Annotated in this window: 54 protein-coding genes; 20 read left to right on the forward strand and 34 right to left on the reverse strand. The window is 73.1% G+C overall.

Features of this window, described 5'->3' with window-relative positions; translation table 11 throughout:
• Nucleotides 1-131: 131 nt before the first annotated feature.
• Together AB8A24_RS28060 and AB8A24_RS28065 are read left to right on the forward strand one after the other, a co-directional pair.
• A complete protein-coding gene (locus AB8A24_RS28060) occupies nucleotides 132-1,034 on the forward strand; it encodes an SDR family oxidoreductase (protein WP_369477934.1) in 903 nt (300 codons plus the stop codon).
• A 36-nt stretch (nucleotides 1,035-1,070) separates the two neighbouring features.
• Nucleotides 1,071-1,871: a hypothetical protein gene (locus AB8A24_RS28065; protein WP_328960135.1), complete on the forward strand. Its 801-nt coding sequence runs from the start codon at nucleotides 1,071-1,073 to the stop codon at nucleotides 1,869-1,871.
• Here AB8A24_RS28065 and AB8A24_RS28070 read toward each other — a convergent pair.
• Nucleotides 1,858-2,691, reverse strand: a complete 834-nt coding sequence (locus tag AB8A24_RS28070) for an enoyl-CoA hydratase/isomerase family protein (RefSeq protein ID WP_369477935.1) — start codon at nucleotides 2,689-2,691, stop codon at nucleotides 1,858-1,860. The genes AB8A24_RS28065 and AB8A24_RS28070 overlap by 14 nt on opposite strands.
• Nucleotides 2,692-2,763: 72 nt before the next feature.
• Nucleotides 2,764-3,525, reverse strand: coding sequence for a PIG-L deacetylase family protein (locus tag AB8A24_RS28075; RefSeq protein ID WP_328960137.1), 762 nt, complete (start codon nucleotides 3,523-3,525; stop codon nucleotides 2,764-2,766).
• Nucleotides 3,526-3,543: 18 nt separating this feature from the next.
• Between AB8A24_RS28075 and AB8A24_RS28080 the strand changes: the two genes are divergently transcribed.
• On the forward strand, nucleotides 3,544-4,335 hold the full coding sequence (locus AB8A24_RS28080) for an MBL fold metallo-hydrolase (protein ID WP_328960138.1): 792 nt from the start codon (nucleotides 3,544-3,546) through the stop codon (nucleotides 4,333-4,335).
• 17 nt (nucleotides 4,336-4,352) lie between these two features.
• Here AB8A24_RS28080 and AB8A24_RS28085 read toward each other — a convergent pair whose 3' ends face one another.
• The 3 genes from AB8A24_RS28085 to AB8A24_RS28095 form a co-directional block, all read right to left on the reverse strand.
• Nucleotides 4,353-5,657, reverse strand: coding sequence for an alpha/beta fold hydrolase (locus AB8A24_RS28085; RefSeq protein WP_369477961.1), 1,305 nt, complete (start codon nucleotides 5,655-5,657; stop codon nucleotides 4,353-4,355).
• Between the two features lie 129 nt (nucleotides 5,658-5,786).
• A complete protein-coding gene (locus AB8A24_RS28090) occupies nucleotides 5,787-6,872 on the reverse strand; it encodes an S-(hydroxymethyl)mycothiol dehydrogenase (RefSeq protein WP_369477936.1) in 1,086 nt (361 codons plus the stop codon).
• A gap of 73 nt (nucleotides 6,873-6,945) precedes the next feature.
• Nucleotides 6,946-7,911, reverse strand: a complete 966-nt coding sequence (locus tag AB8A24_RS28095; RefSeq protein ID WP_369477937.1) for a LysR substrate-binding domain-containing protein — start codon at nucleotides 7,909-7,911, stop codon at nucleotides 6,946-6,948.
• Nucleotides 7,912-7,982: 71 nt separating this feature from the next.
• Here AB8A24_RS28095 and AB8A24_RS28100 point away from each other — a divergent pair, with 71 nt between their 5' ends.
• Nucleotides 7,983-8,903, forward strand: a complete 921-nt coding sequence (locus tag AB8A24_RS28100; RefSeq protein WP_369477938.1) for a dihydrodipicolinate synthase family protein — start codon at nucleotides 7,983-7,985, stop codon at nucleotides 8,901-8,903.
• A gap of 445 nt (nucleotides 8,904-9,348) precedes the next feature.
• Nucleotides 9,349-10,059 carry a LysM peptidoglycan-binding domain-containing protein gene (locus tag AB8A24_RS28105; protein ID WP_328960142.1) on the forward strand — a complete coding sequence of 237 codons (711 nt, stop codon included), beginning with the start codon at nucleotides 9,349-9,351 and terminating at the stop codon, nucleotides 10,057-10,059.
• 18 nt (nucleotides 10,060-10,077) lie between these two features.
• On the opposite strand, the gene AB8A24_RS28110 is transcribed toward AB8A24_RS28105, so the two are convergent.
• The 8 genes from AB8A24_RS28110 to AB8A24_RS28145 all read right to left on the reverse strand — a co-directional run bounded on the left by AB8A24_RS28110 (nucleotide 10,078) and on the right by AB8A24_RS28145 (nucleotide 17,351).
• Nucleotides 10,078-10,983, reverse strand: coding sequence for a squalene/phytoene synthase family protein (locus tag AB8A24_RS28110; RefSeq protein WP_328960143.1), 906 nt, complete (start codon nucleotides 10,981-10,983; stop codon nucleotides 10,078-10,080).
• A 53-nt stretch (nucleotides 10,984-11,036) separates the two neighbouring features.
• Nucleotides 11,037-12,725 (reverse strand): serine/threonine-protein kinase, encoded by a 1,689-nt coding sequence (locus AB8A24_RS28115; protein ID WP_369477939.1) that lies wholly within the window; start codon nucleotides 12,723-12,725, stop codon nucleotides 11,037-11,039.
• A gap of 27 nt (nucleotides 12,726-12,752) precedes the next feature.
• Nucleotides 12,753-14,384 (reverse strand): peptide-N4-asparagine amidase, encoded by a 1,632-nt coding sequence (locus AB8A24_RS28120; protein ID WP_369477940.1) that lies wholly within the window; start codon nucleotides 14,382-14,384, stop codon nucleotides 12,753-12,755.
• Nucleotides 14,385-14,479: 95 nt separating this feature from the next.
• Complete coding sequence (rraA, locus tag AB8A24_RS28125; protein ID WP_369477941.1) at nucleotides 14,480-14,959, reverse strand: ribonuclease E activity regulator RraA; 480 nt, start codon at nucleotides 14,957-14,959, stop codon at nucleotides 14,480-14,482.
• Nucleotides 14,960-14,963: 4 nt separating this feature from the next.
• Nucleotides 14,964-15,137: a hypothetical protein gene (locus AB8A24_RS28130; RefSeq protein ID WP_369477942.1), complete on the reverse strand. Its 174-nt coding sequence runs from the start codon at nucleotides 15,135-15,137 to the stop codon at nucleotides 14,964-14,966.
• 110 nt (nucleotides 15,138-15,247) lie between these two features.
• Nucleotides 15,248-15,514, reverse strand: coding sequence for a GlsB/YeaQ/YmgE family stress response membrane protein (locus AB8A24_RS28135; protein WP_030390536.1), 267 nt, complete (start codon nucleotides 15,512-15,514; stop codon nucleotides 15,248-15,250).
• Between the two features lie 92 nt (nucleotides 15,515-15,606).
• Nucleotides 15,607-16,500 (reverse strand): hypothetical protein, encoded by an 894-nt coding sequence (locus AB8A24_RS28140; RefSeq protein WP_328960148.1) that lies wholly within the window; start codon nucleotides 16,498-16,500, stop codon nucleotides 15,607-15,609.
• On the reverse strand, nucleotides 16,497-17,351 hold the full coding sequence (locus AB8A24_RS28145) for a phosphatase PAP2 family protein (protein WP_328960149.1): 855 nt from the start codon (nucleotides 17,349-17,351) through the stop codon (nucleotides 16,497-16,499). The genes AB8A24_RS28140 and AB8A24_RS28145 overlap by 4 nt, the downstream gene beginning before the upstream one ends.
• Nucleotides 17,352-17,505: 154 nt before the next feature.
• Here AB8A24_RS28145 and AB8A24_RS28150 point away from each other — a divergent pair, with 154 nt between their 5' ends.
• Nucleotides 17,506-18,138 carry a TetR/AcrR family transcriptional regulator gene (locus tag AB8A24_RS28150; protein WP_369477943.1) on the forward strand — a complete coding sequence of 211 codons (633 nt, stop codon included), beginning with the start codon at nucleotides 17,506-17,508 and terminating at the stop codon, nucleotides 18,136-18,138.
• A 157-nt stretch (nucleotides 18,139-18,295) separates the two neighbouring features.
• On the opposite strand, the gene AB8A24_RS28155 is transcribed toward AB8A24_RS28150, so the two are convergent.
• Nucleotides 18,296-18,838 carry a TerD family protein gene (locus AB8A24_RS28155; RefSeq protein ID WP_369477944.1) on the reverse strand — a complete coding sequence of 181 codons (543 nt, stop codon included), beginning with the start codon at nucleotides 18,836-18,838 and terminating at the stop codon, nucleotides 18,296-18,298.
• A gap of 466 nt (nucleotides 18,839-19,304) precedes the next feature.
• Between AB8A24_RS28155 and AB8A24_RS28160 the strand changes: the two genes are divergently transcribed.
• Nucleotides 19,305-20,123 carry a glutamate ABC transporter substrate-binding protein gene (locus tag AB8A24_RS28160; protein WP_328960151.1) on the forward strand — a complete coding sequence of 273 codons (819 nt, stop codon included), beginning with the start codon at nucleotides 19,305-19,307 and terminating at the stop codon, nucleotides 20,121-20,123.
• Between the two features lie 125 nt (nucleotides 20,124-20,248).
• Here AB8A24_RS28160 and AB8A24_RS28165 read toward each other — a convergent pair whose 3' ends face one another.
• Nucleotides 20,249-20,815, reverse strand: coding sequence for a DJ-1/PfpI family protein (locus AB8A24_RS28165; RefSeq protein WP_030761290.1), 567 nt, complete (start codon nucleotides 20,813-20,815; stop codon nucleotides 20,249-20,251).
• Between the two features lie 219 nt (nucleotides 20,816-21,034).
• On the opposite strand from AB8A24_RS28165, the gene AB8A24_RS28170 reads away from it, so the two are divergent.
• Nucleotides 21,035-21,853: an endonuclease I family protein gene (locus AB8A24_RS28170; RefSeq protein ID WP_369477945.1), complete on the forward strand. Its 819-nt coding sequence runs from the start codon at nucleotides 21,035-21,037 to the stop codon at nucleotides 21,851-21,853.
• Between the two features lie 114 nt (nucleotides 21,854-21,967).
• Nucleotides 21,968-22,276 (forward strand): DUF3040 domain-containing protein, encoded by a 309-nt coding sequence (locus AB8A24_RS28175; RefSeq protein WP_328960153.1) that lies wholly within the window; start codon nucleotides 21,968-21,970, stop codon nucleotides 22,274-22,276.
• Between the two features lie 37 nt (nucleotides 22,277-22,313).
• On the opposite strand, the gene AB8A24_RS28180 is transcribed toward AB8A24_RS28175, so the two are convergent.
• From AB8A24_RS28180 to AB8A24_RS28190, 3 genes are all read right to left on the reverse strand, one after another.
• Nucleotides 22,314-23,945: a glycoside hydrolase family 20 protein gene (locus tag AB8A24_RS28180; RefSeq protein ID WP_369477946.1), complete on the reverse strand. Its 1,632-nt coding sequence runs from the start codon at nucleotides 23,943-23,945 to the stop codon at nucleotides 22,314-22,316.
• Nucleotides 23,946-24,007: 62 nt separating this feature from the next.
• Nucleotides 24,008-24,436 (reverse strand): heme-binding protein, encoded by a 429-nt coding sequence (locus AB8A24_RS28185; protein WP_328960154.1) that lies wholly within the window; start codon nucleotides 24,434-24,436, stop codon nucleotides 24,008-24,010.
• A 59-nt stretch (nucleotides 24,437-24,495) separates the two neighbouring features.
• Entirely contained in the window at nucleotides 24,496-25,728 is a 1,233-nt protein-coding gene (locus tag AB8A24_RS28190) for an MFS transporter (RefSeq protein ID WP_369477947.1), read from the reverse strand.
• A gap of 217 nt (nucleotides 25,729-25,945) precedes the next feature.
• On the opposite strand from AB8A24_RS28190, the gene AB8A24_RS28195 reads away from it, so the two are divergent.
• Nucleotides 25,946-26,398, forward strand: coding sequence for a MarR family winged helix-turn-helix transcriptional regulator (locus AB8A24_RS28195; RefSeq protein WP_052872847.1), 453 nt, complete (start codon nucleotides 25,946-25,948; stop codon nucleotides 26,396-26,398).
• Between the two features lie 108 nt (nucleotides 26,399-26,506).
• Here the strand turns inward: AB8A24_RS28195 and AB8A24_RS28200 are convergent, their stop codons facing one another.
• From AB8A24_RS28200 to AB8A24_RS28215, 4 genes are read right to left on the reverse strand one after another with little or no spacing between them, the layout of a single operon-like run.
• Nucleotides 26,507-27,031, reverse strand: coding sequence for a hypothetical protein (locus AB8A24_RS28200; RefSeq protein WP_328960156.1), 525 nt, complete (start codon nucleotides 27,029-27,031; stop codon nucleotides 26,507-26,509).
• The gene (locus AB8A24_RS28205; RefSeq protein ID WP_328960157.1) at nucleotides 27,028-27,702 is read right to left on the reverse strand and encodes a SigE family RNA polymerase sigma factor; all 675 of its coding nucleotides are present in this window, start codon (nucleotides 27,700-27,702) and stop codon (nucleotides 27,028-27,030) included. Before AB8A24_RS28205 ends, AB8A24_RS28200 begins: the two co-directional genes overlap by 4 nt.
• Before the next feature lie 8 nt (nucleotides 27,703-27,710).
• Nucleotides 27,711-28,172 (reverse strand): LPXTG cell wall anchor domain-containing protein, encoded by a 462-nt coding sequence (locus AB8A24_RS28210; protein ID WP_328960158.1) that lies wholly within the window; start codon nucleotides 28,170-28,172, stop codon nucleotides 27,711-27,713.
• Nucleotides 28,173-28,216: 44 nt separating this feature from the next.
• Nucleotides 28,217-29,743 carry a PLP-dependent aminotransferase family protein gene (locus AB8A24_RS28215; RefSeq protein ID WP_369477948.1) on the reverse strand — a complete coding sequence of 509 codons (1,527 nt, stop codon included), beginning with the start codon at nucleotides 29,741-29,743 and terminating at the stop codon, nucleotides 28,217-28,219.
• Between the two features lie 29 nt (nucleotides 29,744-29,772).
• Here AB8A24_RS28215 and AB8A24_RS28220 point away from each other — a divergent pair, with 29 nt between their 5' ends.
• Complete coding sequence (locus tag AB8A24_RS28220; RefSeq protein WP_369477949.1) at nucleotides 29,773-30,756, forward strand: EamA family transporter; 984 nt, start codon at nucleotides 29,773-29,775, stop codon at nucleotides 30,754-30,756.
• An 86-nt stretch (nucleotides 30,757-30,842) separates the two neighbouring features.
• Here the strand turns inward: AB8A24_RS28220 and AB8A24_RS28225 are convergent, their stop codons facing one another.
• Entirely contained in the window at nucleotides 30,843-31,478 is a 636-nt protein-coding gene (locus tag AB8A24_RS28225; protein ID WP_369477950.1) for a class I SAM-dependent methyltransferase, read from the reverse strand.
• A gap of 104 nt (nucleotides 31,479-31,582) precedes the next feature.
• On the opposite strand from AB8A24_RS28225, the gene AB8A24_RS28230 reads away from it, so the two are divergent.
• The gene (locus AB8A24_RS28230) at nucleotides 31,583-33,376 is read left to right on the forward strand and encodes a protein kinase (RefSeq protein WP_369477951.1); all 1,794 of its coding nucleotides are present in this window, start codon (nucleotides 31,583-31,585) and stop codon (nucleotides 33,374-33,376) included.
• 64 nt (nucleotides 33,377-33,440) lie between these two features.
• On the opposite strand, the gene AB8A24_RS28235 is transcribed toward AB8A24_RS28230, so the two are convergent.
• Nucleotides 33,441-33,941, reverse strand: coding sequence for a GNAT family N-acetyltransferase (locus AB8A24_RS28235; RefSeq protein ID WP_369477952.1), 501 nt, complete (start codon nucleotides 33,939-33,941; stop codon nucleotides 33,441-33,443).
• A 50-nt stretch (nucleotides 33,942-33,991) separates the two neighbouring features.
• Nucleotides 33,992-34,366, reverse strand: a complete 375-nt coding sequence (locus AB8A24_RS28240) for a YbjQ family protein (protein ID WP_030717675.1) — start codon at nucleotides 34,364-34,366, stop codon at nucleotides 33,992-33,994.
• Between the two features lie 434 nt (nucleotides 34,367-34,800).
• Between AB8A24_RS28240 and AB8A24_RS28245 the strand changes: the two genes are divergently transcribed.
• Entirely contained in the window at nucleotides 34,801-35,247 is a 447-nt protein-coding gene (locus AB8A24_RS28245; RefSeq protein ID WP_328960164.1) for an SH3 domain-containing protein, read from the forward strand.
• A gap of 53 nt (nucleotides 35,248-35,300) precedes the next feature.
• On the opposite strand, the gene AB8A24_RS28250 is transcribed toward AB8A24_RS28245, so the two are convergent.
• The 5 genes from AB8A24_RS28250 to AB8A24_RS28270 all read right to left on the reverse strand — a co-directional run bounded on the left by AB8A24_RS28250 (nucleotide 35,301) and on the right by AB8A24_RS28270 (nucleotide 40,172).
• The gene (locus AB8A24_RS28250) at nucleotides 35,301-35,678 is read right to left on the reverse strand and encodes an NTP pyrophosphohydrolase (protein ID WP_369477953.1); all 378 of its coding nucleotides are present in this window, start codon (nucleotides 35,676-35,678) and stop codon (nucleotides 35,301-35,303) included.
• A 13-nt stretch (nucleotides 35,679-35,691) separates the two neighbouring features.
• Nucleotides 35,692-37,956 carry an AAA family ATPase gene (locus AB8A24_RS28255; RefSeq protein WP_328960166.1) on the reverse strand — a complete coding sequence of 755 codons (2,265 nt, stop codon included), beginning with the start codon at nucleotides 37,954-37,956 and terminating at the stop codon, nucleotides 35,692-35,694.
• A gap of 57 nt (nucleotides 37,957-38,013) precedes the next feature.
• Nucleotides 38,014-38,706, reverse strand: coding sequence for an epimerase (locus AB8A24_RS28260; RefSeq protein ID WP_328960167.1), 693 nt, complete (start codon nucleotides 38,704-38,706; stop codon nucleotides 38,014-38,016).
• A 3-nt stretch (nucleotides 38,707-38,709) separates the two neighbouring features.
• The gene (locus AB8A24_RS28265; protein ID WP_328960168.1) at nucleotides 38,710-39,144 is read right to left on the reverse strand and encodes a VOC family protein; all 435 of its coding nucleotides are present in this window, start codon (nucleotides 39,142-39,144) and stop codon (nucleotides 38,710-38,712) included.
• Nucleotides 39,145-39,215: 71 nt separating this feature from the next.
• Nucleotides 39,216-40,172 (reverse strand): tellurite resistance/C4-dicarboxylate transporter family protein, encoded by a 957-nt coding sequence (locus tag AB8A24_RS28270; RefSeq protein WP_328960169.1) that lies wholly within the window; start codon nucleotides 40,170-40,172, stop codon nucleotides 39,216-39,218.
• A 327-nt stretch (nucleotides 40,173-40,499) separates the two neighbouring features.
• Between AB8A24_RS28270 and AB8A24_RS28275 the strand changes: the two genes are divergently transcribed.
• On the forward strand, nucleotides 40,500-40,955 hold the full coding sequence (locus tag AB8A24_RS28275) for a DoxX family protein (RefSeq protein WP_328960170.1): 456 nt from the start codon (nucleotides 40,500-40,502) through the stop codon (nucleotides 40,953-40,955).
• Between the two features lie 9 nt (nucleotides 40,956-40,964).
• Here the strand turns inward: AB8A24_RS28275 and AB8A24_RS28280 are convergent, their stop codons facing one another.
• Nucleotides 40,965-41,651 carry a response regulator transcription factor gene (locus AB8A24_RS28280; RefSeq protein ID WP_328960171.1) on the reverse strand — a complete coding sequence of 229 codons (687 nt, stop codon included), beginning with the start codon at nucleotides 41,649-41,651 and terminating at the stop codon, nucleotides 40,965-40,967.
• Nucleotides 41,648-42,856: a sensor histidine kinase gene (locus AB8A24_RS28285; RefSeq protein ID WP_328960172.1), complete on the reverse strand. Its 1,209-nt coding sequence runs from the start codon at nucleotides 42,854-42,856 to the stop codon at nucleotides 41,648-41,650. The genes AB8A24_RS28280 and AB8A24_RS28285 overlap by 4 nt, the downstream gene beginning before the upstream one ends.
• Before the next feature lie 237 nt (nucleotides 42,857-43,093).
• Between AB8A24_RS28285 and AB8A24_RS28290 the strand changes: the two genes are divergently transcribed.
• Complete coding sequence (locus tag AB8A24_RS28290) at nucleotides 43,094-43,672, forward strand: YdeI/OmpD-associated family protein (RefSeq protein WP_328960173.1); 579 nt, start codon at nucleotides 43,094-43,096, stop codon at nucleotides 43,670-43,672.
• A 111-nt stretch (nucleotides 43,673-43,783) separates the two neighbouring features.
• On the opposite strand, the gene AB8A24_RS28295 is transcribed toward AB8A24_RS28290, so the two are convergent.
• Nucleotides 43,784-44,197: a DUF5997 family protein gene (locus AB8A24_RS28295; RefSeq protein WP_266480191.1), complete on the reverse strand. Its 414-nt coding sequence runs from the start codon at nucleotides 44,195-44,197 to the stop codon at nucleotides 43,784-43,786.
• Nucleotides 44,198-44,255: 58 nt separating this feature from the next.
• On the opposite strand from AB8A24_RS28295, the gene AB8A24_RS28300 reads away from it, so the two are divergent.
• From AB8A24_RS28300 to AB8A24_RS28315, 4 genes are all read left to right on the forward strand, one after another.
• Complete coding sequence (locus AB8A24_RS28300) at nucleotides 44,256-45,047, forward strand: LysR substrate-binding domain-containing protein (protein ID WP_369477954.1); 792 nt, start codon at nucleotides 44,256-44,258, stop codon at nucleotides 45,045-45,047.
• Nucleotides 45,048-45,157: 110 nt separating this feature from the next.
• Nucleotides 45,158-46,264: a PP2C family protein-serine/threonine phosphatase gene (locus AB8A24_RS28305; RefSeq protein WP_369477955.1), complete on the forward strand. Its 1,107-nt coding sequence runs from the start codon at nucleotides 45,158-45,160 to the stop codon at nucleotides 46,262-46,264.
• A gap of 40 nt (nucleotides 46,265-46,304) precedes the next feature.
• On the forward strand, nucleotides 46,305-46,676 hold the full coding sequence (locus tag AB8A24_RS28310) for a VOC family protein (protein ID WP_328960176.1): 372 nt from the start codon (nucleotides 46,305-46,307) through the stop codon (nucleotides 46,674-46,676).
• A 60-nt stretch (nucleotides 46,677-46,736) separates the two neighbouring features.
• The gene (locus tag AB8A24_RS28315) at nucleotides 46,737-47,033 is read left to right on the forward strand and encodes a DUF6000 family protein (protein ID WP_328960177.1); all 297 of its coding nucleotides are present in this window, start codon (nucleotides 46,737-46,739) and stop codon (nucleotides 47,031-47,033) included.
• Between the two features lie 30 nt (nucleotides 47,034-47,063).
• On the opposite strand, the gene AB8A24_RS28320 is transcribed toward AB8A24_RS28315, so the two are convergent.
• Complete coding sequence (locus tag AB8A24_RS28320; RefSeq protein ID WP_369477956.1) at nucleotides 47,064-47,615, reverse strand: ribosome-inactivating family protein; 552 nt, start codon at nucleotides 47,613-47,615, stop codon at nucleotides 47,064-47,066.
• 559 nt (nucleotides 47,616-48,174) lie between these two features.
• Between AB8A24_RS28320 and AB8A24_RS28325 the strand changes: the two genes are divergently transcribed.
• Nucleotides 48,175-49,671 (forward strand): cellulose binding domain-containing protein, encoded by a 1,497-nt coding sequence (locus AB8A24_RS28325; RefSeq protein WP_328960179.1) that lies wholly within the window; start codon nucleotides 48,175-48,177, stop codon nucleotides 49,669-49,671.
• Nucleotides 49,672-49,745 lie beyond the last annotated feature (74 nt).

Consider the following 49,745-nt stretch of genomic DNA (forward strand, 5'->3'; position numbering starts at 1 on the left):
CTCGAGTGCCCCGACAACGCGGCGAGGTGCCGTGCCGGGCGGGCCGGGCCCGGCAAGATCCGGAAGAGACGGCCTAGCCCGGGGCCGCCCGGGGATGGTGATCTGAGCGCCCGCACGCTATCGATGGGCGCATGGAGAACCCTCTGCGCGGACTGCCCGCGCCACCGGCGCTCGGCGCCGCCGCCCTGCCCCCCGGTACCTATGCGGGGCAGGTGGTCCTCGTGACCGGCGGCGGCACCGGGCTGGGCAAGGCCATCGCCGCCGAGTTCGCCCGGCTCGGCGCCGATCTGGTGATCGCGAGCCGGCGCGCCGAGCAGCTCAAGGCGGCGCGGGAGGAGTTGGCGGCCGTCCCCGGCGCGGGCCGGGTGACGGCCGCCGTCTGCGACATCCGGGATCCGGAGCGGGTCGCCGACGTCTTCGACGCCGCGCAGGCGGCCTTCGGCCTGCCGGACGTGCTGGTCAACAACGCCGCCGCGAACTTCCCCTCCCCAGCGGAGGACCTCTCGCCCAACGCCTGGCGGGCGGTGGTCGACATCACGCTGACGGGCACCTGGTTCATGACGCGCGAGTTCGGCCGCCGCCACCTCGCCGCGGGCACCGGCGGCTCGATCGTGAACATCGGCGCCTCGTACGCCTGGACGGGCGGGCCCGGCTTCGTCCACAGCGCCGCGGCCAAGGCCGGGGTGAAGAGCCTCGTGGAGACGCTCGCCGTCGAGTGGGGCCCGTACGGCATCCAGATCAACGGGCTCGTCCCCGGGCTGTTCCCGCACGGCGACATGAGCGAGGACATCCGGGACGACCTGGAACGTGCCGCGCCCGACGCGAAGGACGCCCGGCAGCCCGCCCTGCGGGTCGGCGCGCCGCGTGAACCGGGCTGGGCCGCCACCTTCCTGGCCTCGCCGTACGCCCGGTTCATCACCGGGCACACCCTGGTGGTGGACGGGGCGAACTGGCAGCGCCGCTCGGTGGTCAACCCCGAGGTGGTCCCGGTCCGCACCCAGCTGGGCCGCGGCCCGTTCACCCCCTCCCCCTGAACACCGGTTGTCGGTGGGCGGTGCGAGGATCGGGGCATGTCTCTCGCCGAACTGACCCTCGACCGCTGGCGTTCGCTCGACCTGGCCGCCGCCGGACACCTCGCCCACGAGGCCGCCGCGCAGGTGGGCGGCCGGGTGGTACTGCTCGACGTCGTCGAACACCTCGGCCGCCCGCTGCACCGCGTGCGCGTCGAGCGCGAGGGGCGCCAGTTCGCCCTCGTACCCGGTGGAAGCGTGCGGCTGGGCTTCGACCTGGACGCCTGGGAGCCGACGGTCGCGCAGAGCGCCGACTACGCGGAGAGCGCGGAGGAGGGGTACGGGTACGGGCATCCCGACCTGAAGTCCTATCTCGCCGATGTGCTCAGCCCGCCGCGCACCGCGACGCTCGCGACGGTGCTCATGGCCGTGGAGGACGAGGCCCTGACCGATCCCGTGGCCGACATGCCGGCCGCGCTGGCGGCGCACGGGCTGCGGATACCGGGCGCCGACGAGTGGGAGCACGCGTGCGGGGCCGGGGCCGGCACCCTGTTCCGGTGGGGGAACGAGTGCCCCCTGGGCGAGCCCTCGTACGGCAGCGGTGGCGTGCGCCACCGGCCGAACGCCTTCGGGCTGCACATCGCCTACGACAGCTACGGCACGGAGCTGAGCGGGGACCCGACCGCGGTGCACGGCGGCGACGGCGGCGAGGCCGTCTGCGGCGGGTACGGCGATCTGCTCGGGTGGCTGCCGCTGGCCACCGCCAACCGCAACCCGTACGCGGCCGAGTTCACGTACGGCCCGGACGGTGAGGGCATGTACGAGGAGTTCTCGACCCGACCCGTGCTCAGCCTCCGCTGAACCGCGGGGGCCGACGCGCGGCCTTGGCCGTGTAGCCCTCCTGACAGTCCTCCGAGGTGAGGGTGAGGGCCGCGGTCATCGCCACCCGGTCGAGGGCCGCCGGGAGGGCGGCATCGGCGTAGCCGTCGATCGCGCGCTTGATGCCCTGGACGGCGAGCGGCGCGTTGGCGGCGATCTCCCGCGCCACCGCGCGGGAGGTGGCCTCCAGGTCCTCGCCGGGGACGAGCAGTTGGACCAGATGGAGCCGGTGCGCCGTCGCGGCGTCGATGCGCCGGCCCGTCAGGGCCAGATACTTGGCCCAGCCCGCACCCGCCTCGCGGGCGATGCGGAGGTCGCCGCCCGCGTCCACCGCCACGCCCAGCCCGGCTTCCGGCAGGGCGAAGACGGCGTCCTCGGCCGCCACCCGGATATCGGCCATCAGCGCCAGCTCGAAGCCGAAGCCGAGGCAGTAGCCCTGGACGGCGGCCACCACCGGTTGCGGGAGGCGGGTGAGGACCGCGAACCGCTCGTGCACCCAGCGGATGCCCTCGTAGTAGTTGCGGGTGCGCTCGGCCGGGGAGCCGCCCGTGATGGCGCCGCCGGGCGCGGTCACGTCGATGCCCGCGCAGAAGGCCCGCCCCTCGGCCCGCAGCAGCACCGCCCGGACGGACGCGTCGAAGCGGATCCGGTCCGCGAGCAGGCCGAGCTGTCGGGTGGACTCCCAGCTCCAGCCGTTGAGCTTGTCCGGGCGGCACAGGGTGAGGACGGCGAGGCCGTCCGCGACCTCCAGCCGGATCCGCTCCTCGCCCTCCGCGATCTCCGTGGAGATGGTGTCGATCACCGTGTCCCGCACCCCCGGCCCGATGGCTGACGACCCGCCGAACTGACGGATCGTCAGACTAGAGGCGGCCGGTCAGCGGGGGAAGACCTCGAACGCCACGGCCGGACGCCCCTCGAACCGGGCCGCGGCCTGCTGGGCGTTCCCGGTGAGGAAGGTGCGCACGTACTCCTCGGGGTCCTGGTCCGTGAGCACCTCGATGTACGCCTTGTGCTCCAGCAGGGACTTGATCGAACGCTCCAGCCCGGGGCCGGCGTCGACCGCGTGCGTCGGGGTGGCGGACCCGGCCACCGCGACCCAGCGCACGCCGTTCCAGGGCTCCAGGCCCTGCTCGATCAGCTCGGGGAAGATCCAGCGGTTCCCGGCGTCACCGGCCGCGTCCAGCACGGCCCGGCCGACGGCCTTGTGGTCGGGGGTGTTCCAGTAGCCGCCGCCCTGCGCGCCGCCCCACGTGTCACGGTGGTTGAGCGTGACGATCAGCTCGGGCCGGTGCCGCCTGATGGCCGCCGCGATGTCCCGGCGCAGGTCGAGCCCGTACTCGACGACGCCGTCGCGGTAGTCCAGGAACTCCACCTCCGACACCCCGACGACCGCGGCGCTCGCCCGCTGCTCCGCCTCGCGCAGCGGCCCGCAGGTGGCGGGGGCGATGCTGTCGATGCCCGCCTCGCCGCGCGTGGCGAGGAGGTAGACGAACTCCCGGCCCCCGTCCGTCCAGTGCGCGATGGCGGCGGCGCACCCGTACTCCAGGTCGTCGGGGTGCGCGACGACCGCGAGGGCGCGCGTCCAGTCGGTGGGCATGGGCTGCAAGGCGGGCTGCTGATCAGGCTGTTCGGTCATGTCTCGCACAATAGGCGAATGGACCGACATGGGCGGGTGGTGGCGCTGCTCGACGCCACGGGGATCTTCTTCGAGCCGGCCCGCACGGCCTTCCCGGGGGCGAGCGAGGCCGCGTGGGAGCGGGCCGGTCGGCTGGACCCCGGCGCGACCGGGCCGGACGGGACCTGGGCGCTCGATTTCCGGTGCTTCGCGATCGCCCGGCCCGGCGGCCGCTGGGTGCTGGTGGACGCCGGGGTCGGACCGGCGCAGTCCCCCGCCGCCCCCTGGGCGCCGGTGCCGGGGCGGCTGCCGGACGCCCTCGCGGAGGCCGGCATCGCTGCGGCCGATGTGGAAGCGGTGATCCTGACCCACCTTCACGAGGACCACGCGGGCTGGTCGTCGGGAGCCGACGGGCAGCCGCTCTTCCCGGCGGCCCGGTACGTCGTACAGCGCGCGGAGGTGGCCGCGCTCGACCGGACGGACCCGGTGTGGGACTGGACGGTGGCGCCGCTGCGGGCGAGCGGGCAACTGCACGAGGTGGACGGGACCCACCGGCCGGCCCCCGGCATCACCCTGCTGCCGACGCCCGGGCACACCCCGGGGCACCAGTCGGTGCTGGTGGAACAGGGCGCCGGGGCCCGGGACGTGGTGGTCACCGGGGACGTACTCGTGCACGCGGTCCAGCTCGGCGACCCGGCGGTGCCGTACTCCCACGAGCGCGACCGGGAGACCGCCCGGGCCTCCCGGGAGGACCTGCTGGCACGGGCGAGGGAACGCGGTGCCCTGCTGGCGACCGCGCACCTGACCCGCGCGTTCGTGGAACCCGGCTAACTCGGGCCTCGACCGACTCAGGCCTCGTCGCGGACGAGGGACAGCAGCCGGTCCAGGACGCGGGGGCCGCCCGCGCGGACGCCGTCGTGCTCGAACTCGTCCGTCACCCAGGTCCGCAGGCCCCGGACGGACCGGGCCGTCTCCAGCGAGTGCGCGGTGTCCACGTACATGTCGTCGTGGTAGACGGCGGCGGCCACCGGCACCTCGTTGGCGGCCAGGCGCGCCCGGTCGTAGAGGGGCTGCCAGCCGGTGCGGGCGGCCAGCAGTTCCGCGGTCTCGCGCAGGGGGGCCAGGGCCGGGTCGGTGGTGAAGTGCCAGGGGTGGATGGTCTCGCCGGTCAGAAGCAGCGGTTCGTCGCCCGCGAGCGCCTTGCCGGCGTCGAAGCGGGGGTGGTTCGCGCGTACCCGTTCGGCGGCCCAGGCGGTGGGCGCGGCGGGGTCCTGGGCGTAGATCGCCTCGTGGACCAGAGCGTAGAGGGGGTGCCCGGCGAAGGAGAGCTGGGCACGGACGCCCTCCAGGAAGGCGTCGGAGAGGGCGGGTCCCGCGAGGGTCGGCACGAAGGCGTCCTCCAGCAGGTAGTGGAGCTGGTGGCTGCCGTCGCCCCCGCCGAGGAGGATGCCGAGGGACTGGAACCCCTCGACGGTGAGGCGGTGGCCGCCGGGGAGTTCGGCCGGGGTCCGTGCGAGGTGGGCGGCGATGCGGCGGGCGCGCTCGACGTCCATCGGGTACCGGGCGTAGTGGGCCAGGTTCTTGCGTTCGATGCGGGGGAACGCGGCCTCGTACACCTCGTCGGCGGTGGCGGTCAGGGACGGGAGGCCGCCGGTGACGAGTGCGGCGGTGAGGCCTTCGGGCGCGGTGGAGAGGTAGTGGATCGTGCAGAAGCCGCCGAAGCTCTGGCCGAGCACGGTCCAGGGCGCGCCGCCGGTCAGGCCACGGCGGATGGCTTCGGCGTCGCGCACGATGGAGTCGGCGCGGAAGTGGGCGAGGTACTCCGCCTGCTGGGCGGGGGTGCCGCGCAGGGGCAGGGTCTGCCGGTTCACCGGAGTGGAGCGTCCGGTTCCGCGCTGGTCGAGGAGCAGCACCCGGTACTCGGTCAGCGCCCGCGCCAACCAGGCCTGGCGGCCGATGAAACGGCGGGCGCCGAAGCCGGGACCACCCTCCAGGTAGAGCAGCCAGGGCAGCGTCTCGGGGTCCATGCCGGCGGCCACGACCTCGCGGGCGTACAGCTCGATCCGCTCCCCGTCCGGGCGCGTGTGGTCCAGGGGGACGGAGAACCGGTGGTCGGTGAGGACCGTGCCGGGCTGGCGGTAGCTGCGTGCGATGGTCACGGACGGCCCCCAGGGGTACGAGGAGATGAAGGACCGCGCCCCGGCCGGATGGCGGCGGGGGCGCGGGGTGGTGGCCCCGAGTCTACGGAGGGCCGGGTCCGGCCCGGTGGGCCGGACGGGGTGTCAGAACTCGACGACCGAGCGGAGGACCTCGCCGCGCTCCATCCGGGCGAAGGCGTCCTCGACGCCGTCGAGCGGGATCGTCTCGGAGACGAAGGCGTCCAGGTCGAGGCGGCCCTGCAGGTAGAGGTCGATGAGCAGCGGGAAGTCGCGCTCCGGCAGGCAGTCCCCGTACCAGGAGGACTTCAGGGAGCCACCGCGGCCGAAGACGTCGAGGAGCGGGAGTTCGAGCTTCATCTCCGGGGTCGGCACGCCCACCAGGACCACCGTCCCGGCGAGGTCGCGCGCGTAGAAGGCCTGCTGGTACGTCTCGGGGCGGCCCACGGCGTCGATGACCACGTCCGCGCCGTGGCCGCCGGTCAACGCCTGAATGGCCTTGACCACGTCATCGGTGCGCCCGTTGACGGTGTGGGTGGCGCCCAGGCCCCGGGCCCACTCCAGCTTCCGGTCGTCCAGGTCCACCGCGATGATCCGCGACGCGCCCGCGAGGCGGGCTCCGGCCACGGCCGCGTTGCCCACTCCCCCGCAGCCGATGACGGCGACGGAGTCGCCGCGCCCGACGTTGCCGGTGTTCAGGGCGGCGCCGAGGCCGGCCATCACCCCGCAGCCCAGGAGGCCGGCGGCGGCCGGGGCGGCCGCCGGGTCCACCTTGGTGCACTGGCCGGCCGCGACCAGGGTCTTCTCGGCGAAGGCGCCGATGCCGAGGGCCGGGGAGAGCGGGGTGCCGTCCTCCAGGGTCATGGGCTGGGTGGCGTTGTGCGTGGCGAAGCAGTACCAGGGGCGTCCGCGCTTGCAGGCGCGACAGGTGCCGCACACCGCGCGCCAGTTCAGGATCACGAAGTCACCGGGGGCCACGGACGTGACGTCCGGGCCGACCGATTCGACGACTCCGGCGGCCTCGTGGCCGAGGAGGAAGGGGAATTCGTCGTTGATCCCGCCCTCCCGGTAGTGCAGGTCGGTGTGGCAGACCCCGCAGGCCTGCACCCGGACGAGGGCCTCGCCGGGTCCGGGGTCGGGCACGAGGATCGTCGTCGTCTCCACCGGTGCGCCCTTGCTCCGGGCGATGACCCCTCGTACGCGATGTGTCACGTCGTACCCCACTCTGATCGAATCCGTCTGGATCAACGAACGTACACGGACGCCACGCGGTACGGGAGTTGTGTCACGTTCCGGCGCGCGACCCGGCCAGATCCGGCGGTACGGCGGCCCGAAGTGCCGCGCCGAAGGCCGCCACGGCGGGGTGCGCGCCGGCTCCGCTGCGGAAGGCGAGGATGGTACGCCGTTCCATGAGCAGGCGGGTCAGTCGTACGGCCGGATCGTCCGGGCCCGTGACCCCGAGCTGTGGTACGACGGCCACCCCCTGGCCCGCCGCGACGAGGGCGAGCACGGTGGCGAACTCGTCGACCTGGTGGCGTACCCGCGGGGTGAAACCGGCGGCCTGGCAGGCCCGGACGGTCATGGCGTGGCAGAGGGTGCCGGGGGTGGCGGTGATCCAGGGCGCCCGGGCGTGCGTACGCAGGACAGCGCCCTGGTCGGATCCGCCGGACGGGTCGGGGGCCTCGCGGGGGCGGGTCTCGGAGGGGTCGGGGGCCTCGGCGGCGGGTGCGGCCAGGTACATCGCCTCGCCGTAGAGCGGTTCGGTGGCCAGTCCCGGCTCGGGCTCGGCGGGTACGAAGTCGTACTCGTGCACCAGGGCCACGTCCAGGTCCCCGGCCCGCAGGGCGTGTGCCACCGCCGCCGGGTCGGTCTCCGAGACCATCGGCTCCAGCCCCGGGTGGCGCCGGGCGAGGGCGATCAACGCGGCCGGGACGATGGCCCGGGTGGCGGTGGGGAAGGCGCCGATCCGCAGGGCTCCCGCCAGGCCCCCACGCGCCTCGGCGAGGTCGGCGTCGGCCTGCTCCAGCCGTTCGAGGACGGCCTCGGCGTGTCGGACCAGGTTCTGGCCGGCCGGGGTGAGGCGGACCCCGCGGCCGGTGCGCTCCAGCAGGGGCAGGCCGGCCTCCCGTTCGAGGACGCTGAGCTGCTGGGAGACCGCCGAAGGGCTGAAGGTGAGGGCCTCGGCGACGGCGGCGATGGTGCCGCGGCGGGCGAGTTCGCGCAGCAGGCGCAGGCGTCGTACATCGAGCATCGGCTCAGCTTACGGGTTGAGTAAGGAAAGCGAACTGGATTTGATCGTTCGGGCGGGCAAGGCTCTTGGGCATGGCACAGGACATCGCACAGGACATCGCAGAGACCCTCCCCTCGCACGGGATCCACGTACCGCTCGTCACGCCCTTCACCCGCGGTGGGGAGGTCGCCGTCGAGGCGCTGGAGGCGCTGGCCCACGAGGTGCTCGACGCGGGCGCCACCGGCATCGTCGCGCTCGGCACCACCGCGGAGACGGCCGGCCTCGACGCGGCGGAGCGTGACCTCGTCACCGGGGTGTGCGCCCGGGTCTGCGGGGAGCGGGGCGCGCCACTGACCGTCGGGGCGGGAGCCGGCGGCACCCGGGCCGCCGAGGCCTCGCTGGCCCGGCTGACCCGGTGGCCCGAGGTGCGGGCGGCGCTGGTGACCGTTCCGCCGTTCGTCCGGCCCGCGGCCGCCGGGGTGCTGGCGCACTTCACGCGGCTGGCCGAGGTGAGCCCGGTACCGCTGATCGTCTATCACATCCCGTACCGCACCGGGCAGCCGTTGGACGCGGCCGCGCTGCGGGCGCTCGGGGCGCTGCCGGGGGTCGCCGGGGTGAAGTACGCGGGCGGCGGCATCGGCGAGGAGGCGGTGGCGCTGCTCGGTGACCTGCCGTCCGGGTTCGAGGTGCTGGCCGGTGACGACGTGTACCTGTCCCCGCTGCTGGCGCTGGGCGCGGCGGGCGGGATCCTGGCCTCGGCACATCTGGCGACGGACCGCTTCGCGGAGCTCGCCGCGGCCTGGCGGGCGGGCGACGTGGCCAGGGCGAGGCCGCTGGGGCACGCGCTGGCCCGGATGTCGGCGGCGGCCTTCGCCGAGCCGAATCCGGCGGTGCTCAAGGGCGTCCTGCACGCTCAGGGGCGGATCCCGACCCCGGACGTCCGACTGCCCCTGCTGCCGGCCTCACAGGGGGCGGTGACGGCCGTGACGGCCGCCTTGGAGCGGCTGGGGTGACTCCGGAGCGATCGAGGCGACCCTGGGGCGGCCGTGGCGCCCCAGGGGTGCCCCTGAGGTGCAGACCGGCCGGCGATATGCCGGAAAGGGTCTCTTGTGGGCGATTTGCCGCCTACGGGCCGGTCGCCCGAATGAGGGCCCCGGAGAGTGGACTTGCCCGTATTGGCCACCGGGTCGGCGACCCGTGATGTGAGCCACACCGAACACCTCAACATCATTTCCGCAGAACAGTCGATTCCCTTTTCCCGGAAAGGGAATCGGCTATTGCACCGATACCCCTTCAAGGTCATTTACCCGGCCGATAGCGAGATGTCGATCTATCGGTGGAATTCGGGTCTTGTTCCCGCGTGGCGCGCTCGCCTACGGTCACCTCGTTCCTGGTGGTCAGCTGCCGAATACGGCCGCCGCCCGGGATCTCCCGTCCCCCCACGTGAGGAATTCCGCCATGCCTGCAAAGGGTAAGCACCGTCGGCCGAAGCACTACCGGATCACCCGAAAGCTGGCTCTCGCCGGCACCGGTGGCGCGGCCCTCACTCTCCCGCTGATCAGTGCCACCACCGCCGGGGCGGCGGAGGCGGCCGCCGCCCCCACCACGTATTCCGTGGTCGCGGGCGACACCCTTTCGGAGATCGCGGCGAAGCATTCCGTGAGCGGCGGCTGGCAGCAGCTCTACGCGGCGAACCGGAGCGTCGTCGGCGCCGACCCGTCGATCATCCGGCCCGGCATCAAACTGAAGCTCGGCGTCCAGGCGGAGACCGAGCGTGCGAGCAGGTCCGCCGCCCGGACCGCCCTCAAGCCCGCGGCCAAGCCCGCGGCCAAGCCCGTCACCGCCTACCCGAACAATCTCGACGGGTGGATCCGCGAGTCCCTCGACGTCATGGCCCAGCACGGTATTCCCGGTTCCTACAACGGAATTCACCGCAATGTGATGCGCGAGTCCTCGGGCAATCCGCTGGCGATCAACAACTGGGACATCAACGCCCGCAACGGAATCCCTTCCAAGGGGCTGCTCCAGGTCATCGATCCGACCTTCCGCGCCTACCACGTGCCCGGCACCTCGCAGAACTCCTACGACCCGGTCGCCAACATCACCGCCGCCTGCAACTACGCGGCCGCGCGCTACGGCTCGATCGACAACGTCAACGGGGCCTACTAGGAATCTCCCCGCGCCGGTTCACACCGGACGACGCCGGGCGGCGCGGACGAGGATCCGCAGGGGCGCCGCCAGGCCGTATCCGATGTCCCGGCGCAGGGCGGCGGCTCCCGCCCGTTCCACGGCGGTCAGCTGGTGGGCCATCAGCTCCGCCATCGTCGCGATGACCGGACGCAGTCCGGGTTCGGCGAGGTCGAGGATGCCGTGGGTGGCGTCCAGGGCCGTACGGGCACGCCGGCACTCGGCGGCCAGCAGGGCGCGCACGGCCGGGGTGTCGCGGGCCTGTTCCAGGTCGGCGCGGGTCACGGAGTGCTCGTCGAGCCGGGCGCTCGGGATGCAGAGCCGGCCGTCCGCGAGGTCCCCGCAGAGGTCGGCGAGGAAGTCCACGCGCTGGGCGGCGTCGACGAACCGCCGCCAGCCCGCGGCCTGTTCCGGGTCGGGGCCGCCCCGGTACTGCAGTCCGGTGAAGACCAGCACCCCGGGCCACGCGTAGGCGTCGAGGTAGGCCTGGAAGTCCTCCTCCGCGGCGAAGCCGTCGAAGGCGGCCTCGGCGGTGGCGGCGCCCTCCAGGAAACGGGAGACCCAGTGCGGGGGCAGACCGCGGGAGTCCACCGCGTGCGCGTAGGCCCGCAGGAGGGGGTCGGGGCTGTCCCCGGACTTCAGGGCCGCCTCCACCCGCTCGGACAACGCGGCGAGACCGGCGGCCCGTTGCCGCGGGGTACCGGTCTCGGCGACGTCGTCGACCAGGTTCATGAAGGCGAGACCGGCGGCGAGGGCGGGCACCAGCGGCGGCGCGGCCAGCAGCCGCAGCGCCAGGTACGGGGCGGACTCGCGGCGCAGCACCCGGCGCGCGGCGTGCGTGTAGTCCTCCCGCAGCCGGGTGCCGGAGATGCCGGCCGCTGTGAGGGTGGTGCGCCAGCTGGGCATCGTGGTCGTGCTCCTGAACCTGTCGGACCGTAGGTGGGTACGGGTGGACGATGTCAGAACTTGGTGACCTTCTTGACCTTGCCGTCGATACCCGCGAGCAGATAGCCGCCGCGACCGTACTCGTCGGTGACGTAGGGCCGCATGCAGGGGACCTGATCCATCATCCAGGGGTCGATGATCACATAGGTCGAGGTCGGCTTCTCGATGCCGAACTCCTTCTTGGACTGCTCCAGGAGGCCGGGCACCGCGTCCCAGTTGACGGTCGCCATGTCGATGAGCGGCTCGCCCTCCTCCACCGTGCCGTCCGGGCCCGTGCGCCTGGCGGCGCCGTCGCGGTACTGCCAGGCGTCGACGGTGTCGGCGCCGGGGGCGGTCGGGATCGAGGCGAGGACGTAGCCCTCGTAGACGGTGAGGTCCACGAAGGTGGTGGTGCCGGTCTTCTCCTTGAGCGCGTCCACGGCGATCCGGATGTTCTGCGGGGTGAGCATGCTGCCGCGGGCCGCGACGGCCTTGGACGTGCTCGCCTTCGCGCCCGGCGTGGAAGCCGGGGTGGCGACGGCGGGCCGGGTGGCGCGGGAATCGGCCGCGTCGTCGTCGCCGGAGTTCCCGTCGGGCATCCACTGGACGATCCCGACGACGGCGGCCGCCAGCACCACCGTGAGGGCCGCGCCGATCAGGGCCGGGCGCCTGCGCGGTGCGTTCGTCAGCGGGACGGGCCTGGTGGGAGCCCCGTAGGGGGAGCCACCCTGGCCGAACGGCGGCGGGGTGGGCGCCCCGTACGGGCCGCCGTACGGGCCGTACTGACCCGGGACGACGGGAGCGGCGGGTGCGGCCGGTACGGAGAGGGCCGGCGCGGCGGCGACGGGCCCGGCGCCCGCCGCGTGGCCGGATCCGAGAGCGGCGCTCGCGTCCCGGAGCAGTTGTTCCAGCTGCGCCCCGTCGGGCCGCGCGGCCGGGTCCCGTACGAGCAGCCGTTCCAGTACGGGCGCCAGCGGGCCGGAGCGCACGGGCGCCGGGATCGGCTCGTCCAGCACGGCGACGACCGTGGCCAGGCTGGTGGCCCGGCGCAGCGGGTGGACGCCCTCCGCGGCCACGTAGAGCAGCATGCCCAGCGACCACAGATCGGAGGCGGCCAGCCCCTCCTCCCCGCGGACGCGTTCGGGCGCGATGTACTCGGGCGAGCCGATCAGCACGCCGGTGGAGGTGAGTCCGGTCGAATCGTGCAGGGCGGCGATGCCGAAGTCGGTGAGCACCGCCGACCCACTGGGCCGCAGCAGCACGTTGGCGGGCTTCACGTCGCGGTGGAGCACGCCCTCGGCATGTGCGGCGCGCAGCGCGGAGAGCACGTCGAGCCCGAGCCGCACCACCTCGTCGGGCGGCATGGGGCCGGACTCCAGGCGGTCGTGCAGGGAGCCGCCCCGGACCATCTCCATGACGATCCACGGGTGTCCGTCCGTGCCCTGCGCGGGCTCGACGATGTGGTGGATCGTCACGACGTGGGGGTGGGCGAGGCGGGCGAGGGCGCGGGCCTCGCGGACGGCCCGTTCGCGCATCTGGTCCGCGAGGCCGGGCTGGGCAGCGGCGGTCGCCGGGTCCGGCGGGCGCACCTCCTTGAGCGCGACCTCGCGGTGCAGGGCGATGTCGCGGGCGCGCCACACCGTACCCATGCCCCCGCTGCCCAGAGGTGCGACCAGCTCGAAACGGCCGTCGATCAGCTGTCTGCCGGCCTCACTCGTATCCATGGCCGCTCATCGTAAGGGGCGGCCGGCTCAGCAGTGTCGGCGGTCCACCGTGAGCGTGCCCTGGGCGGTGGCCACCGTTCGGTCGTAACAGCCGCCGGGTGCGGTGGACCCGTACAACCGGTAGCGGGCGGAGGTGGTGGCGACCGCGTGCCGCTGATCGCGCGGGACGTTCGCGGTGTAGGTGGCGTCGCCGGTGTACCGGTCGTCGAGCCGGGAACTGTCGACGGTCCGACCGCCGCGCCGGGTGACGGTGTCGGCGCGGTCGCCGAGCGAGAGGACGGTGCGCAGCCGGTCGCCGGCGCCGAGGGTGGTCTCGCCGTCCATCGTGTAGGTGCGGGCGGTCCGGGTGGTGGTGGCTCCCTGCGTCACGCTCTCCTCGTCGGTCCAGGTGGCGGTGAGCGCGTCCTGGTTCTCGCCGTCGGTCCAGCGGTGCACGGAGGTGCCCCGCACGGCGCGTGTGACCGTGGTGGCCACGCGGCCGTGGGAGGTGTTCAGGTGTCCGGCGACGGTCAGCCGGTGGCCGCCCTCGGTGTCCAGGCGGTGCTGCGCGCCGGGGGCCGCGGGGGTCCAGCGGGAGTGGCCGGTCGGATCGCTCTGCTCGTGCCGGGTCAGGGCGCCGCTGACGACCTCCCGGCCCTCGTCCTGCCAGAGCAGCAGGTTGGTGGGGGTGCTCCAGCCGCTCTGTCCGGCGGGCACCCCGGCGACGGAGACCTCGATCCGGTGCGGACGGCCGTCGTTGAGGAGCGCGGCGTAGGGGGTGAGGTCGTAGCGGATCGGCTGGACGTCGAAGGCGCGCGGGCCGGGGGTGACGTACCAGAGGAAGGGGTTGGACCACCCTCCGGTCCACACGGTGGGGAAGGGCGCGGCGATGCCGGCGAGCTGTCCGTCGACCGAGACGCGGACCTCGCGGTACGGGCCGTCGGCGGCCTTGCAGGAGTACGGGGCCGCGTCCGGGGTGGTCATGTACCAGTACTCCTCGCAGCCGCCGCCCGAGCCGGTGGCGTACACCTCGGCGAGGAGGCGCTCCGTGTTGCGCGGGGTGGTGACCGAGGGGGTGGTGAGGGGCAGGACGCGGTCGGGGGTGTCGGGGGCCGGGTTGCGGCCGTCGGTGGCGTAGAAGGTCAGGGTCACCTTGACGTCGATGACTCCGGTGTAGGTGTCGTCGACCACGTTGCCGATGAGCATGTCGACGGGCTGCGGGCGGGCGAGGGTGTCGCGGTAGCGGGTGACGTCCTTCTCGACGGACCAGGTGATGCCGTCGGGCGAGGGTTGTGGGGTGGAGGTGCGCAGGATCTCGACCCCACCGAGGGCGAGGTGGCCCAGGCGGTCGTACTGGCGCCCCTTGACCTTGCCGTCGAGGCGCAGGACCACCTTGGCCCAGCCGGTTGTCCCGCAGGCTGCGGGCGGTGTGTAGCTGCCCCGGTAGGGCGTGAAGTCGCGGAACTGCGCCTCCGCGAGGGTCACCTGGCAGGAGCGGGTCGCGGGTCGGGCGACGGGCGGGGCCGCGGTGAGCGGGTCGTGCCAGTCGGTGCCGAACTCGGCGGGCGGCGGGTCCGTGACCGGGGCTCCGGCGGCGGACGCGGGTCCCGCGGCGGCCAGGGTGGCGGCGGTCAGCGCGATCGCGCCGAGCAGGCCGGTGATCCTGTGTCGTCGTCTCATGGGCCCGCAGTGAAACCCGGCCCGCCGGGGCCGGGCCAGGGCCGGTGCTCCGGCCCTGGCCGGTTCTGAACCGCCGGTCGGCTCCCGCTCGGACGTCAGCGGGGCAGGACGACCACGCCGTCGTCGTCGGCGTGGACGGTGTCCCCGACGCGGAAGGTGATGTCGCCGATGGTGACGGGCTCGTCGATCGCGCCGTCGCCGGTCTTGCCGCTCTTGCGGGGGACCGTGCCGAGCGCCTTGATGCCGAGGTCGAGCCCGCCGAGGGCGACGCTGTCGCGGACCGAACCGTTGATGATCAGGCCGGCCCAGCCGTTGGCCTCGGCCGCGCCCGCGATGAGGTCGCCGACGAGGGCGGTACGCGGTGAGCCGCCGCCGTCCACGACGAGGACCGCGCCCTCGCCCGGTGTGTGGAGGAGGGTGCGCAGCAGCGCGTTGTCCTCGTGGCAGCGCACGGTCCGGACGGGTCCGGCGAAGAGCCGGCGGCCGCCGAACTGGCGGAACCCGGTGGCGCAGATGGCCAGGGACTCGCCGTACTCGTCGTACAGGTCGGCTGTGGGGACGGGGGTGACGCTCATCTCGCTACCGTTTTCCTCGCTGCTCGTGCTCGTACGTCGCGGTGGTGCGGCCGGCGTAATCGGCCGATCGTGCGGCGCCGCGGGGCGGTTCACCGGGGCGGCTCGTCCCGTGCGGAGCGGCGACGGCCCGGGCGAGGTGCTTGTCGCCGGTGGCGGTGCCGAGGCCCGAGCCGGACATCGGCCGGAATCCGACGGGCGGCCTCGCGTACGCGGCCTCGGTTCGAGGCGGCGCGAGACGCGACCGGGGCCGGGGCGTGGGCGGGGCCCGGGCCGCGCAGGCGTGCCGGGTCAGTCCCGAGAGTTGCCGAAGAGGATGCGGTAGCCGATCAGCAGGACCAGCGAGCCCGCGATGGCGGAGCCCCAGGTGGCAAGGTCGAAGAACTCGGTCTGGATGGGCTTGTCCAGGACCTTCGCCGACAGCCAGCCGCCGATGAAGGCGCCGGCGACGCCGATGAGGGTGGTCCCGATCAGGCCACCGGGGTCCCGGCCGGGCAGCAGGACCTTGGCGATGCCCCCGGCCAGCAGTCCCAGGATGATCCAGCTGACGATCCCCATGTCCAGTCACTCCGCTTCGGTCGTCCGGTCGTTCAGGTGTTCCGGTGTTCTCCTGGGAGGACGCGCCCGGGAGTGGATCGGTTCTCCGACGCTCAGACCGCCACGCGGCCGACCTGCACGGAGAGCTCCGCACCGGGGTGGGGGCCGGCGCCCGGACCCGGCCCGGCGGAGGGCGTCGTCCGGGTGAGCAGGAGCACTCCGCGCGCCGCGAGGAAGGCTCCGGCTCCGGCCAACAACAGACCCGGCACGCCGCCTTGCAGCCGTTCGCCGAGCAGGACCATGCCGATGACTGCCGCGGCCAGCGGGTTGGCCAGGTTCACCACGGCCAGCGGGGCGCCGAGTCCGCCGCGGTAGGCCCGCTGCGACAGCAGCATCCCGCCGACCGCGAACACGACGACGAGCAGGGCCACCGCGACGACCCGGACGCTGAGCAGGGCTCCGCCGCGACCGGCCGCCACGGCCACCGTCTGGGTCAGGGCCGAGGCCGCCGCGGAGGCCAGCCCGGAGGCGGTCGCGTGGCGCAGGCCCGAGCGCGGGTCCTTGTCGGCGGTCAGCATCAGGATCACGGCGAGGGTCGCGCCGGAGACGGCCAGCGCCTCGATCAGCGTGAGGGTGTCGTCGGGGGCCGGCCCGGAGGCCGGGAGCAGCAGCAGGCCGAGCCCGGCGACGGTGGCCAGGGTGCCCCGCCATTCGGTGGTCGCCACCCGGCGGCCGGCCCTGCGCGCCCCCAGCGGGACGGCGGCCACCAGGGTGAGCGCTCCGAGGGGCTGCACCAGGGTGAGGGGGCCGTACCGCAGGGCCGCCGCGTGCAGGAGCGCGGCGGCGGCGTTCAGCCCGGCCGACCACCACCAGGCGCCGGAGCCCAGCAGGGCCTTGGCGCTGCGCGCGACGGCGGCCCGGGCGAGGCGTTCCTGGGCGACGGCGGCGGCCGCGTAGGCCACGGCCGACGCGAGGCAGAGCCCGACGGCGAGGGCGGTGTCGTTCATTGTCCGGCTCCTACGGCCGCGTCCACGCTCCGCGGGCGCGGCAGGCCTCGTACGGGGATGTCCAGGACCGGCTCCGAGGCCGATCCCTGGTCCGGGCCGGCGTCCGGGTCCGGATCCGGGTCGCTCGGGCGCGGCTTCGGGATGAGCAGCAGGGCCGCCCAGAGGAGGACGGCGGCCACGACGGCGTCGAGCCAGTAGTGGTTGGCGGTGCCGACTATCACCAGCAGGGTCAGCAGCGGGTGCAGCAGCCACAGGAAGCGCCACCGCGAGGAGGTGGCGGCGATCATGCCGAGCGCGAGCATCAGCGCCCAGCCGAAGTGCAGTGAGGGCATGGCGGCGAACTGGTTCGCCAGGGTGTCCTCGGCCGGTGCGGCCTTGTACACGGAGGGGCCGTAGACCTGGGCGGTGTCGATGAGCGCCGCGGCGTCGAGCAGGCGTGGGGGCGCGAGCGGGAAGGCCAGGTGCAGGGCGAGGGCGGCTCCGGTGAGTCCGGCGAGTACGCGGCGCGTCCACAGGTAGTGGGCGGGGCGGCGGAGGTAGAGCCAGATCAGGAAGAGCGCGGTCGCCGGGAAGTGGACGCCCGCGTAGTAGGTGTTCGCAGTGGTGACGAGGGCGTCCCCGTGCAGCAGCAGCCGCTGTATCGCGCCCTCGCCGGGCAGGTGCAGGAAGCGCTCCGCGTCCCATATGCGCGCCGCGTTGCGGAAGGCGTCTTCGGTGCGGTCGGTCGAGAGCAGCCGGCCCGCCTTGTAGACGGTGAAGAATCCCGCGACGAGCAGCAGCTCGCGTATGAGGCGGCGGCGCGCGGCTCTCGGTCCGGCTGCCGGCTCGGCAGGTGTGGTGTGGGAGCTCATCCCCCGGTCTCTCTTCCTGTTTACGCGCACAGCGACACGCCAGTGTATCGATACATTGGCGTATCGATACGCTGGTGTACCGATACGGTCGCGTTCCCGTACACTTCCGTAGTGGAACCTGCCGCCGAGGCGCCCCCAGAGGAGAGCCGCATCCATGACGACGACGCCGTCCCCCGCGCGCCGCTCCAAGATCACCCCGGAGCGTGAGCAGGAGTTCTACGACGCGGTCCTGGAGCAGCTGCGCGAGCACGGCTACGAGGCCCTGACCATGGAGGGCGTCGCCGCCCGGGCCAGCTGCGGCAAGTCGACGCTCTACCGGCAGTGGAAGACCAAGCCCCAGCTCGTCGCCGCCGCCCTGCGTGCGGGCCGCCGCGGCACCCTCGTCGCCGTGGACACCGGCTCACTGGCGGGCGATCTGCGTGAAGCCGCCCGGATCGCGGCCGGCACCTCAGGCAGGGACACCCGACTGACGCAGGCCCTCGGGCACGCCGTGCTCAGCGACGAGGAACTCCAGGCCGCCCTGCGCGAGGCGCTGGTCGAGCCGGAACTGGCCGCCTTCGACGAGATGGTCGGACGGGCCGTGGCACGCGGCGAGATCGACGCGGACCATCCGGCCGTGGAGTTCCTGCCCGCCCAGCTGATGGGCGTGCTCCGGATCCGGCCGGTGCTGGAAGGGCGGTACGCGGACGCCGACTACCTGGTCCGGTTCGTCGACGCCGTGCTGCTCCCGTCCCTGGGTCTCGCGCCTCCCCGCCCCACCGGGCCCCCGGCCGACCAGGCCCCCTGAACCGGCGGGCCGCCGTCCTGATGACCTGACGGCGACCTGCCCGCGCTGCCTCGTGGGGACGGCGGCAGCGCGTCACCCGGATCGGGCGGCGACCACTCGCCCCAGGAGTGGTCGCCGCCCGATCCGTGCGGCTCCGCACCGGCCCGGGCGGCCGGCCTCAGCGGAGCGCGCCCATGGTCCGCGCGAACACCTCGGGGTCGACCTCGTAGCCGTGCAGCCGCAGGTCGAAGGACCAGGCGCCCGAGGCGTCGCGGGTGAACTCGGCGACGGTGGCCGCGGTGGCGGAGGCCACGGCGGTGAAGTCACCCTGGGCGAGGTCGGCGTGGCCCTCGCGGATCCGGAATCCGGTGCCGCCGATGTCGGCGAAGGTCTTCGTACGGCCCGCCGCGCCGGCTTCGGCGTTCTGGATGACGACACCGACCACCACCCGACTCGACGCCGGCGCCATCCGGTCCAGCTCGATGGTCATCACCTCGTCGAAGCCGAAGCCCTGGCCGGTGTGACTGTCCCGGTTCAAGGTGATGGTTCCGTCGGGCGACCGACTGCCGAAGTGCACCAGCTGGACGGGCGTCCCGTGGAGGTCCTCGGCGCCGAAGACGGCGGCGACGATGTCGAGGTCGTTCGCGGGTGTGCCCGTCGGGCTGGGGTCCCACCGCAGCGCGAACTCCACCCTGGCCAGTCCCTTGCGTACACCGCTCACCGAACTCCCCCTTCGTTCACAGGCATTGCCCGCCCATGATCCCACGAGCCCCCCGACCCGGCCCGAACGATCGTACGCTTCCGGCCATTTCGGCCGGTTCGGTCACCCAGGCCGCCCCTTCCGGATCTCGCCGGGCCCGGATGGACCGTGCGTACCGAATTCGGCAGCGGTGAAATCTGGACAAAGCTGATTTGCGCCTCTTCGCCCAATAGCGGCGCATTCCCACCCCATCGCACCACGGGCGTTCCCGGGCCGCCCCTTTCCCCCACTACGGCCCGGGGCAACCGCATGATCTGCAGCTGAACCGGATCGTTATCCTCAAGTTTTCCTCAAATCTAGTGACGGTGAGCCCGTCCGCTTCCTAGCTTCCTCGTACACGCGTCCCCACGTCCCCACATTCGCGCGGTTCCACACGCCCCCGGCGATCCCGGTGACGCGTCCCGCGTTCCCCAGGAAAGAGTGCAGCATGAAGGTTCCCCAGGCCGGTGCGGTCGCCGCAGTGATCGCGATCGCCCTGACCGCCTCCGGGTGCGTCTTCGACGATGGGGACCAGGGAGACGGGACCCTCTCCATCGGCATCAAGTTCGACCAGCCTGGCATAGGCATGCGGGAAACCGACGGCACCTTCTCCGGATTCGACGTCGATGTCGCGACGTACGTGGCCAAGGAGCTCGGCTACAAGCCGAACAAGATCGAATTCAAGCAGGTCTACAGCAACGACCGCGAACTGCTGATCCAGTACAACGAGGTCAAGTTCGTCGTCGCGAGCTATTCGATCAACGAGAAGCGCAAGGAGAAGGTCGACTTCGCCGGCCCGTATTTCGTCGCGCACCAGGATCTGCTGACCCGCGCCAACGACGGTTCGATCACCAAGGCCGAGGACCTCAATTCGAAGAGCCTGTGCTCGGTCAGCGGCTCCACCTCGGCCGAGAACCTCCGCAAGAACCTCGCCCCCAAGGCGGGCCTGCTGGAGATGAGCGGCTACGCGGACTGCGTCGTCGCGCTCCAGGAGAGCCGGGTCGACGCCATGACCACCGACAACTCCATCCTGGCCGGGTACGCCGCCCGGAAGGGCAACGAGGGCAAGTTCAAGCTGCTCGGCACGAGCCTGAGCAACGAGAACTACGGCATCGGGGTCAAGAAGGGCAACAAGGAGCTCCAGCGCAAGATCAACGACGCGCTGAAGAAGATGGTCGCGGACGGCTCCTGGGAGGCGGCCGTGAAGAAGAACTTCGGCGCGAACTACAAGTACGAGCCGGCTCCGGCGATCACCCCCGTGAGCTGACGCCCGTCGAGGCGGCGGGGTCGGCGCGCTTGCGTCCGGCCTGAAATCGGCCCCGCCCGCACGCCCCGACGGCCGTGACCCCCTCGCACGGGGGTCACGGCCGTCGGTGTGATCCGTGCTCCCGCTCAGGCCACCGGGGCCTTGCCGCGCAGCACGGTCAGGAACTCCCGCATCCAGCGCGAGTGGTCCGGCCAGGCCCGGGCCGAGACCAGGGTGCCGTCGACCACGGTCTCGGAGTCCTCGAACTCGGCCCCGGCCGCCTTCATGTCCAGTTCCAGCGCCGGGTACGCGGTCACCCGCCGGCCGGTCAGGCCCCCGGCCGCGGCCGTGATGAGCGGGCCGTGGCAGATCTGGGCGATCGGCTTGTCGGATTCCGCGAAGGCGGCCAGGATCCGGCGCACCTCGGGGTCGTTGCGCAGGTACTCGGGGGCCCGGCCGCCCGGGACGACCAGAGCCGCGTAGTCCTCGGTGACCACGTCCGCGAAGGCCAGGTCGGCGGGCCAGGTGTAGCCGGGCTTCTCGGTGTAGGTGTCGAAGCCCTCCTCGAAGTCGTGGACCACGAACCGCAGCTTCTTCACCTGCGGCGCCGCGATGTGAACCTCGTAGCCCTCCTCGCGCAGGCGCTGGTACGGATACAGGACCTCCAGCGATTCGGCGGCGTCGCCGGTCACGATGAGGATCTTCACTGCCATGGGCTGCTCCCGAGTGGGCCGGTCAGAGTCGGTGCGGCCCCGCCCCGGGGCCATCGCTACCCTGCCCGCGGCGGACGGTCGGCACACACCAAGGTCCCCCACTACCGACACGTGGTTTTCACCTGTTCGGCACATGACAATGTGACCCTCGCTGTGCCACTGACACTCCGCCAATTCCCCGGGCGGGGACGGTGCGTAGGGAGAGGTACCCCCCACCTGATGAAGATCTCGCGCATGACCCCCTGGGCGGCCGCCCTCGCCGCCGCCGCCCTGATCGGCATACCGGCGGCCGCGTCCGCCGGCCAGCAGGGCACCACCGCCGCCGAGAACCCGACGGCCGCCACGACGGACCCGTACGCGGATTACTACGCGAACGCCCAGGGCAAGACCGGGCCCGCGCTGAAGACCGCCCTGCACGACATCATCAAGATCCAGTCGAAGGTGACCTACGACGGCGTGTGGAACGCCCTGAAGGTGACCGACCAGGACCCGGCGAACCCCAACAACGTCATCCTGGTCTACTCCGGCCGCTCCCAGTCCAAGACGACGAACGGCGGCGGGGTCAACGACTGGAACCGCGAGCACGTCTGGGCCAAGAGCCACGGTGACTTCGGCACGGCCACCGGTCCGGGCACCGACCTGCACCACCTGCGCCCCGAGGACGTCACCGTCAACAGCACCCGGGGCAACAAGGACTTCGACAAGGGCGGCAGCCCCGTCGGCGAGGCGCCGGGCAGTCTGACCGACGCCGACTCCTTCGAGCCGCGCGACGCGGTCAAGGGCGACGTGGCGCGGATGCTGCTCTACATGGCCGTCCGCTACGACGGGGGTGACGGCTTCGCGGACCTGGAGATGAACGACAAGGTCAACAACGGCTCCGCGCCCCTCTTCGGCCGGATCAGCCTGCTGAAGCAGTGGAACCAGATGGACCCGCCGGACGCCTTCGAGCAGCGCCGGAACCAGGTCATATTCGACCAGTACCAGCACAACCGCAACCCGTTCATCGACCACCCGGAGTGGGTCAACTCCATCTGGTGACCGGGGCCCGCAGTCACGACGTCCTCCGGGGGTTGGGCCGCGTCAGGCAGGGTATTCCCAGGCCAGAGGCTGCGACCCGCGCCCGACGGCAGCAGCCGGCGGAGGTACGTCGTGATGGACGGAGCCGGACTCTCCGATCGCGAGCAACGCGCCCTCTCCGCGATCGAGGCCGAACTCAAGGGTGATCGTTCCCTCGACCGGATCCTGCGGTCCACGTCGCACCGGCGTCAGCGCATCGTGGCAGCCTGGCTGCTCGGTGCGGTGGCGGCGGTGCTGTTCGTGGCGGCCTCGGTCACCGTCTCCCGACTCCTGATCTGGGTCTTCGCCGCGGTCTGGACGTCAGCGGTGATCCTGGCGCTGCCGCTGGTCGGCCAGTGGCTCCGGCGCCGCCGGCAGCGCGTCGACCGTACCGAGCGGATATGACCGACGGACAGCACAGGCCGGGGGCGGACCGGCCGGGTCAGAGCCGGTCGGCGAGGGCCTTGAAGTCGACCCAGGGCAGCTGGGGCGTCCGCGCGTCCCACACCTTCTGGGAGAGTGCGGCCAGCGGAGCCTGGATGCCCGCGGCCACCTGGGCCTGGGTCTGGGCGCCGGCCAGGTCGCTCCAGATGGCGAGGCGCCCGCCCAGGATCTGCGGCCCGTACGAGGCCGGGACGGGGGTCGTGCCGCGCAGTACGAGCGGGGTCCACTGTTCGTAGATCCGCTGCCCGGTGGGGTACGTGAACTGGTTGGGCTGACCCAGTACGTAGTAGAGGTACTCGTCGTTGAGGTTGACGAGCTTGCGGCCCTCGCGCAGGTACTCCAGCGGCGGCCGGGCGCCGTTCTCCTTGCCGGTCCAGTACTCGACCTGGATGTCCTTCGCGGCGCTCGTCACGCCGCCCGCGAAGAACCCGTCGTTCCACGCCTTGAGGGCCTTCCCCGACGGCCGGACCACGGCGGCGCGGTCGTTCAGCCAGCCCGTCGCCAGGTCCTGGACCCGCGCGGAGGGCCCGTACCGCTGCTGGGCGGCGCGGGCGAGCTGCGGGAAGGAGGCCTGCGGGTCGCGGTAGACCAGCGCCTGGTACTCGTCGGCGCCCAGGTGCCAGGCTCCGCCGGGGAAGAGCGGTATGTACTCGCGCAGCAGCTCGTCCACGAGCTTGGCGGACGCCGGGTTGGATATGTCCACGGCGCCCTTGACCACACGCCCCTGGGTGTCGCGCAGCTGCAGGTCGGGGTGGGCGCGCAGGACCGCGCCGAGGTGACCGGGCGAGTCGATCTCGGGGACCACGGTGATGTGCAACCGGGCGGCGAGCGCGTTGATCTCGCGGACCTGGGCCTTGGTGAGGTGCGGGGTGGAGACGATCTCGGGGTGCGTGTCGGACTGGATCCGGAAGGCCTGGTCGTCGGAGAAGTGCAGGCCGAGCTGGTTGAGCTTGAGGTCGGCCATCTCGCGCAGCCGGTCCTCGATCCAGTCCGGGGTGTAGAACTTGCGGGCGATGTCGAGGTTGAGGCCGCGCTGCGGTTTGGCGGGGGCGTCGCGCACGGTGCCCTCGGGGGCCGAACCGGCGCTCTTGACCGCCTGCTTGAGGGTCCGGGTGCCGTAGAAGACCCCGGCCTGGTCGGGGCCGTTGATGCGGACGCGGCCGTCCTTGACGTCGAGGGTGTACGACTCGGGCCCTCCCGCGGCCCCCGCGTCCAGGGAGAGCTCCACGTCCCCGGCGCGCGGCGCGGCCGACTTGCCGTAGCCGATGTTCAGTTCACCGGCCAGCAGTTGGGCCTCGTCGGAGAGGGCGGCGGTGTCGTCCGGGGCGACGACCACGCGGGCGTCCGGGGTGGGCTTCCAGCCGGGGCCGCGGGCGGGTACGTGCTCCCGCACCGCCGGGATGGTGCGCGGGGCGGTGGACAGCGGGTACGACGGGGTCGGCGTGGGGCTGGGGGTGGGAGTGGGGGCGGCCTCGGCCGGGCGCGCCGCCGTCGTGGAGGAACCCGGGGCACTGGGGGCGGGGGCCTCGTCGGAGGCGGCCGTGCAGCCCGGGAGGGCAAGGGTGACCAGCGCGGCGACCGTGGCCGTCGCGATGGTGTGGACCCTCGTGTGTCGCCTCTGTGTGCTCATCATGGGTGCGTGCCCCCCGTACCAACGTGCCACGGGGGACACGGGCGCGCGACCCGGCGGGCTCAGACCAGGGCATCCCGCGCGGCGACGGCGAAACCGTGGTCCTGGTCGGGGGCGCCGCCGCCGACGCCGATGGCGCCGATGAGGCGGCCGTCGCGGTGGACGGGCAGCCCGCCCGCGATGAACAGCAGCGGCCGGTCGAGGGCCGTGGGCAGGGTGTGGAAGGGACCGTCGGGCCGGACGGCTTCGACGAGGTCGGCGGTGGGGGCGTTCAGCTGGAGCGCGGTGTAGGCCTTGCGGGTGCTGGTCTCGCCGGAGATCAGCACGGCGCGGTCGTCGCGGCGGAAGGCGAGCAGGTGCCCGCCGGCGTCGAGGACGGTGACGCTGACCGTGGCCCCGGCCGCTTCGGCGGCGGCCGCGGCGGTCGCGACGAGCAGCTCGGCGTCCTCGGTGGCCAGGGGGGCGACGGCGGTACGGGTGGGGGTGGACATGCGGGGTCTCTCCTTGCGGGTGGGGGTGCGTGCGTACGCGGGGGGAATCAGTGGTGGGATCAGTGGTGGGCCGGGACGGCCGCGGTCGTTCCGGGTGCGCCGGCCGCCACGACCGTGCCCCGGTCGCCACGGGCCGAGCGGCGCGTCGTACGGCGTTCCAGTGCGCCGGAGACGAGGGCGAGCACCAGGGCGGAGGCGGCGAGGGTGGCGCCGACCCAGTTGGGGGCGGTCCAGCCGAGGCCGGCGGCGATCACCAGCCCACCGAGCCAGGCGGCGAGCGCGTTGCCCAGGTTGAAGGCGCCGATGTTGACGGCCGAGGCCAGGGTGGGCGCGCCGGCGGCCTGGTCCAGGACGCGTTTCTGGAGCGGGGGCACGGTGGCGAAGCCGAGGGCGCCGATCAGTACGAGGGTGACGGCCGCGCCGGCCTTGGTGTGGGCGGTCAGGGTGAAGACGGCGAGGGTGACGGCGAGGGCGCCCAGGGCCACGTACAGCATCGGCATCAGCGCGCGGTCTGCGTACCGTCCGCCGATGAGGTTGCCGGCGACCATGCCGAGGCCGAAGAGGACGAGGAGCCAGGTGACGGAGGTGTCGGCGAAGCCCGCGACGTTCGTCATCATCGGGGTCACGTAGGTGATCGCGGCGAAGACGCCGCCGAAGCCGAGGACGGTCATCGCCATCGCGAGCAGCACCTGGACGTTGCGGAAGGCGGCGAGCTCATTGCGGATCCGTACGCCGCCCTCGGGCCGGGGCAGGTCGGGCACCAGCCGGGCGATGCCGAGGAGACCGGCGACACCGAGCGCGGCGACGATCAGGAAGGTGACGCGCCAGCCGAGGGTCTGGCCGACGAAGGTGCCGAGCGGGACGCCGATGACGTTGGCGACCGTCAGTCCGGTGAACATCATGGCGATCGCGCCGGCCCTCTTCTCGGGGGCGACGAGCTCGGCCGCGACGACCGCGCCGATGCCGAAGAAGGCGCCGTGGGCGAGCGAGGCGACGACGCGGCCGGCGAGCATGACGCCGAAGGCGGGGGCGAGGGCGGAGAGCACGTTGCCCGCGATGAAGAGGCCCATGAGCAGCATCAGCATGCGCTTGCGGGGAATGCGGGTGCCGAGCACGGTCATGAGGGGCGCGCCGAGGACGACGCCGAGGGCGTAGCCGGTGACCAGGAAGCCCGCGGTGGGGATCGAGACCCCGTACGTGCCGGCGACCTCGGGGAGCAGGCCCATGATCACGAATTCGGTGGTGCCGATCCCGAAGGCCCCGACGGCGAGGGCGAGGAGTGCGAGAGGCATGGGGGAGGTGTCCTTCAGGGGAGGGGGTGGTGCGCGGTGCAACGGCGGCGTGGGCGGGATCCCGGCCGGTCACGACCGGGTACCGCTGATTGCGGTCGCCGATTGCATGCGTCCACATTAATTGCAGACGCGGGATATTTGCAAGCGCGGGCTATTGCGTATGTGGACTATCCTGGGGGACACAGACCCAGCCAGGGACGCTTCGATGGAGGAGCCCATGACGGCCACGGACAGCGCGCTCACCGCCCTCTCCCAGGGCTGGTGCGCCCTCTCCCTCCTGCACGGGCGGATCGAGGCACACATCGAACGGGCCCTGCAGGCGGGCCACGGACTCAGCGTGCGCGAGTACTCGCTGCTGGACGTGCTCAGTCGCCAGCACAACGGCCCGGGCGGACACCTGCGGATGCACCAGGTCGCCGACTCGGTGGTGCTCAGCCAGAGCGCGACGACCCGGCTGGTGAGCAGGCTGGAGGACCGCGGCCTGCTGAACCGCTACATCTGCGACACCGACCGGCGGGGCATCTACACCGACGTCAGCGAGGCGGGCCTGGCCCTCCTGGCCGCCGCCCGCCCCACCAACGACACCGCCCTGCGCGAGGCGCTCGACGAGGCCTCGCTCAACCCGGAACTCGCCCCGCTGGTGGCGGCGGTGGAAAACCTCCGGCGCTGACCCGGCGCTGATCAGGTGCGCGCCGAGTGCCCGCGCCGTGTCGTCGCCCATCGCCATCGCGTTGAGCGGCCGGGGCCGGGCCGGGGGGCGCCCCGGGGCCGGACCGCCTCAGCGCGGGGCGGCGCTCGGCGGTGGCGAGGACGTCACGATGCCTCCGCGCGCCCCGGACGGGCTCGCCGAGGGCGACGCCGCTCCCGACCGGCTGGGCGAGACCGGGGCCGACGGGCTCCCCGACCGGCTGGGGGTCGAGGAAGCGGCCGGGCTCCCCGAGGAGTCCACGCCGGGGCTCCGCTCCCCCGAACCCGACGGCCGCGGTGCGGGTGAGGTCGGGTGCTCCGAGGAGGGGCCGGGGGCCGTGATCCTCGGCGGGGTGGCCGGCGGCACGGGGCCGGGCGCCGGATCGGGGGCCGACAACAGGTAGCCGATCCCGGCGACCGCCGCTGCCGCCGCCAGGCCCGCCAGCGGCAGGGCGAACCGCCGCAGCCCGGCCATCGGCAGCCGTCCCAGGTGCGCCCCCGGCGGCTCCGCGGGCCGCAACCGTCGGACGTCGATGCCCTCCGCGCGCGCGTCGAGGGCCTCCCGCAGCCGGCGCTCGACGGGGCGCTCGGCGAGGCGTTCGCCGTCACGCGTCATATCCGTCCCTCCAGAATCCGTTCCAGGGCGTCCAGGCCGCGGCTGGCGTTGGACTTCACCGCTCCCCGGCTGATCCCGAGGGTGGCCGCGATCTCCGCCTCGCTGAGATCGGCCCAGTACCGCAGCACCAGCACCTGGCGGCGGCGCGGGGTGAGCCGGCCGAGCGCGGCGAGTACCTCGCGGTGCGCCTCGTCGAGGACCACGTGGTCCTCGGCGGACGGTATGTCGGCCGCCTTCGGCGGGGTCCAGGCCCGGACGGTCCGCCTGCGGCGCAGCACCGAGCGCGAGGTGTTGACCACCGCGGTACGCAGGTAGCCCAGCGCGTTGTCGACCTCGGTGATCTGCTCCCCGTGCCGCCGGTACAGCGCGGTGAAGGCGTCCTGGACCACGTCCTCGGCGGTGGCCAGGTCGTCGACGAGCAGCACCGCGAGCCGGACCATCCGCAGCCGGTGCGCGTGGTAGAGGTCGGTGACGGTGGGCGGCCGCGCTGCGCCGAGGCCCGTGTGGTCGTAGGTGTACGGGGGCCCGTACGAGGATCCGTACGGGTCCGGGCGCGACCGCGGGGAGGTGGCCGGGGCCGAGCGCTCGCGGCGCAGCAACGACCAAAGGCCCCGCCACGCCCGGCCGAAGCCGGGCGTGAGGGGGCCGACGGGTGATGCCAGTTGGAGCACGGGATTCCTCAGCTGTTCGCGCGGCGCCGCACGGCGTACAGGGCTCCCGCGCCCGCCAGGACCAGACCGGTGGCCCCCGCGCCCATGGCGACGGTGGTCGCCGAGGAGCCAGTATGCGCGAGCTCCGGGGTGCCGGGGGCGGCGGCCGGCTCGGAGGGCGACGCGCTGGGTCGGACGCCCGACCCCGGGGTCGACGGGCCGGCATTGGGGGACGCGCTGGGGGCGGCGCTGGGGGACGCGCTCCGCGTGTCCGATCCCGCGCTCGGCGGGGTACTCACCGACGGGGAGGGCTTGACCGCGCTCGCGCTGGGTGAGGCACTCGCGGGCACGCTGACGGCCGGGGAGGGCGCGGCCGAGCCGCCGCTCGCGGCGAAGGCCGGGCCGGCGAGGGCGACGGCCACTCCGGCGGCGGCAGCGGTGACGGCCGTCGTCCGGCGGAGGGCCAGGGGGACGCGCAACAGGTTCTTCACGGTGGTTCTCCACGGTCGGGTCGAGGACGCGGGACTGCGCCCCTTCACCCCCGCACGACGCGCGACCCCCCGGGAGGTTGCCGCCGTTCCGGAAAAACTTTCCGACCGGTTTCCGCCGGCGCGGCCACGCTCGACAGCGCTGTGGCCAGGGCGGCGATGCCCTCCTCGATCTCTCCCGTCGAGCCCGCCGCGTAGCCGAGGATCAGCCCCGGCGGGCCGGGCCGGATCCGGTGCCAGGACAGCGGATGGGTCTTCACGCCCAGGGCCAGGGCCGCCGAGGCCAGGTCCGTGTCCTCGAAGCCGGCGCCGTCGAAGGTGACCATCAGGTGCAGCCCGGCCGCCGCGCCGTGCACCCGGGCACCGGGCAGCAGTTCGGCGACCGCCCCGAGCATGGCGTCGCGGCGGCGGCGATGACGGCGCCGGACGTGGCGCAGGTGCCGTTCCAGCTCGCCGGAGTCCATCAGCCGGGCGAGGACCAGCTGGGCGAGGACCGGATTGCCGAGGTCGGCGTAGCGCTTGGCGGCGGTCACGGCGTCGCGCAGGCGCGGCGGGACCAGCAGCCAGCCCAGGCGTAGGGCGGGGGCGAGGAGCTTGGACACGCTCCCGGCGTAGCAGACCCCCTCGGGCAGCAGGGCGCGCAGGGCGGGAACGGGTGCCCGGTCGTAGCGGTGCTCGGCGTCGTAGTCGTCCTCGATGACCAGTCCCCCGGCGGCCGCCCAGCCGAGCAGGTCCCGGCGGCGCTCGCCGTCGAGGACGACCCCGGTCGGGAACTGGTGCGCCGGGGTGAGCAGGACGGCCCCGGCGCCGCTCGCCCGCAGCGCGGCCACGTCCAGCCCGGCCTCGTCCACCGGTACGGGGACCGTCTCCAGCCGCCCGTACTCCAGCTGCTGCCGGGCGCCCAGCGAGCCCGGGTCCTCCACGGCGACCCGGTGCACGCCCTTCTCCCGCAGGACGTGCGTGAGCAGCGCCAGCGCCTGGGCGACGCCCGCGACGACGACCACCTCGTCGGGGTCGGCCCGGATCCCCCGGTTCCGGGCCAGCCAGCCGACGACCGCCTCGCGCAGTGCGGGTGCGCCCTGGGGGTTCCCGTAGCCGAAGTCGGCCGGGGTGAGCGAGGCGAGGACCCGGCGTTCGGCCTGCAGCCAGGCGGTACGGGGGAAGGCGGTGAGGTCGGGCACCCCGGGCGACAGGTCGATCCGGCACGGTACGGCGCGCAGCGCGTCCACGAGCCCGCCGCGCTCGGGTGCGCGGGAGGGGGCGGCCGCCGGTGGTGGCGCGGCGACGACCACGGTGCCGCCCCGGCCCCGGCCGCTGACCTGGCCGGTCTCGGCGAGGCGCTGGTAGGCCTCGGTGACGAGCCCCCGGGAGACGCGTAGTTCGGCGGCGAGGACCCGGCTGGCCGGAAGCCGGCTGCCGACCGGGAGGGTGCCGTCGGCGATGGCGGCGCGGAGCCGGCCCGCCAGCCATTCGGTGCGGCCGCCGGGCGGGGCCTGGCCGACGTCGAGCTGGAGGAAGTCCGAGCCGCTGGGGCTTTTGGACCCCTCGGTATCACTTTGATTGGACCTGCTCATGGGGCCATTGTGCGGCCAGGCTGGATCCCATGCAGACACAGCCCGCTTCCACCTCGCCCTTGACCTCGCCCTCGACCTCCGCCTCCACCTCCGCTCCCGCCTCTCCCGACTCTCCCGGCGGCTCCACCGCGCTTCGTGACCTGGTTCCGGGGATCACGGGGATGGCGCTGGTCGGCAGCAGCGTCACGGTCTCGCGGGCGCTCGTCGACGCCCCGCTGTTCGCCACCCAGGCCGTCCGGTACGCGGCCGCCGCGCTGCTGTTGTTCGCCCTGGCCCGGGCCGCCCGGGTGCCGGTGCACATGCCGCGCGGCCGGGAGTGGCTGTGGCTGGCGGGGATCGCGGCGACCGGGCTGGTGCTGTTCAACGTGGCCGTGGTCCGCGGGGTCGCACACGCCGAACCGGCCGTCATCGCCGTCGCGGTGGCCTCCGTACCGATCCTGCTGGGACTGCTCGGCCCCTTCCTGGAGGGGCGCCGGCCCAGCCGCCGGGTGCTGCTCGCGGCTCCGGTGGTGGTGGCGGGGGCGGTACTGGTCGAGGGGACGGGCCGGACGGATGCCGCGGGGGTGGCCTGGGCGGCCCTCGCGCTGGGCTGCGAGGCCGCCTTCACCCTGCTCGCGGTGCCGGTGTTGCGCCGGCACGGGCCGTGGGGGGTGTCCGTGCACGCGGTGTGGCTGGGTGCGCTGATGCTGGCGGGGCTCACGGCCGTCTTCGAGAGCCCGGCCGAGCTGACGTCGCTCGGCCGGGCCCAGTGGGCGGCGGCCGGCTATCTCGCCGTCATGGTGACGGCGGTGGCCTTCCTGCTCTGGTACCGCACGGTGGCCGCCGTGGGTGCCGGCCGCGCCGGCCTGCTGACGGGGGTCGCGCCCCTGGCCGCGGCCGGTGCGGGGGTCCTCGCGGGCAGCGGGGTCCCGGGCCCGGCGGTGTGGCTGGGCCTGCTGGTGGTGATCGCGGGACTGGCCGCGGGCCTGCGCCCCGACCGAGCCCCGCGGTCCGCTCCTACACTGCCGGCGTGAAGTCCGCGGTCAGCCGCTCCAGCTCGCGTACCGCGGCGTCGACGTCGTAGGCAGGATGCGTGCGTTCCACTCGACGTCCGCCCCCGTCATGAACCCGCGCTCCGGCGGGCGTAGCAGAAGAGGTGCTCCTCGGGGCCCGCCCGGTCGTCGGCGGGCCGGAAGTGCGCGGTGTGGTGGTGGAGTACCTCCAGGCCCAGGTCGGCGAGCCGGGCCAGGTGGTCGGCCGTGGAGAGGCTGCTGACGGTGACCTCGTGGCCCATCCACTCGATGTCCAGGCCCCGGATGTCCCCCGGCACCGTGGCCAGCACGAAGTATCCGCCCGGCGCGACCCAGGACGCCATGCGGTCCAGTGCCTCCGCGACCTCCGGCTGGTCCATCACCAGCAGCGGGAAGAAGGAGCACACCGCGTCGAAGTCGGCCCGCACGGGTGTGTAGGTCCGTACGTCGGCCTGTTCGAAGCGGGCCTGCGGGACTCTCGCGCGGGCCAGTTCGACCATGGCCGCCGAGACGTCGATGCCGGTGACCTCGCAGCCGGCCCGGACGAGAGCCTCCGCGGTGGGCCGTCCGGTGCCGCTGCCCACGTCCAACACCCTTGCCCCGGCAGGCAAACGGCCGGTGAGCCAGTCAAGAGCCGCCAGTTGGCCGGGAACCCGCCCGAAGACCTCCTCGTAGCGCTCCCCCAGATCGTCGAACACCTCTGCCACCGACTTGCGTTGACTCATCGGGCCGCCCCTTCGTCTCCGGAGCGACCACCGTACCGGCGCGGTGCGTCGGCGGTCCGCTCCCCCGTTAGGATCTGATGCCAGTGATCATCAAGGGGGAGCCCATGACCAACACCGACGACGCCGTACTGAGACCGCTCGGTCCGGGCGATCCGCAGGAGATCGCCGGTTACCGGCTGCTCGCGAAGATCGGCGAAGGCGGTATGGGTTCCGTCTATCTCTCGCGGACCCGCGGGAACCAGCCGGTCGCCCTCAAGGTCATCCGCCGTGATTTCGCCCAGGAGCAGGACTTCCGGGTCCGCTTCGAGCGCGAGGTGCAGGCCGCCCGCCGGGTGCAGGGCTACCACATCGTGCCGGTGCTCGACCATGACACCAGTGGCGAACAGCCGTGGCTGGCCACCGCGTTCGTGCCGGGCCTGGCGCTCGACGACGCCCTCGACACGCACGGCCCGCTGCCGCTGTCCGCGGTGTTCCAGCTGATCGGCTGCACGGCGCAGGCCCTGCACTCCATCCACGCCGCCTCGGTGGTGCACCGCGACCTCAAGCCGAGCAACATCCTGCTCGGGTCCAACGGCCCGTGGGTGATCGACTTCGGGATCGCGCGCGCCACCGACACCACCCAGCTGACGCGCAGCGGCGGGTTCATCGGGACGCCGCAGTACATGTCCCCCGAGCACGCGCTCGGCCGGACGGTGACCGCGGCGACCGATGTCTTCGCGCTGGGTCTGATCGCCGCGGTCGTGGCCACCGGTCGCCACCCGTACGGCGACGGCGCGGGGCTGTCCATCGCCGCCGCGATAGCCAACACCCCGCAGCAGGCACCGGACCTGAGCGGCTACCCGGAGCCGCTGCGCCAGCTGTTGGAGCGCTGCCTGCACTCCGATGCCGAGCAGCGGCCCACCCCGGCGGAGCTCGCCGAATGGTGCGGCCGGGCGGCGGGCCGGGAACTGCGGGACTTCGACGGCTGGCTGCCCGCGCCGCTGACCGCGGAGATCGCCCGCCGCGAGCGGTCGGCGCAGACCCAGGCCCAGGCTCCTTCCCCTGCGCCTGCGCACACCCCGGCGTACACGCCGACCGTGGCCCCCGAGCCCACGCGGCCCGCCTACGCGCCCACGCAGGCGTCCGGGCCGGTCCCCCAGGCGTACGCGCCGACCCAGGGCCCGGTGGGAGGCCCGCACCACCCGGGGTACGGCGCGCCCACCGCCCCCGCCTACGCCGTACCCGCCGCACCCGCACCCGCCCCCGCCCCCGCACGCCGCAGCCGCGTTCCCCTCGTCGTCGGCGCGGGAGTCCTGGTGGTCGCCCTCGCCGCGGGCGGCGCCTGGTACTTCACGAGCAAGGACGACAAGGGCGGCGAACGGCAGACCGCAGGCGACAGCAGGGACAAGACGGCGGAGGCGCCGAAGGACGCGGCCCCGAAGGACGCGGCGGCGGCGCAGGGCGGCGGCTCGACCCCCGCACCCCAGGCGTCCGGCCGCACCTACACCGCGGTGTTCAAGGACAAGCCCGTGAAGTTCCTCGCGCCCAGGGAGTTCGGCAAGGTCAACGCAGTCGACCTCGACTTCCCCAAGGTGGCTCCGTTCGGCGACATCGGCTACAACGACCGGGAGCTGGCCATGGGCTACGACAGCGTCGAGAGCGTGACCCCGTTCGGCAAGAGCAAGGGCCCCACCCCCGAACAGTGCGAGACCGGGGCCGCCACCGATCCGATTCCCGACAAGCTGCCGCAGTCGGACCTCGGCGGGGCGGACAGTGCCATCGTCCAGGGCGACCTGCTGTGCTCCGTCACCAGCAAGGGCAATCTCGCCATGGTCAAGATCGTCGGGGTCGAGCCCTCGACGGACAGGCTCTACAAGGTCCCGACGTACCTCACCGAAGTGACGCTCTGGAAGCGGTAGGCCCGGCCGCGGGCAGGGCATGAGCCGGACGAGCCGGACCGGGCACCTGCCGGCGGCGTTCCCCTCACACGGAACGTTCCATGCAGACCAGCCGGTCCCGCTCGTCCCACGACCCGGTGACGGTGAATCCGAGCCGTTCGTACAGGGCGATCGCACCCGCCCGCCACTGCCACACGGAGAGCCGCACCGCACTGAGGCCGCTCTCCTCGGCATGCGTCAGCGCGGCGCCGACGAGACGGCGGGCGACGCCCAGCCCACGGAACTCCGGGGCCGTCCAGAGCCTCTTCACCTCGGACCGCCCGTCCACGGTGGCGGCCACCACCAGGCAGCCCACCACGGCGTCCCCGATCGACGCCAGTAGCACGGCGTCGCCGGCGAAGGCCACCTGCGGATCCGTGATCTCCGCGCGGTAGCGGTCGGGCAGTCCGTCCACGCCGGCGACGGCCTCGCCCTTCTCCTCCTGCGTGCGCAGGTGGTACGCGGCCAGCAACCCGGCCGGCCCGTCCCGGGCGGAAAGCGCACGCCCCGGCCGGCGGACGACGACAACCTCGCGTGGTTCGCTCACGCAGGGAGCATCGCATCCCGGTGCGCGCCCTCGACAGCCGGGGGGAGCGGTCAGGTCGAGGCGGGGACGAGGACGACGGCCGTTCCGTACGCGCACACCTCGGTCCCGACGTCCTGCGCGTCGGTGACGTCGAAGCGCATCATCAGCACGGCGTTCCCGCCGCGCGCCTTCGCCTGCTCGATGAGCCGGTCCATGGCCTGGTTCCGGGTCTCCACCAGGGTCTTGGTGAGGCCCTTCAGCTCGCCGCCGATCATCGACTTCAGGCCCGCACCGATCTGGCTGCCCAGGTGGCGGGAGCGGACGGTGAGGCCGAAGACCTCGCCGATGACGCGCTCGACCCGGTAGCCGGGGACGTCGTTGGTCGTCACGACGAGGACGCCGCTCTCGTGTGCGCCGGCGCCGCCGCCGTAGTCATCGATTCCCATGGCACCCACCCTCGCGCGGGCCGCCACCGCCCGCACCCCGGAGCGGATGCGGACCGCCGCCGGACGGGTGCGTAGGTACATCTCAACCTCCTTGAGTACCACCCAGGTTGTATGACGCCGCATCCCTGAGTGGTAGGCCGGTCTCATCCCCTGGATGGGCGCGGCGCGGGTGGCCGGGCCGTAGATTCTCCTCAGCCGGCTCACCGGCCGGCACCGGCCCAGTCCCCCGGGGCCCCGCTGCGCGGCCGTGCCCGTTCGGGGGCGGGCACGGCCCCGCACCTCCGTGGGGCAAATTGGTCATATCGGGTTAAAGGACGGTGAGCCACCGGGGCTACGCGCCCCACCCTCGCCATAGTCGTCCCTGGCAACCGCCTGGTTGTCGCCCCGTGCCGCGCGTCGCGGCCGGGTGGATGTCTTCGTAGAGGAGCCGGCTCATGCTGAAGCCCACCAGAACCACCCTCGCTCTCGCCACCGGCAGCCTGGTTCTCGGTCTGGTCGGAGCGGGCGCCGCCGTCGCCGACGACGGTCCGGAGAACCTCCCGCCGCAGGAGATCATCGTCGGCGGCGGGTCCACGGAGCCCGGTGTCTACCCCGAGCGACACGTCACCGGCAAGGTCGTGTCGAAGGGCCCGCTGACGGTCCGCAGCAAGCCGAGCACCCGCTCGCAGTCCCTCGGCCACGTGTACCCGAACAGCAAGGTCGAGATCGACTGCAAGAAGTACGGTGACAACGTCGACGGCAACCGCATCTGGTACCGCCTGGCCGACCGGAACAGCAGCTTGGAGCAGGACGCCGCGGCGCCCAAGCACGCGTACGACAAGGAGCGCTGGGTCTCCGCGCGCTACGTCAAGAACCTCTCCGAGGTGAAGTACTGCCGCTGACCCGGTCCCGCCGGTAGGCGGGCACGCGGGTGGCCGGAGCAGCAGGTCGGCAGTCAGTCCACCAGGCGTACGGCACGCGGCCCCACGCACTCCACGCCGTACGCCCGGACCCGTTCCCGCAGTTCGCGGTCGGCCGTGACCACGACGCAGCCGCGCTCCGCGTACGTGGCGGCCAGCTCCACGATCCGGTCGTCACCGCTCCCGGGCGCCGAGTCCACCCGTACGCCGGGCACGGACTCGACGCCCCGGGCGGCGCCTTCGACGACGAGGACGACCTCCTCGTCCCCGCCCCGGCCGGCCAGCAGGTCGCGCAGCCGGACGGCCGCGCCCCGCCGGTCCCGCCACCAGCCGTCGGGCACCGAGCCGACGACGTTCGCGCCGTCCACGATCAGCACGTGCCGCTCGCCATCGGTGGCGTCCACCGCGTTCACGCCGGCCCCATCCTCAGAAGTCGCCGTAGTTGACCTGCCAGGTGGGCAGGCCCATCCGGCGCCAGATCGCGACCACCCGGTCGCGGTCGTCGAGCGAGACCCGTACCGCGTACCGGTGGCGGACATGCGTGTCGAACAGCTCCGCCTTCACCACGTCGTCACGGCGCGTGTCTCCCGCCGCGCGCATCCACAGCTCGTCGTACGGCACCTCGTGGCGCCGCAGCCAGGACTCCGTCTGCGGGCGGTGCTCCTCGCCGCGCCCCGACAGCAGCACGATGACGTCGCCGTCGGCACGCCGGAAGGCGTCGAGGGCGTGCCGTACCGGCTCGTTGAGCAGGTCGAGCTCGCAGCGCGAGAAGTCGTACGGGCCCCGGTCGCCGGTCAGTGCGAGCGTGCCGTCGATGTCGCACATCACCGCCGCCGGCAGGGCCGGGTCGGGGACGTACTCGGTCACGGGCGGCGCGGCCATCCCGCCCGACCCGCCGTTCATCCACTCCGACGTCAGCCGCCAGCCTCCCCGCCGCGCCTTCTCGTGCTTCTCGGCCAGGATGCGGATGATCTCCTCGCCGACCTGGCGCTCGCGCGCGGCGTCCCGGCGCAGGCACTCCTCCAGCGGGACGTCGGTGAAGTCGTGCACGACGAAGGTCGCGAGACCGCCGACCGCCGCCTTGAGCCGCTTGGGGATGTTCTTGGTCAGGTGGGTGTTGTCGACGACCACGTCGAATCCGCCGTCGACCGCGGCACGGACCGCCGCGTCCTGGACGGCCAGCGCGGTCTGCTCGTGCCGGAAGCTGCGGCCCCGCGCGGGGTCCGGGAGGTCGAGCATGAGGCGCAGGTCGTCGAGGTTGACGCGGCGCATGCGGCCACCGGCCTCGGCCTGCAGGGCGCGCGCGGCCGTCGTCTTGCCGGAGGCCGGCAGGCCCGTCATGACGTGCACGACGGGCAGCCGGGGCTCCTCGACGGCGACCAGGGTCGCGGTCTCGCCCGCGGTCGCCTCGGCGGTCGGGTTCGCGGTCGGGTTCGCGGTGGGGTTCGCGTCCGTGTTCGTGGGTGTCTCTTCGGACACGGGTCCGTTCTCCTCGTCGTTCGTGAAGGGGTCGGACGTCTCCGGCCGCACGTTGCGCCAGACGGCCAGTTCCGTGGACCGGCCGTCCAGGCGCAGGAACATCGCGGCCCGGACCTCACGCTCGGGCAGGTCCTTCACGGCACGCGCGAAGGCTCCCCGGTCGGCCGCCAGGTGCGCGAGCCCCGCGTACGCCTCGTCGATGGCACGCTCGCGCAGCGCCGCCTCGGACTCGAGCCGCTCGATCACCTCGCGCACCCACGCGTCGAACTCGTCGGGCACCTGGTCGAGCAGCGCGTCGAGCGGCTTGCCGCCCGAGGCCTCGATCTCGGCGGCCGTGGTGCCGAGGCCCTGGGCGAGCTGCTTGAGAGGCAGGCCGGCGAACCGCTGGATGCCGTGGGCGCGCCAGATGTCCCGCTCGGTGGCCTTGGTGAGCAGCCGGTGGAGCCGTACGTACTCGGTCAGCTTGGCCTTCGCGCGCACACCGGAGGCGAACCGCAGCACGAACCCCTCCGCCTGGGTGCCGGTCGCCGAGGCGCCGCCGGGCAGGGTGTTGGACTCGGCCAGCGCGATCAGCTCGTCGAGGGGCATGGCGGGCCACACCGTGACGACGGAACCGATCCCCTCCCAGTGCGGGGCGGCCTCGGCGAGCGGGACCTCCGTGCCGTCCGGCCCGAAGGCCGCGAGCAGGACGAGGTCCCGGCGGTCGCCGTAGTCGACGACGATGCGGTTCTGCGGGTACAGGATCTCGGCGAGGTAGGTGGTGCCGGGACGCAGGGCACCGGTGTCCCGGCCGTCGAGCGTGCGCTGCGCCCAGGTCGCCTGGACGCTGATGAAGGAGCCCTTGGAGGCGACCCGCCAGCGGCCCGCGTAGTGGAAGACGACGGCGAGGCTGCCGTCGACCTTGTCGTAGACCTCGAACGGCTCGTCCGGGAGGGCGGGGGCGTACGGCTGACCCGACTCGTGTTCGCCGACGTTGAAGAACTTCGGCAGCGGCAGGGCGACGACGGCGCCGGTGGTGTCGTCGGCGACGAGTCCGCGGCAGCGCGTGGTGACGTCGTTCCAGACGCGTTCGTACTGGGCCGTCCGTGTGTAGGTGTAGATGGACAGCGGCAGTTCGGGGTGCGACTTGCGGGTCACGTACCCGGCGTCGATCGACTCGGCCAGCGCCTGCGCGGGCATCAGGTCATGCAGAGTCAGGGTCTCCTGGCTCATGGGGTCCTCCCGGTTTGAGATGGCTCATTCTCACGTGCGGGAGGGTGTGCCCGGTAGTCAATTATGCCTGGTCGGCGCTCCGCCCAGGCGGTTGATGTCGGCGGGCCGCAGGATGTGGCCGGGGACCTCGGTGCCGGCGCCGGCGACCGCGATCATGGCGCGGCCGAAGGCCTCGGAGGTGATGACGAGGTTCGGGGCGACCCGCCGTACGAGGGGGACCAGCGGTCCGAGGACGGCGTAGAACATCCGGGAGATGCGGGCCTTGGAGGGCACGCCGCGCACCGGCTGGACGATCCCGGGGCGGAACATGTAGGCGCGGAAGGGGAGTTCCAGCAGGTCGTTCTCGGTCTTGCCCTTGACCCGGGCCCACATGGAACGGCCCCGCTCGGTGCTGTCCGTGCCCTCGCCGGAGACGTAGACGAAGGTCATGCCGGGATTGGCGGCTGCCAGGGGCCGGGCCACGGCGAGCGTCAGGTCGTGGGTGACGTGCCGGTACGCCTCCTCCTTCATGCCGACGGAGGAGACCCCGAGGCAGAAGAAGCAGGCGTCGTACGCGGCCGGGTCGATCCCGGCGGCCGCCAGGTCGGACGGATCGCTCTGCACGGACTCGCGCAGCTTGGGGTGGCTGACGCCGAGCGGCGTGCGTCCGACGGCGAGGACGCTCTCGACCGCATCGTCGCGCAGGCATTCGCGCAGGACGCCCCGGCCGAGCATGCCGGTCGCGCCGAAGAGGATCACGTTCACGGACATCCCCTAATGAGAGACGCAGAGCTCGTTGCCCTCGGGGTCGGCGAGGGTCGTCCATACGCTGGGGCCCTGGTTGCCCTCGTGGAGGTGCGTGGCGCCCTTGGCGATGAGGCGTTCGACCACCGCCTTCGGGTCGTCGGAGCCGGTCCGGACGTCGAAGTGGGCCCGGTTCTTGACCGTCTTGGGTTCGGGGACGAACTGGAACAGGACACGGGGCGCGCGCTCCAGCCCCTCCGGGTGGCGGATCGCGGCGCCCGCCTTCCAGACGAGGGTGCCCCGGTGGGTCTTGGTGTCGTCCTCGGTCGCGTGGCCCGCCTCGATCAGGCCGCGGATGAACTGCTCGTCGCTCGACTCCACTTCCCAGCCGAGGGCCTCGGCCCACCAGTCGGCGAGCGTGTGCGGGTCGGTCGAGTCGATGGTCACCTGGAATGTGTACGCCATGCCCGGACCCTACTGAGGAGGCGGCGCCGTCGCCACACGGCCGGAAGGGGAGTGGGTGCGCGGCATGGGCCTCATCGGTGCGCAGCCCTGCCGCCGGCGGTGAGGTGCGCGGCGATCAGCGCGGCGAAGGTCAGCAGCCAGGCACCCACGGCGATCCAGAGCAGTACCTCGCCCAGCGGGCGCAGCCAGGCGACGCCGGCGGGGTCCGCCACGGAGAGGCAGGCGGTGGCCGTCATGCCGAGCGGGAAGACGGTGGCCCAGCGCCGGATGTCGTAGCGCGGCCGCGGGTGACCCAGTTCCGCGGTGAGGAGGACGACGTACCAGACGAGGGACAGGGCGAGCAGCGCCAGGGTGACGGTACGCAGGGTGGTGTGCGCCGAACCGGTCCATACGGGTGACGCCGTGAGCTTGGATCCGGCCAGGGCGGAGATGGAGAGCGCGCCGCCCGCCACCCAGTGGTCACCCGCCCCGCCCACCACCTCGCGCAGGTCGAAGCGGAAGAGGGCGGCCAGGTAGAGCAGCAGGCCGAGGCAGAAGCCGGCCATCGCCGCCCGTGCGAGCGGGTCCTGGTGTTCGGCGTCGGCGAGGGACGCGGCGAGGAGGGAGAGTCCCTGGGTCGCCACGCAGCCGAGGAAGGCGGCTCCCGGCATGCGCCGCCGCCAGTGCCGTAGGACGTTGAACAGCAGCCCGGGCCAGAGCAGCGCCGCCAGTACGAGCAGCACGGTGGCGGCCGTCTGCCACCCCTGCTGCGAGAGCCGGGCCCCGATGACGGTGGTGGCGGCGACGGCCGTCAGCGCGGCCGGTGTGTCGGCCTCGGCGCGGAACCGCCCGCGGTCCCCCAGCAGCCGGGTGGTGAAATCGGCGGCGAGTACGAGCCACAGCACCGCGGCGACGACCAGCGCGGCCAGTGACGCCGCGGCGTGCCCGGTCAGGTGCAGGCCGACGGAAATGATGCCGGTGGCCATGACGGCGGCTCCCGCCGCGGGCGGGAGCCCGGTCCACCAGTCACGGCCGGGGAGGATGCTCACGCGTCCAGCGGACCCCACGGGTCGGCCGATCGCCGGCGGACGGGGCCGACCCGCCGCGGGAACCACACGGCCGGACGCCGACACCCCGCGCACACGCGATCGCACGCGCGATGCGAGTGAACCCGCGCGCGGGCGGCTGCCGCCGAAAGGGGAGGTCCGCGCGCGGCACCGGTGCCGCCTACCGGTCGCGGGGTGGCGTCGCCCCCGGTGGGTGGCCGGAACTCGCGCTTGCCAGCCCGGTTAGGCCTACCTAACCTATGGCTCGCCCACGCTCGAGAACGTCGGCACTACTTCGGGACCCGTCCCCGACCGAAGGAGCCTCCCCCCATGAACTCACGTCTCGACCCTGCCCGGCCCTACGCCGTCGGCCTCTTCCGGATCGTCACCGGACTGCTCTTCGCCTCGCACGGCGCCGCCTCCCTCTTCGGGGTCCTCGGCGGTGCGCGCGGTGGCGGAACCATCGCCGCCGGCACCTGGCCCGGCTGGTACGCGGCCGCCATCCAGCTCGTCGCAGGCGCCCTGATCCTGCTGGGCCTCGGCACCAGAGCGGCGGCCTTCGTCGCCTCCGGCTCGATGGCGTACGCGTACTTCACCGTGCACCAGCCCGGCGCGTTGTGGCCGCTGCAGAACGGCGGCGAGGCCTCGGCGATGTTCTGCTGGGCCTTCCTCCTGCTGGTGTTCACCGGCCCCGGCGCCCTGGCCTTGGACGGGCTCTTCTCCTCGCGGTCGGCGACCTCCGCCGGGCGGCGGGACGAGAACCGCCCGGAGCCCGTAACCGCCTGAGGAATCGATTCAGCGGGGCGGTGAGACCAGCCCCATCTCGTACGCCATGATGACGAGTTGGACCCGGTCCCGGGCCCCGAGCTTGGTGAACAGCCGCGAGACGTGCGATTTGGCCGTGGCCGCCGAGATGAACAGCTCCTCGGCTATCTCGCCGTTCGAACGACCCCGCCCCACCAGGGTCAGGACCTCCCGCTCGCGCTCGGTGATCCCCACGACGGGCCGCGGCGCCCGCGCCTCGGGCGCCGTGGGCCCGGGCGCCCGGACGAAGTCCGCGATCAGCCTGCGGGTGACGCCCGGCGCGATCAGGGCGTCCCCCGCGGCGATCACCCGGATCGCCGCGAGGATGTCCTCCACGGCCATGTCCTTCACGGCGAATCCGCTCGCGCCGGCGCGCAGCGCCCCATAGACGTGGTCGTCCTCGTCGAAGGTGGTCAGCACGAGCACCTTGACGTCCTGCGCCGCCGCGGTGATCAGCCCGGTGGCCTCGATACCGTCCATACCCGGCATCCGGATGTCCATCACCACCACGTCGGGGCACAGTTCGGCGGCGAGACGGACCCCGTCGGTGCCCGTGCCGGCCTCGCCGACGACCTCCAGGTCGGCCGTGTCGGCCATCAGCACCCGCAGGCCGGACCTGACCAGCGGCTGGTCGTCCACGAGCAGGACGCGGATCGCCCGCGGGGGCGCGACGCTCATCGGAGCCCGTCCACGACCGTCGCGGTGCGGGGCAGCGGCAGCGCCGCCTCGACCCGGAAGCCGCCCCCGGCCCGGGGGCCGGCGCTGAAGCGGCCGTGCAGCAGGCTGACCCGCTCGCGCATGCCGGTGATGCCGAATCCCGTACTTCCGATGCCGTCGGGCGCACCGCGCCCGTCGTCGACGACCTCCACGGTCAGCTCCTGTTCCCCGTATCCGATGGTGACCCGGCAGTGCCCGGTGCCCGCGTGGCGGACCACGTTGGTCAGCGCCTCCTGGACGATGCGGTACGCAGACAGGTCCATCTCGGGTGGCAGTTGACCGCGTTCCCCCACCCACCGTACGTCGGCCCGCACTCCGGCGTCCGCGGTGGTGGCCACCAGTGCGTCGAGGTCCGCGAGTCCCGGAGCGGGCCCGAGCGGCGCGTGCCCCTGGGGGCCGTCCGGCTCGGCCCGGCGCAGCGCGACCAGCGTACGGCGCAGGCCGGACAGGGTCTCGCGGCTGGTGGTCTCGATGGCCAGCAGGGCGGCGCGGGCCTCGGCCGGCTGGGTGTCGATGACCCGGCCGCCGACACCGGCCTGGATGGCGATCACCCCGATGCTGTGGGCGACCATGTCGTGCAACTCGCGGGCGATGCGCAGCCGTTCGGCGGTCACGGCCTCGGCCACCTGCCGTGTGCGCAGTTCGACGGTGTGCTCCCGGCGCTCTCGGTACCGCAGGCCCGCCATGCAGACGGCGCCCAGGGACAGGAAGGCGATCAGGCCGGTGCTCATCATGTCGTAGGGTCCGTGCGACAGCAGCCCGACGGCCGGGAGCTCCACGACGACCACCGCGACGAGGGCGACGACCGCGTCCCGGCGGGGGCGCGTGGCGACGATGAGGCCCAGGACCAGGTCCGAGGCGAGGAAGACGAGGAACCGGCCCGGGCTGCTGTCCCGGGCGGCGCCCGCGACGAGCGTGCCACCGAGGAGGGTCAGCGTCAGTGCCGCCAGGGGCCGCTGCCGCAGCAGCGGGACGAGCGGGGTCACGGCCAGCAGCAGCACGATCCCCAGGAGCGGCCCGGCGGCGTACGGGACACCGCCGATGAGCAGCAGCAGGACGAGGGTGTAGAGGCCCGCGCCGCCCCAGGCCCGGAGGGCCGCTCCGGTCCCTGACTTCGAACTCCGCGCGGTCTTCGCGCTCTTCGCGCTCTTCGGTGGGTTGTCCATGGCCTGACCGTAGCCGGCCGTCGGCGGCCCGGGCATCGGCCCCCGGGCTTACACCCCCGGGCCGATGCCGCCCGGAGCGCCGCGGCCCGGGTCGTCGTGGGCACCGAGCACGGCATCGCGATCCTCGAACTCGACACCCGCAGGCCCACGTTGGAGGAGGTACTGGGTGAGTTGTGCGCCGGTTCGCGGGCCGTGTCGGCCCGGTCCGGGCCGGACGGCGGGCGATAGCCTGGGCGCATGGAGGAACTGGGCGGGGTGGAGATCATCGGCTTCGCGGACGCCGAGGCGTTCGAGAGCTGGCTGGCCGAGCACCACACGCGCCACGAGGGCGTGTGGATCAAGCTGGCGAAGAAGAAGTCGGGGATCGCGTCGGTCACCGACGACGAGCTGGTCGACATCGGCCTGTGCTACGGCTGGATCTCCGGGCAGCGGCGCGCCCTCGACGAGCGGTACTACCTGCAGAAGTACGTGCCGCGCAGGGCCAAGAGCCTGTGGTCACAGGTGAACGTGGACAAGGTCGCGGAGCTGAGCTCCGCGGGGCGGATGCGGGAGCCCGGGCTCGCCGAGGTCCGCAGGGCGCAGGCGGACGGGCGGTGGACGCACGCCTACGAGTCGCAGCGCACGGCGGCGGTGCCACCGGATCTCGCGGCGGCCTTCGCGGCGAACCCGGCGGCGGGAGCGGCGTTCGAGGCCCTCGATCGCACCGGGCGCTACCAGGTCATCCTGCCGTTGCTGCAGGCGCTCACCCCGGAGGCCAGACGGGCCCGGCTCGACCGGGCGGTGCGATCGCTGGGCGCGGACGGGGCCGCCGGGTGAGTCGGCCGGGCCCCGTAGCGCTGACGCGGCGGTGGCCCGGCGGGCCGGGAGAAGGCGTCAGGCCCGGCCTCCCCACGGGAGACCGGGCCTGGCGGACAGCGGAGCCGCGGGTCAGGAGTGCTGGTCGCGGGCCTTCGCGGCCCGCTCCGCCTCCTCGGCGTGCTTCTCCTTGATGCGGACCGTTTCCTTGCGGACCTCGGCCTGGGTGGCACGCTCACGCTGGAGCCACTCGGGGCCTTCCTGCTTCAGCGCTTCGATCTGCTCCGTGGTGAGGGGCTCGGTGACCCCGCCGCGGGCGAGACCGGCGATGGACACGCCGAGCTTGGCCGCCACCACCGGTCGGGGGTGCGGACCGTTGGCGCGCAGCTCCTGCAGCCACTGGGGCGGGTCGGCCTGGAGCGCACTCAATTCGCTGCGCGAGACGACACCCTCCTGGAACTCTGCGGGGGTGGCCTCGAGGTACACGCCCAGCTTCTTCGCCGCGGTCGCGGGCTTCATCGTCTGGGTGTTCTGGTGCGACGTCATGGTGTCAAGAGTATCGAGCGTGTGCGCTACCTCCGACCACGACCGGTAACCTTGCGGGGTGACAGGCTCGGAAGTACCCCATTCGTTCCGGCTCGCTTATGTCCCGGGGGTCACACCCAGCAAGTGGGTGCGTATCTGGAACGAGCGGCTGCCCGACGTCCCGCTGACCCTGGTCGCGGTGTCCCCGATCGAGGCGTTCGGCGTGCTGCGGGCGGGCGGCGCCGATGCCGGATTCGTGCGGCTGCCGGTCGACCGTGACGATCTCAGCGCGATCCCCCTCTACACCGAGACCACGGTGGTCGTGGTCCCCAAGGATCACCTCGTGACCGCGGCGGAAGAGGTGTCCACCGAGGATCTCGCCGACGAGATCGTGTTCCACCCGCTCGACGACACCCTGGCCTGGGAGCAGCTGCCGGGCAAGCCGGCGATCGAGCGCCCCGCGACGACGGCCGACGCGATCGAGCTGGTGGCCGCCGGTGTGGGCGTGCTCGTGGTCCCGCAGTCGCTCGCCCGGCTGCACCACCGCAAGGACCTGACCTACCGGCCCGTCTCGGACGCGCCCGCCTCGCGGGTCGCGCTGTCGTGGCCGCAGGAGGAGACCACCGATCTGGTGGAGGAGTTCATCGGGATCGTCCGCGGCCGGACCGTGAACAGCACGCGGGGGCGCGCGCCGACCCCGCCGCAGCCCAAGGCGAAGCGCAAGCGCCCGGAAACGGGCACGGGTGGCGGCGGGCAGCGGAAGTCGGGGGGCGCGAAGTCGTCGTCCGGGAAGCCAGCCGGCAAGAACCCCCGCGGTGCCGCCGGCGGCGCGAAGGGCGGCAAGGGCGGCAAGCCCCGCCGTCGCCCGTAGGACCGGGAGGACGGGGCTTGCGGTCCCGGCGGGACCGCAGGGACCGGCGGGAGCGCCTGCGACGGCCTGGCTTCGGGGATCCGGCCCGCCTCGCGGTGTATGCAGGAGGGATGGATCTCCGGCCACCGTCGCACCCACGTCACCACCGGTCCCCCACGGTGGGCCACGCGCAGTTGGCGGTCCCGTTCGCGCTGATCGCCGTGGTGACGACGGTCGACGTGCTCGCTCCGCCCGAGGTGCACCTCGGGCCGGTCCTGGCCGCCGCGCCGGCCGTGACCGCGTCGTTCGCGGGGCCCCGGATGACGGGCTTCGTCGGGCTGGTCGCCGTACTGGCCCAGGTGGTGGTCGCCACGACCCGCACCAGCCTGACCGATCTGAACCACACCTTCCAGATCATCGCGCTCGTGATGATCTCGGTGTTCGCGACCTTCTTCGCCCACCTGCGCGAGGTGCACGAGAAGGAGGTCACCCAGCTGCGCTCGGTGGCGGAGACCGCCCAGGAGGTGGTCCTGCGGCCGCTGCCCGACCGGATCGGGCCGCTGGGTGTCGCCTCCGTGTACCTGGCCGCGGCGGCCGAGGCCCAGATCGGCGGCGATCTGTACGCCGCCGCCCGGACGGCCACCGGCACGCGGCTGATCATCGGCGATGTGCGGGGCAAGGGGCTGGCGGCGGTCGGGGACGCCGCGCTCGTCCTGGGCGCCTTCCGGGCCTCCGCCCACCAGGAGGCCGGGCTGCCGGGCCTGGTGGACTACCTGGAGGCCGCGGTCTCCGCGGACCTGGACGGCGCCGGGGACGAGGGCGAGAGTTTCGTGACCGCGGCCGTTCTGGAGATTCCCGACGCCGAGCCGGTGGTGCACGTCGTCAGCTGCGGCCATCCGCCACCGCTGCTCGTGCTGCGCGCCGGCGGCGCCGAGCAGCTGGAGGTGGACCGGCCCGCGCCGCCGCTGGGGCTCGCCGGGCTCGTGGCGTCGCCGGTCACCGCGCAGACCTTCGCCTTCACCGAGGGGGACGTGCTGCTCCTCTACACGGACGGCGTCCTGGAGGCACGCGACAGGGTAGGCGCCTTCTACCCGCTGGCGCGGCGCGTGAGCGCATGGCCGGGGCTGCGCCCGCAAGCGCTGCTGGACCGCGTGTGCGAGGATCTGCTGGCGCACGCGGCCGGCAACACCCTGGACGACGACGCGGCGATGGTCGCGATCGAACGGAGCACCCCCTGAGGGGTGTCCTGCCGAGGACCGGGTTTGCCAGAATCGGATCATGCTGACCCTCGGAACGATCGTGATGGGAGCCGCGGACGTGCGGCGGGCCGCGGATTTCTGGAGCCGGGCGCTGGGGTACGTACCCCGCGACAGCCAGGTCGACGACGACTGGACCGTCCTGGTCCCGGCCGACGGCAGCGGCCCGGGCCTGGCGCTCGGCCGTAGCGTCACGCCCGTACAGGAACGGCCGCGCGTCCACGTCGATCTGTACGCGGCGGACGCGGCGGAGCAGACGACCGAGGTCGCACGGCTGGTCTCCCTGGGGGCGCGGCACGTCGACTGGGATTCCTACCCCGAGGACCCGGACTTCGTGGTGCTGGCCGACCCCGAGGGCAACCGCTTCTGCGTCATCGACGCCTCGCACGGCTGACGCCGCCGGTGCGACGAGAAATCCGTCGGTCGCACGGTTCGGCCGGGACAGGATGCGGCCATGCGTTGCGCCGACCAGGGCCCTGAGCTGTTCGCTCTGACCCGCCGCTACGTCACGCCCGGCAGGCGCCACCTCGAACTCGGCGGCTCTCTCATGGGCATGACCGAGCATGAACGCACCACGTTCCTACGGGAGCTCGGCGAGGCCGCCCGCGGTATCACGCCCCGCGAGCTGAGCATCTTGCTCGAGGGCACCTGGCGCGAACGCAGAACCGCGGCCTGGCTCATCGCCGTCGCCCGGCAGGGAAACGATGGCGTCTCCCCGGCTTCCGGTGACCCCTATTCATCGGATGGGTGATGTCGGGGAATTGCGGGCGACAGTCGCGAACTACAGTCGCCCTCCGGTCATCCATATGCGTGACATCGCATCGGCCAGGGCGGGATATCGGGCGGCCTCGCAGAGCATTTCCGAGAGCACGAGCAATCCGTGAGCGGTGCTCCGCGCGTCGCGGTTCTGATGCAGTCGGATGACCGCGTCGCTCAACGGCCGGCGCCCGAGCAGGATCCCCGAACGCCGGACGGCGGCAGCCGTCTCCAGATCGGCGCGGCCTCCGCCGAACGGCAGGGCTTCCGTTCGGTTCAGGCCCGGCGGTGCGACCGAATCCCGCACGTGGCGGACGTACGCTTCCGGCGGGGCCTGGCCGTTCTCGAAGACGTTGCGGAAGCCGACGATCCGGAGACTCGTATTGCGTGGACGGAGCTCGATGTAGAGCTCGACGAACAGACCGCGCAGTTGGACGTGGAGGGGGAGGTAGGGCATTTCGCCCTCCTTGCGGCCGGCTCCGCCGAAGAATCCCTGCGCGTCCTGCGCCTTGGAGCGGATGGTCGAGGTCAGGGATCGGTACTCGTCGGCCGAAGCGAGCGCCGGGGAGAACAGCATCGGTATCAGCATGGCCGGCCTATCAGGAGAGAGGTCCACGACGCGGAATTCGCGTCAGCGATCTGACCGCGATCGCTCGGATCCTGCTGTGCTCACGCATGCACATCACCACCTTCGCCATATTCCGCCGACGGGTTCATCACCCCGTCGACGCCGGGTTCGGTTTCCGATGCGCTCCTTTCTAGTCGGCCGGGTGGCGGCCGAGAGAATTGTTGACCTCTGATGCTAAGAAATCAGCGCGTGATCTCCCGGACATCGGAACGACCGCGCACACGACCCAACGCGGCCTGTTGGAGCCGGGGTTGACGAGGACGACAGCTCCGTCCCGGTCGACGTCACCGCCGCAGGTGCCGACGGACCACTCGTCCTCGACCCCTGCGCATCCGGCGAAGTCAGCGACTCCCGGGCAGGATCGGGCCCCGTTTCCTGATCCCCCGCTTGTCTCTGCCTTAAGCGGAACCTAAGACTCATCGCGGCCGAAACGAACGAATGTCCGTTTCGGTGCGGCTAGCGTGCTGCCGGATCCCCAACTCCCCAGTAACACAGAGGCAGGCACGCGATGGGCAGCACAGTCGGGCACCGGCGCAGGACGAGTCGTACGGCGAAGGTCACGGGCGCGCTCGTGACGGCCGCGGTGATCGGTGGGGTGGCCTTCGCCTTCACCGGGACCGCGCAGGCGAGCTCGGTCGGAGCCGTGTACACGAAGTCCAGCTCCTGGAGCGGCGGTTACACCGGCCAGTACGTCATCACCAACAGCACCGGCACGGCGCAGTCGGACTGGACCCTCCAGTTCGACCTGCCGGCGGGTACGAAGATCGACTCGCTCTGGAACGGCACCCACACGGTCTCCGGTCGCCGCGTGACCGTGAAGCCCGCGAGCTGGAACGGCCGGCTGGCGGCGGGCGCCTCCGTCACCGTCGGCTTCGTCGCGAGCGGCACCGGCACCCTCGGCGACCCCACCGGGTGTCTGATCAACGGGGTGAAGTGCTCCGTGGACCAGGGCGCCACGGCCCAGCCCAGCGGGCGTCCCACCGCCCGGCCCACGGTGACGGCGAGCCCGGCCCCGAGCGCGCCCGCCACGTCCGCCGCGCCCACCGGGACCAAGTCGCCCTCCCCCACGGCGACCGCCCCGACCCCGACCCCCACCCCCGCCCCCGGGGGCGGCGGCGCGCGCTTCGCCCCGTACGTGGACACCTCCCTGTACCCCGCGTACGACCTGCTCGACACCGCGACGACGACGGGCGTGAAGGAGTTCCACCTCGCCTTCATCACCTCCGGCGGCGGCTGCGCACCGCTGTGGGGAGGCGTCACGGATCTCGCGAACGACAAGGTCGCCGCCCAGATCGGTGCGCTGCGCGCCAAGGGCGGCGACGTCCGGGTGTCGTTCGGCGGGGCCGCCGGTCACGAACTGGCCCTGAACTGCGCCACCGTGGACGAGCTGGCCGCCGCGTACGGAAAGGTCGTCGACCAGTACCGGCTCACCAAGGTCGACTTCGACATCGAGGGCGCCGCCCTACCGGACACCGCGGCGAACGCGCGCCGCGCGCAGGCCATCGCCCGGTTGCAGAAGTCCCACCCGGGCCTGGACGTCGCCTTCACCCTGCCCGTGATGCCCGAGGGCCTGACCCAGCCGGGCGTGGCGCTGCTGGCCGACGCCAAGAAGAACGGCGTGCGGGTCGACGCCGTCAACATCATGGCGATGGACTACGGTCCGGCGTACAGCGGTGACATGGGGCAGTACGCGATCCAGGCCGCGACGGCCACGCAGGCTCAGATCAAGGGCGTACTCGGGCTGTCCGACGCGGCGGCGTGGAAGGCCGTGGCCGTCACGCCCATGATCGGCGTGAACGATGTCGCGAGCGAGATCTTCACGGTGGAGGACGCGACGCAGCTCGTGCAGTTCGCCGCCTCGAAGGGGATCGGCCGGTTGGCCATGTGGTCCTCCACGCGGGACAAGCAGTGTGCGGCCGGGGCCGTCAACCACGCCGACGCCACGTGCAGCTCGATCCTGCAGCAGCCGTTGGCCTTCACCAAGGCGTTCTCCGGGCTCAAGTAGCCGCCCGAGGCGCGAACGGGGAACGGTCGTCGGCCCGCCTTCCAGCTGGACACCGTCGTCGAGGGGCGATCGCC

The sequence above is a fragment of the Streptomyces sp. BF23-19 genome, from assembly GCF_041106355.1.
In the GTDB taxonomy this organism is placed as follows: domain Bacteria; phylum Actinomycetota; class Actinomycetes; order Streptomycetales; family Streptomycetaceae; genus Streptomyces; species Streptomyces virginiae_A.

Excerpts from the sequence above, each read along its gene's own strand:
- AB8A24_RS28060 (WP_369477934.1), top strand. The coding sequence starts at position 132 with ATGGAGAACCCTCTGCGCGGACTGCCCGCGCCACCGGCGCTCGGCGCC.
- AB8A24_RS28065 (WP_328960135.1), top strand. The coding sequence starts at position 1,071 with ATGTCTCTCGCCGAACTGACCCTCGACCGCTGGCGTTCGCTCGACCTG.
- AB8A24_RS28075 (WP_328960137.1), bottom strand. The coding sequence starts at position 3,525 with ATGACCGAACAGCCTGATCAGCAGCCCGCCTTGCAGCCCATGCCCACC.
- AB8A24_RS28080 (WP_328960138.1), top strand. The coding sequence starts at position 3,544 with ATGGACCGACATGGGCGGGTGGTGGCGCTGCTCGACGCCACGGGGATC.
- AB8A24_RS28095 (WP_369477937.1), bottom strand. The coding sequence starts at position 7,911 with ATGCTCGATGTACGACGCCTGCGCCTGCTGCGCGAACTCGCCCGCCGC.
- AB8A24_RS28100 (WP_369477938.1), top strand. The coding sequence starts at position 7,983 with ATGGCACAGGACATCGCACAGGACATCGCAGAGACCCTCCCCTCGCAC.
- AB8A24_RS28105 (WP_328960142.1), top strand. The coding sequence starts at position 9,349 with ATGCCTGCAAAGGGTAAGCACCGTCGGCCGAAGCACTACCGGATCACC.
- AB8A24_RS28110 (WP_328960143.1), bottom strand. The coding sequence starts at position 10,983 with ATGCCCAGCTGGCGCACCACCCTCACAGCGGCCGGCATCTCCGGCACC.
- AB8A24_RS28115 (WP_369477939.1), bottom strand. The coding sequence starts at position 12,725 with ATGGATACGAGTGAGGCCGGCAGACAGCTGATCGACGGCCGTTTCGAG.
- AB8A24_RS28120 (WP_369477940.1), bottom strand. The coding sequence starts at position 14,384 with ATGAGACGACGACACAGGATCACCGGCCTGCTCGGCGCGATCGCGCTG.
- rraA (WP_369477941.1), bottom strand. The coding sequence starts at position 14,959 with ATGAGCGTCACCCCCGTCCCCACAGCCGACCTGTACGACGAGTACGGC.
- AB8A24_RS28130 (WP_369477942.1), bottom strand. The coding sequence starts at position 15,137 with ATGTCCGGCTCGGGCCTCGGCACCGCCACCGGCGACAAGCACCTCGCC.
- AB8A24_RS28135 (WP_030390536.1), bottom strand. The coding sequence starts at position 15,514 with ATGGGGATCGTCAGCTGGATCATCCTGGGACTGCTGGCCGGGGGCATC.
- AB8A24_RS28140 (WP_328960148.1), bottom strand. The coding sequence starts at position 16,500 with ATGAACGACACCGCCCTCGCCGTCGGGCTCTGCCTCGCGTCGGCCGTG.
- AB8A24_RS28145 (WP_328960149.1), bottom strand. The coding sequence starts at position 17,351 with ATGAGCTCCCACACCACACCTGCCGAGCCGGCAGCCGGACCGAGAGCC.
- AB8A24_RS28150 (WP_369477943.1), top strand. The coding sequence starts at position 17,506 with ATGACGACGACGCCGTCCCCCGCGCGCCGCTCCAAGATCACCCCGGAG.
- AB8A24_RS28160 (WP_328960151.1), top strand. The coding sequence starts at position 19,305 with ATGAAGGTTCCCCAGGCCGGTGCGGTCGCCGCAGTGATCGCGATCGCC.
- AB8A24_RS28165 (WP_030761290.1), bottom strand. The coding sequence starts at position 20,815 with ATGGCAGTGAAGATCCTCATCGTGACCGGCGACGCCGCCGAATCGCTG.
- AB8A24_RS28170 (WP_369477945.1), top strand. The coding sequence starts at position 21,035 with ATGAAGATCTCGCGCATGACCCCCTGGGCGGCCGCCCTCGCCGCCGCC.
- AB8A24_RS28175 (WP_328960153.1), top strand. The coding sequence starts at position 21,968 with ATGGACGGAGCCGGACTCTCCGATCGCGAGCAACGCGCCCTCTCCGCG.
- AB8A24_RS28180 (WP_369477946.1), bottom strand. The coding sequence starts at position 23,945 with ATGAGCACACAGAGGCGACACACGAGGGTCCACACCATCGCGACGGCC.
- AB8A24_RS28185 (WP_328960154.1), bottom strand. The coding sequence starts at position 24,436 with ATGTCCACCCCCACCCGTACCGCCGTCGCCCCCCTGGCCACCGAGGAC.
- AB8A24_RS28190 (WP_369477947.1), bottom strand. The coding sequence starts at position 25,728 with ATGCCTCTCGCACTCCTCGCCCTCGCCGTCGGGGCCTTCGGGATCGGC.
- AB8A24_RS28195 (WP_052872847.1), top strand. The coding sequence starts at position 25,946 with ATGACGGCCACGGACAGCGCGCTCACCGCCCTCTCCCAGGGCTGGTGC.
- AB8A24_RS28200 (WP_328960156.1), bottom strand. The coding sequence starts at position 27,031 with ATGACGCGTGACGGCGAACGCCTCGCCGAGCGCCCCGTCGAGCGCCGG.
- AB8A24_RS28215 (WP_369477948.1), bottom strand. The coding sequence starts at position 29,743 with ATGAGCAGGTCCAATCAAAGTGATACCGAGGGGTCCAAAAGCCCCAGC.
- AB8A24_RS28220 (WP_369477949.1), top strand. The coding sequence starts at position 29,773 with ATGCAGACACAGCCCGCTTCCACCTCGCCCTTGACCTCGCCCTCGACC.
- AB8A24_RS28225 (WP_369477950.1), bottom strand. The coding sequence starts at position 31,478 with ATGAGTCAACGCAAGTCGGTGGCAGAGGTGTTCGACGATCTGGGGGAG.
- AB8A24_RS28230 (WP_369477951.1), top strand. The coding sequence starts at position 31,583 with ATGACCAACACCGACGACGCCGTACTGAGACCGCTCGGTCCGGGCGAT.
- AB8A24_RS28240 (WP_030717675.1), bottom strand. The coding sequence starts at position 34,366 with ATGGGAATCGATGACTACGGCGGCGGCGCCGGCGCACACGAGAGCGGC.
- AB8A24_RS28245 (WP_328960164.1), top strand. The coding sequence starts at position 34,801 with ATGCTGAAGCCCACCAGAACCACCCTCGCTCTCGCCACCGGCAGCCTG.
- AB8A24_RS28255 (WP_328960166.1), bottom strand. The coding sequence starts at position 37,956 with ATGAGCCAGGAGACCCTGACTCTGCATGACCTGATGCCCGCGCAGGCG.
- AB8A24_RS28260 (WP_328960167.1), bottom strand. The coding sequence starts at position 38,706 with ATGTCCGTGAACGTGATCCTCTTCGGCGCGACCGGCATGCTCGGCCGG.
- AB8A24_RS28265 (WP_328960168.1), bottom strand. The coding sequence starts at position 39,144 with ATGGCGTACACATTCCAGGTGACCATCGACTCGACCGACCCGCACACG.
- AB8A24_RS28275 (WP_328960170.1), top strand. The coding sequence starts at position 40,500 with ATGAACTCACGTCTCGACCCTGCCCGGCCCTACGCCGTCGGCCTCTTC.
- AB8A24_RS28280 (WP_328960171.1), bottom strand. The coding sequence starts at position 41,651 with ATGAGCGTCGCGCCCCCGCGGGCGATCCGCGTCCTGCTCGTGGACGAC.
- AB8A24_RS28285 (WP_328960172.1), bottom strand. The coding sequence starts at position 42,856 with ATGGACAACCCACCGAAGAGCGCGAAGAGCGCGAAGACCGCGCGGAGT.
- AB8A24_RS28290 (WP_328960173.1), top strand. The coding sequence starts at position 43,094 with ATGGAGGAACTGGGCGGGGTGGAGATCATCGGCTTCGCGGACGCCGAG.
- AB8A24_RS28295 (WP_266480191.1), bottom strand. The coding sequence starts at position 44,197 with ATGACGTCGCACCAGAACACCCAGACGATGAAGCCCGCGACCGCGGCG.
- AB8A24_RS28305 (WP_369477955.1), top strand. The coding sequence starts at position 45,158 with ATGGATCTCCGGCCACCGTCGCACCCACGTCACCACCGGTCCCCCACG.
- AB8A24_RS28310 (WP_328960176.1), top strand. The coding sequence starts at position 46,305 with ATGCTGACCCTCGGAACGATCGTGATGGGAGCCGCGGACGTGCGGCGG.
- AB8A24_RS28315 (WP_328960177.1), top strand. The coding sequence starts at position 46,737 with ATGCGTTGCGCCGACCAGGGCCCTGAGCTGTTCGCTCTGACCCGCCGC.
- AB8A24_RS28320 (WP_369477956.1), bottom strand. The coding sequence starts at position 47,615 with ATGCTGTTCTCCCCGGCGCTCGCTTCGGCCGACGAGTACCGATCCCTG.
- AB8A24_RS28325 (WP_328960179.1), top strand. The coding sequence starts at position 48,175 with ATGGGCAGCACAGTCGGGCACCGGCGCAGGACGAGTCGTACGGCGAAG.